Raw genomic sequence first — 57098 nt, 5'->3', positions numbered from 1 at the left:
CAAAGCGCTGCCGGTTGAGTAATGGCGCTGTATTCAGCAGCGCTACAGTGATTGTCCGAGGGCTTGGCCGGCAGTAGGTTGAAGCGATCTGCTGCCGGAGACATTGCCATGCCTGACTACAAAGCTCCCCTGCGCGACATGCGCTTTCTGATCGACAACGTGTTTGATTTCCACGGCCACTACGCCGCGTTGGGCGCGACGGATGCCAGCCCCGACATGGTCAGTGCGATCCTCGAAGAAGGCGCCAAATTCTGCGAAAACGTGCTCGCGCCGCTCAACCGCAGCGGTGATGAAGAAGGCTGCCATTTCGACAACGGCGTCGTCACCACGCCCAAGGGGTTCAAGGAAGCGTTCGCTCAGTATGTCGAAGGCGGCTGGCACGGCGTGGCGGCGGACCCGGCCTTCGGCGGCCAAGGCTTGCCGCAGTCCCTGGGCCTGGTGCTCAGTGAGATGATCGGCTCCAGCAATACCTCGTGGGGTATGTACCCGGGGCTGACGCATGGCGCGATGTCAGCGATCCACGCCCATGGCACTGCGCAACAGAAAGACACCTTCCTGACTAAGCTCACCGCCGGCGAATGGACCGGCACCATGTGCCTCACCGAAGCCCATTGCGGCACCGACCTGGGCCTGATCAAGACCCGCGCCGTGCCCCAGGCGGACGGCAGCTATGCGCTGACCGGCAGCAAGATCTTCATCTCGGCCGGCGAGCACGACATGAGCGCCAATATCATCCACTTGGTGCTGGCCAAGCTGCCGGATGCGCCGGCGGGCACCAAGGGCATCTCGTTGTTTATCGTGCCCAAGTTCCATGCCGATTCCGGCGAGCGCAACGCGGTGCATTGCGGCTCTATCGAACACAAGATGGGTATCAAGGGCTCGGCCACCTGCGTGCTGAATTTCGACGGGGCCAAGGGCTTCCTGATCGGCGAGGCGAACAAGGGCCTCAACTGCATGTTCACCATGATGAACCATGCGCGCCTGGGCACCGGCATGCAGGGGTTGTGCAACGGCGAGGCGAGTTACCAGGGCGCGATCAAATACGCCAACGATCGCCTGCAGATGCGCTCTTTGACCGGCGCCAAGGCCCCGAACAAAGCCGCCGACCCGATCATCGTGCACCCCGACGTGCGGCGCATGTTGCTGACCATGAAGGCCTTCAACGAAGGCAACCGGGCGCTGACCTACTTCACTGCGCAATTGCTCGACACCGCGCACCTGAGCAGCGACGCCGCGCAACGCCAGGAGGCCGAAGACCTGTTGGCGTTCCTCACGCCGATCTGCAAAGCCTTTATGACCGACACCGGCCTTGAAGTGACCAACCACGGCATGCAGATCTTTGGCGGCCATGGCTACATTCGCGAATGGGGCATGGAGCAACTGGCGCGGGATGCACGGATTGCGCCGATCTATGAAGGCACCAACGGCATCCAGGCCCTCGATTTGCTTGGGCGTAAAGTGCTGGGTAGCCAGGGCAAGTTGCTGCGCGGGTTTACCAGGATTGTGCATAAGTTTTGCGCGGCGAATGCCGAGCATGCCCAGCTCAAGGCCTATGTGGCGCAACTCAATCAACTCAATGGGGAATGGGGCGAGCTGACGACCAAAGTGGGCATGGCGGCCATGAAGAATCCCGACGAAGTCGGCGCAGCGGCAGTGGATTACTTGATGTACAGCGGTTACATCGTGCTCGCCTATCTGTGGCTGCGCATGGCGGTTGCCGCCCAAGCGCAGGTCGAGGATGCCGCGTTCGCCCAAGCCAAACTGGCCACCTGCGACTTCTACTTCAAGCGCCTGCTGCCCCGCACCGCCACCCACCGCGCCGCCGTGGAAGCGGGCAGCGAATGCCTGATGAGTCTGCCTGCGGAGGCATTTGCGTTGTGATGACTTAAAAATACCAGCCAGTCACAAGTGGACCCTATGTGTCTGAAAAGTTGTTCGGGTACACTCGGAGCCTGTAAAACCGACCCTTACCGAATTACCTTTCACGTTCTCACGAGGTTTGCCATGGCTGATTACAAAGCGCCGCTGCGTGATATGCGCTTCGTCCTCAACGAAGTCTTTGAGGTCGCCGACATTTGGGCTCAGTTGCCGGCATTGGCAGACACCGTTGATGCCGAAACCGTAGAGGCAATCCTCGAAGAAGCCGGCAAAGTCACTGCCAAATCCATCGCCCCGCTTAGCCGTGGTGGCGATGAGCAGGGTTGCCGTTGGCAAGACACAGCGGTGTTTACCCCGGATGGTTATCCGCAGGCTTATAAAACCTACGCTGAAGGTGGCTGGGTGGGTGTAGGCGGTGATCCGGCGTTCGGTGGCATGGGCATGCCCAAGGCGGTCTCGGCCCAGGTTGAAGAGATGATCAACTCGTCGAGCCTGGCGTTTGGCCTGTACCCGATGCTGACGTCCGGCGCCTGTGTCTCCATCAATACCCACGCCAGTGAAGAACTCAAGGCCACCTACCTGCCGAAGATGTACTCCGGTGAGTGGGCCGGTTCCATGTGCCTGACCGAAGCCCATGCCGGTACGGACCTGGGGATTATTCGCACGAAAGCCGAGCCGCAAGCGGACGGTTCCTACACGATCAGCGGCACCAAGATCTTTATCACCGGCGGCGAACACGACCTGACCGAAAACATCATCCACCTGGTGCTGGCCAAGCTGCCGGACGCGCCGGCCGGTCCCAAGGGCATCTCGTTGTTCCTGGTGCCGAAGTTCATGGTGAATGCCGATGGCAGCCTGGGTGCGCGCAACCTGGTGAGCTGTGGCTCGATCGAGCACAAGATGGGCATCCAGGCGTCCGCGACCTGCGTGATGAACTTCGACCAGGCCGTGGGTTATCTGGTGGGCGAGCCGAACCGTGGCCTGGCGGCGATGTTCACCATGATGAACTACGAGCGTCTGGGGGTGGGTATCCAGGGCCTGGCGTCCGGTGAGCGCTCGTATCAGAACGCGATTGAATATGCGCGTGACCGCCTGCAAAGCCGTGCGCCGACCGGTGCCCAGGCCAAGGACAAGGTGGCCGATCCGATCATCGTCCACCCGGACGTGCGTCGCATGCTGCTGACCATGAAGGCCGCGAACGAAGGCGGTCGCGCGTTCTCCACCTACGTGGCGACGCAGTTGGACATCGCCAAGTTCAGCGAAGACCCGGCTGCCCGCGAGCGTGCGGATAACCTGGTGGCCTTGCTGACCCCGGTGGCCAAGGCGTTCTTGAGCGACCTTGGCCTGGAAACCACCGTGCTCGGCCAGCAAGTGTTCGGCGGCCACGGCTATGTCCGCGAGTGGGGCCAGGAGCAACTGGTGCGTGACGTGCGCATCACCCAGATCTACGAAGGCACCAACGGCATCCAGGCGCTGGACCTGATGGGGCGCAAAATTGTTGGCAGTGGTGGGGCGTTCTACACCTTGTTCGCTGACGAGATCCGCGCATTTATTGCCTCGGCCGCCGGCGAGTTGGCGGAGTTCACCAAGCCGCTGAGTGCGGCGGTCGACACCCTGGACGAACTGACTGCGTGGGTGCTGGATCGCGCGAAAACCAACCCGAATGAAATCGGTGCGGCGTCGGTGGAGTATTTGCATGCATTTGGATACATGGCCTACGCCTATATGTGGGCGCGCATGGCAAAGGCGGCGTTGGGCAAAGAGGCTGAGGAGGCCTTCTACGCCAGCAAGCTGGGGACTGCGCGCTTCTACTTTGCCCGCCTGCTGCCGCGTATCCAGTCGCTGAACGCGTCGGTAAAGGCCGGTAGTGAATCGCTGTTCCTGTTGGATGAGGCGCTGTTTTAAGGGGAGGAGGGCGTGTAAGTATTCTCTTACATGACGTGCTGCTATTCGTCCTCTATCGCCAAATTGGATCCACAGTTAATCTACTTCACATGGACGTCGCGCAGGAAGCGCAAAGCAACAACACGGACACGTAGGATTCTGCCAGGATGGCGGAGTGAAATGGATGTCAGGGAAACAGTCTGCAAAGCCCCGCTTCGGCGGGGTTTTCTTTTGCCCGCGAAAAAGTCAGGCGCTTGCCTGCGGCGCATTCATCACGTCTTCCAGCAACGTGCGCAACAGCGCTACCGTCGCCTGCTGGCGTTGCGCATCACGGCACACCAAACCGACTTTCAACGGCACCCTGGGTTCGCTCAAGGGTTTCCATAGCAGTGCCTTGCTGTTGTGTTCGTCTTGGGAGCGGCCCGGCAGTACCGTCGCCAGTTTGGTGTGGGGCAGGCTGTCGAGAATCCCCACCATGGTGTTCAGCTCGGCCTGCACCTGCGGGCGCCGTCCGAGGTTGGCCAACTGGCCCTGCCAGATTTGTCTGACCTGAAACTCTTCCCCCAGCAGCAACATCGGCAACTCGGCCGCCTGTTTCAGCGAGACTTTCTTGAATTCCCGCAACGGGTGATCCTCGGGGATGACCACCTTCAACTCATCTTCATACAACAGTGCGCCGTGCAGGCCCGGCTGGCGTGGCGGCAGGTAGCTGATGCCGATGTCTAGCGAGCCATTGAGCAGTCGCCGCTCAATCTCCAGCCCGGTCAACTCGTAAATCTGCACCACCAGGTGTGGCTGGGCCTTGCGCACCCGTTCGAGCATTTGCGGGACCAGGCTGGTGTGCACGGTTTGCAGCACACCGATGGCCAAGGTGCGCATGGCCTGGCCCTTGAAGTTGCGCAAGGCTTCGACGGCTTGCTGCATGCCATCAATCAACGGCAACGCGTGGTTGTACAGGGTGTGTGCGGCGAGGGTCGGCAGCAGGCGTTTGCTGCTGCGTTCGAACAGGCTCACATCGAGGTTTTGTTCCAACTGGCGGATCTGCTGGGACAACGCCGGCTGGGAGATCGACAGACGCTCCGCGGCACGGCCGACGTGGCCTTCCTCATACACCGCGACGAAATAACGCAGTTGCTTGAAATCCATAAGATTTGATTATCGAAAAAGCTGGAAAATCGAAATGGCCGTTGGCCCCCGGGGCGCCTAGTCTAGCGCCTATTCGCAGGGCTTACAGGGCCAGATCGGGCAATGAATAGCGTTTATTTAGATAGCGTTTACATAGGCAAGGCAAAAAACCTCAAGGCACTGTTGCTCGGTCGCACCGACCAAGGTCCGGTTGCTATTGGGGGTGAGCTGTGAACCTGTTCAATATGCGCCGCCCGACGCCCAGCCTGGATGACCTGATTTTGGACGAGTCGCGTGATGATGCGTCGAGCGAATCCTTGATGCCCACTGTGGCGCGTCCACCGCAAGTGTTCGTACGCGGCCAGGGCTCCTGGCTGTGGGACAGCGACGAGCGTGCCTACCTGGATTTCAGCCAAGGCAATGCTGCCAACAGCCTCGGCCACAGCCCACAGGTGTTGATCAAGGCCCTGGCCGACCAGACCCAGGCGCTGATCAACCCGGGCAACGGCCTGCATAACCGTGCTCAACTCAACCTCGCCGAACGGCTCTGCCATCGTACCGGCAGCGACCAGGCCTACCTGCTCAACAGTGGCGCGGAAGCCTGTGAGGCGGCGATCAAGCTGGCGCGCAAATGGGGCCAACTGCATCGCGGTGGCGCCTACCGCATCATCAGTGCCAGCGGCGGTTGCCATGGGCGCAGCTTCGCGGCGATGTCGGCTTCGGCCGGTGGTCCGGACAATCGTTTTGAACCGCAACTGCCAGGCTTCAGCCATGTGCCTTTCAACGACCTGCCGGCCCTGCACGCCGCAGTCGATGCGCAAACCGTGGCCATCCTGCTCGAACCCATCCAGGGCGAAGCCGGCGTGATCCCGGCCACCGAGCACTACCTCAAGGGTGTCGAGCGCCTGTGTCGTGAACTGGGCATCCTGCTGATCCTGGACGAAGTACAAACCGGCCTTGGCCGTTGCGGCACCCTGCTTGCCGAACAGCAATACGGCGTACGCGCCGACATCATCACCCTGGGTAAAGGCCTGGGCGGCGGCGTGCCCCTGGCGGCGCTGTTGGCCCGGGGCAAAGCCTGTTGCTTCGAGTTGGGCGAGCTGGACGGCACCCATCATGGCAACGCGTTGATGGCCTCAGCCGGCATGGCGGTGCTTGATACGGTGCTGGAGCACGGCTTCCTTGAACATGTACGTGAAGCCGGCTTGCATCTGGGCGAAGGCCTTGCCCGCCTGGCCTACCGCTACGACCACGGCCAACTGCGCGGCTACGGCCTGATGTGGGGCCTGACCTTGTCGGATGATTCTGCAGATGCAGTGGTAAAAGCTGCGCTGCACGAAGGCCTGATCCTCAACGCCCCGCAACCCAATTGCCTGCGCTTTACCCCGGCGTTGACCGTCAGCAAAGGCAACATCGACGAAATGCTCCTGCGCCTGGCGCGCGCTTTCTCCCGCGTGCGTACTGCGCAGTTGCAATGCCGCAAGGGCATCGCCGTTTAACCCCAATTTCCTGAACCGTCTCGCGGTATACGCGGCGCCTCCAGCCTGATTCTTTTGGCTGGGGGCGTTTTTTTGTGTACGTCGGTATAGATGGCTCTAAGCCAGATCCCACTGAACCCTCACGAACCCCCAAGGTCGATTAGCTACACGGCTCACACGAGCCGATTTTCTGGAGCTGACCCATGGATTTCATTCGTATCCTCATCGCCATCCTGCTGCCGCCACTGGGCGTGTTCCTGCAAGTGGGCTTCGCCGGCGCGTTCTGGCTGAATATTCTGCTGACCCTGTGTGGCTACTTCCCCGGCATCATTCACGCGGTATACATCATCGCCAAGCGCTGAGGCCGTCAGCTTTTGGCGATGAGGCGTGAGTTGCGCTCGTTGCGAAACGCCAGCTGTTCGATGGTCTGGGTGGCGTGTTCGGCATCTTCGCGCGCTTGAAGGATGATGCCGTGCTGCTCGGATTTGCTGCACACCGGGTCGGCGTTGCTCGCGTCGCCGGTGAGCATGAATGCCTGGCAGCGGCAGCCACCGAAGTCCTTTTCTTTTTCATCGCATGAACGGCACGGCTCGGGCATCCAGTCGTAGCCGCGAAAGCGGTTGAAGCCGAACGAGTCGTACCAGATGTGTTGCATGCTGTGGTCGCGCACATTCGGAAATTGCACCGGCATCTGTCGGGCGCCGTGGCAGGGCAGGGCGGTGCCGTCTGGCGTCACTGTCAGAAAAATACTGCCCCAGCCGTTCATGCAGGCTTTCGGGCGTTCTTCGTAGTAATCCGGGGTAACGAAGATCAGCTTGCACGGGTGGCCTTCGGCTTCGAGCTTGGCGCGGTATTCATTGGTGATGCGTTCGGCGCGTACCAGTTGTTCCTTGGTCGGCAACAAACCCACTCGATTGAGCTGCGCCCAGCCGTAGAACTGGCAGGTGGCGAGCTCAACGAAGTCTGCCTCCAGCGCGATACACAGCTCAATGATGCGGTCGATCTTGTCGATATTGTGCCGGTGGGTAACGAAGTTCAGCACCATCGGGTAGCCGTGGGCTTTCACCGCCCGGGCCATCTCCAGTTTTTGCGCGAAGGCTTTTTTCGAGCCGGCCAGCAGGTTGTTCACCTGCTCGTCGCTGGCCTGGAAGCTGATCTGGATATGGTCCAGGCCAGCCTTCTTGAAGTCGCTGATCTTCTGCTCGGTCAGGCCGATGCCGGAGGTGATCAGGTTGGTGTAGAACCCCAGCTTGCGCGCTTCGGCGATCAGCTCGGCGAGGTCCTGGCGCACCAGCGGTTCACCGCCGGAAAACCCCAGCTGTGCTGCGCCCATTTCCCGCGCCTCGCGAAACACCTTGAACCACTGCTCGGTGCTCAGTTCCTTGCCCTGCTCGGCGAAATCCAACGGGTTGGAGCAATACGGGCATTGCAGCGGGCAGCGGTAGGTCAGCTCGGCGAGCAGCCACAGCGGCAGGCCGATCGGCGGTTTTTCAGGCAAGGGTGATCCAGTGTTCTGCACGGGCGACCTCCATGAATTGCTCGATGTCGTCACCCAGCTCAGGTACGCCGGGGAACTGCTTATCCAGCTCGGCGATGATCGCCGCCACGTCGCGCTCGCCGTCGATCAGGCCGCCGATCAGCGCAGCGCTGTCGTTGAGCTTGATCATGCCTTCGGGGTAGAGCAACACATGGCCCTTTTGCGCGGGCTCGTACTGGTAGCGGTAGCCCTGGCGCCAGGTCGGTTTCTTGCTGCGATCAAAGCTCATAGGGCGATCCCTTTATGCCAAACCCGCTGGTCGGTCACGCTGTGATACGGCGGGCGCTTGAGTTCGTAGGCCATGCTCATGGCGTCCAGCATGCTCCACAAAATATCCAGTTTGAACTGGAGAATTTCCAGCATGCGCTCCTGGCCTTCGCGGGTGGTGTAGTGCTGCAAGGTGATCGCCAAACCGTGTTCCACATCCCGGCGAGCCTGGCCCAGGCGGGTGCGGAAATACTCGTAGCCGGTCGGGTCGATCCACGGGTAATGCTGCGGCCAGCTGTCGAGGCGCGACTGGTGGATCTGCGGCGCGAACAGCTCGGTCAGCGAACTGCTGGCGGCTTCCTGCCAGCTGGCGCGACGGGCAAAGTTGACGTAGGCGTCGACCGCAAAGCGTACGCCGGGCAGTACCAATTCCTGCGAGCGCAGTTGGTCGGGATCGAGACCGACGGCCTGCCCCAGGCGCAGCCAGGCTTCGATGCCGCCGTCTTCACCGGGGGCGCCGTCGTGGTCGAGCAGGCGCTGGATCCATTCGCGGCGGATCTCGCGGTCAGGGCAGTTGGCCAGGATCGCCGCGTCTTTGAGCGGAATATTCACTTGATAGTAGAAACGGTTGGCGACCCAGCCCTGGATCTGCTCGCGACTTGCGCGGCCTTCGTACATCGCCACGTGGTACGGGTGATGGATATGGTAGAAGGCGCCCTTGGCACGCAGGGCGGCTTCGAATTCGGCGGTGGTCAACGGCGTATCAGTCATTTCGATCGCTCCTACAATTCAATGCTCATGCCGTCGTAAGCCACTTCGACATTACGCCGCACCAGCTCGGCTCGCTCGGGGGAGTCTTCATCGAGGATCGGGTTGGTGTTGTTGATGTGGATAAGCACTTTGCGCTGCTCTGGCAGTTGTTCCAGCACTTGCAGCATGCCGCCGGGGCCGTTCTGCGCCAGATGCCCCATTTCGCGGCCGGTGCGGGTGCCGACGCCACGGCGCTGCATTTCATCGTCGTCCCACATTGTGCCGTCCACCAGCAGGCAGTCGCTGCCGGCCATGATCTCCAGCAGTGGTGCGTCGACCTTGCCCAGGCCGGGGGCATAGAACAGCTTGCCGCCGGTGCGCAGGTCTTCGACGATCAGGCCGATATTGTCGCCCGGGTGCGGGTCGAAGCGGTGCGGTGAGTAGGGCGGTGCAGCGCTGCGCAGTGGCAGCGGGGTGAACCGCAGGTTGGGGCAGGCCGGGATGCTGAAGCTGGTGTCCAGCTCGATGCGGTTCCAGGCCAGGCCGCCGTTCCAGTGGGTAAGCATGGGGAACAGCGGGAAGCCGGTGCTGAGATCTTCGTGGACCATGTCGGTGCACCACACCTGGTGCGGGCAGCCTTCGCGCAGGCTCAGCAGGCCGGTGGTGTGGTCGATCTGGCTGTCCATCAGGATGATGGCGCTGATGCCGGTGTCGCGTAGCGCACGGCCGGGCTGCATCGGCGCAAAGCCTTGCAGTTGCGCGCGAATATCCGGCGAGGCGTTGCACAGCACCCAATTCACGCCATCGTCGGAGATGGCGATGGACGACTGGGTACGTGCCTGGGCCCGCAAGCTGCCATCACGAAAACCTGCGCAGTTGGCGCAGTTGCAGTTCCACTGTGGGAAACCACCGCCGGCGGCGGAACCTAGAATCTGGACAAACATGGTAGCTCCCAAGCAAAGCTCAAAACAAAAACGCCCCGGGCGGGCCGAGGCGTTGTAGTACCCAGCGGATTAACGGCTGGCGAAGTACATGGTGACTTCGAAACCGATACGCAGATCAGTGTAAGCAGGTTTGGACCAGGTCATATTCTTACTCCTACCAAGGGATGGGACTTTCACTACCAAGTAATACATATAGTCCATCTCCGATCGGAGATGTTCAGCAGCGTGAGTAGGAATAATACTCAGATCTGCTCAAGTTAGCGCTGTCTCGGTGGAAAAAGCCTGTTGCAAGGTTGGCAATGATCAGCCCGCCGGTATCAGCCTGTTGTGATGCGCGGGCCGTTGGCGACATAGCGCCAGCCGCCTGTGGCGTTGTTCAACTGTTCGGCGGCGTGTAGCAGATCTTCGCGGGTCAGGCGTTGGATCGACTGTTGAACGCGCTCCAGATAATCCGCCGGGTGCCCGGCCAAACGCGCATGCCAGAGCAGTTCGGCGGCTTGGGCAAGCGGTAGCGTGCTTGCCGAGAACTGTCCCGCCAGTGCCGTGTTGGCCATGTCGTCAGCGTTGTTGATCAGCGTCGGCAATTGCGTCAGGAAGATCTGTAACTGCTCAACGATCGCTTCCCGGGACACATTGGGCGATTGCACGCCAAACAGCAGGCCCGTTTGCCCGTTGATCTGTCGGACGCCGCTGAACACGGCGTAGCCGATTTGCAGCTCTACCCGCAGGCGTTGGTAAAACGGACCCTGGAGCAGATGCCCAAGCAGGCGCCACGCGGCTTCATCCTCCAGGGATTGGCTGGGGGCCGGGCAAAACAGCAGCAAGGCGGCCTCGCTGGAATCGGTCTTCACCTCGTGCCAGATGCGCTGGCCGCCGAGGGTTGGCAAGAACTGATCGGTCGGTGCGGGTTGCCCGGGCAGGTGCGCTGCGGCTGCCTTGATCGCCGCTTCGGACGCGGCCGGAAAACCCAGCCCCAGGCCCTGCCAGCGGGCGTTGACCCAGGAGGTTTCGCGGTGCTCGGGCGGGGTGGCGCAGTAAGCGGGCAGTGCCTTGAGCAATTCGCGAATGGCGATCGTCGGCGTCGGGGCGCAGGGTTTCTGTTGTGCCTGGTTCAGGCTGTGCGCCAAGGCATCCAACACCGCCGGCATGGGTTCGTGCAGCCCGACCATTTTCACCAGCCAGTCGTTGCCGATGGTTTCAAACGACAATTCAACGCCCGCCTGGCGAGCATTCTCACGCAGTGGCTGCAATGCGCTTTGCAGGTCGCTGGGAGCAGAGCGCCAGTGCAGGTACAGCGCGGCTTCATCGGTGTCATTCGCCCACGCTTGGCTGAAGGACAGCGCCGACACTTCCCGGCGGCCCCGTGAACGGTCCTGGGCGAAGGTGCGCAAACCGCGGTGGGCGCTGGTCTGGCCACGAATCAGGCCAGCACGCTCTTCCTTGGCTGGCGGGCGCAGGAATGGATTGTTCGGTGGCAGTTGCCACGTGTGCTGCGCCGGTGGCAGCCGCAGGGCGACGAGCAGGGTTTTGAGGGCAGTGAGGGCCTGTTCCGACAGATCTTCGCTGTCGTGTCGAGCCAAGGCGAGGGCGCCGCCGGTTTGTTGCTGGCGAGCGGCCAGCAGGGCGAACTCTTCTTGCAGTGCCGTCCAATCGCTGTGTGCGAAAAAGCTCAGCCAGTCGTGCAGCAATGCTTCAATCGCTGTCGCCGGTTCATCTTGAGTGTCGAGGGTGAAATCGACGTCCAACAGTGCTTGCCCGGCAAAGTGATACAGCACCCTCGCTTGCAGGTCGGTGGCCAGTTGTCGTGTTTGCAGTTCGGCCAACAATCCGCCTGGAGCCGAAGCGTTGAGCCAGGTGCAGAGGAACTCCAGGGCTGCGCGCGGCGCGTTGCAAGTGATGACTTGGTGCAGGTGGTTGTCAGCTTTGTGCTGGTAGCCCTGAACGTCACCGGGCATCAACGGCGGTGGTGCGAGTTGTGGGCGTTGAGGGCTCGAATTCAACACAGCGCTGAATTGCTGCGCAAGAGTTTCCAGTGCGTCCAGCGACTGTGGGCCTGCAAGGCTTAAGGTCATTTGTCCGCTCTGGTAGAACTGCTGATGAAATTCCCGCAATGCCTGCTGAAATGCCTGACTTTCCACCGGCAAGCTGTCGCGGTTGCCCGCATGAAAACCGCGCAGTGGATGATCCGTCGCCAGCCCTGCGAACAACGCCACCTGCTGCTGGGCCTTGGCATCCTGGGACCAGGCGACAAATTCCGCGTGCAGCACTTCGCGTTCGCGCAGTTGATCTTCCAGCGCCAGGCGCGGCTGGGCCAGCATGTCGGCCAAGCGCTCCAGGCCATCGGCGAAGGTCGACACCGGCAGTTCAAAGAAGAAGTCCGTGGTGCGCTCGCGGGTGCTGGCGTTGACCTGGCCGCCGTGACGTTGCACGTAGGCCATCAGCCCTTCGTCTGTGGGAAAACGCTCGGTTGCGAGGAACAGCAGATGCTCAAGAAAGTGCGCCAACCCCGGCCAGGCCAGGGGCACATCGTGGCTGCCGGCGGCGACCCGTAAAACTGCCGCGCTGCGCTTCAAGCGCGGCGCATGGCGCAGGGAAACCCGCAGGCCATTGGCCAGGGTCAGTTGACGGTGAAGAGGGTGGGCCGGCGCAGGCATGGGCACTTCCGAAACGTAGGAAGTGCCTATGCTAACAAACCCACAAGGTCAGGGCTTGTGCAGCGCGCTGTACAGCTGGGGACGGCGGTCGTGCAGGTAGTGGTTGGCGGCGCGGGCAGTGAGGATCGATTGATGATCCAGCGTGCCGATGATCAGCGCTTCATCCAGCCCGGCCTGGGCAATGCGCTGGCCGTCCGGCGCGGCAATACTGCTTTGCCCGCAGTAGTGGATGTCGCCTTCATGCCCGCAGTAATTGGCGTAGGCCACGTAGCATTGGTTCTCGAACGCCCGCGCTCGCACGGTGACATCGGCGACAAAGTCGAACGGCACCATGTTCGCGGTGGGCACCAGGATCAGCTCGGCACCGGCCAGGGCCAGGCGGCGGGTGTTTTCCGGGAATTCCAGGTCGTAGCAGATCAGCATGCCCAGCTTCCAACCGTTGAGTTCCACTACCGGGAAGTCATCGCCCCCGGCACTGAACATCCCGTGATCCAGATCGCCAAACAGATGCGTCTTGCGGTAGTTGCACAGGCGCTGGCCGTGGGCGTCTATCAGTTGCACGGCGTTGTAGATCTGCCCGTCGTCGGCCCGCTCCGGGTAGCCGTAGACAATCGCCAGCCCGGCACTTTGCGCCAGTGCGGCAATCCTCTGCGCGGACGGACCATCCTGGGCCTCGGCCAACGCCCCCACCGCCTCGGCGCCGATGTTGTAGCCGCTGAGGAACATCTCCGGCAACACCAGCACATCCGCACCTGACGCTTCATGCGCCAGCTGGTGCAGGCGTGCCAGGTTGCCGGCCACATCCAGTGGCAGCGGCGGGCATTGGTACAAGGCGACACGCATGGTCAACTCCTTATTCAGGCAGGGCAATCGGGCCGATTTCATCGAACACATCGCCCGGTCCCGGGTTTTCGGGGTGAGTGCTGCCGCCGAAGTGGGTCATGATGCCCCATACAGCATTCAGCGAGGTTTGCACGGCGCCTTCTACCCATGCCGGTGTCCAGGAAACGTCGTCACCGGCGATAAAGATCCCACGCTGTTCGGCGGGCATGTCCTTCTGCATGAAGTGCGCATACATACGCTGGTTGTAGCGATAGTGACCGGGCAGCGCGCCTTTGAAGGCCCCGAGGAAATGCGGGTCGGCTTCCCAGGATACGGTGATCGGGTCGCCGATGATGCGCGCCTTGATGTCGACTTTCGGGTAGATCTTCTTCAGGGCGTCGAGGGCCAGCTTCACGCGTTTGTCGATGGGCTGCGGGAGCATTTTCAGCGCGTCGCTCATCCACGCGTAGGACAGGCAGATCACCCCCGGCTTGTCGTCACCGTTGTCGAACAGGTAGGTGCCACGGGTCAGGCGATCGGTGAGGGTCATGCTCATCAGGTCGCGACCGGTTTCCGGGTCTTTGTCTTTCCAGAACGGGCGGTCGACCATCACGAAGGTTTTCGAGGACTGCATGTAGCGGGTGCGATCGAGGGCCATCCACATTTTTTGTGAGAACAGGCTTTCGTCACATTCGATCTGGGTGGTCAGCAGCCAGCTCTGGCAGGTGGTCAGGACGGCGGCGTATTCGCGGGTGTCGCCGTAGTTGTCGGTGACGGCGAAGCGGCCACCGTCGGCGTGGGCAATGCGCTTGACCCCGGCCCGTGGCGCGCCGCGGTGCAGTGAACTGAGGCTGGTGCCCGCCGGCCAATGGGCGCAGCGCTCCGGTACATGGCGCCAGATGCCCATGGGCACTTGGGCTACGCCACCGACCACGAGGTGCTGGTGGTCATCGCAGTTGGTCATCACCACGCGGAAGATTTCCAGCATCGAGTTGGGGAAGTCCGAGTCCCAACCACCTGTGCCGAAACCGACTTGGCCGAAGACTTCACGGTGCAGGAACGACAACTTGGCGAACGCCTTGGAGGTGGCGACGAAGTCGTAGAACGTGCGGTCGTCCCACAACGGTACGAGCTTGTTCCACAGCGCCTTGAGGCGTGGTACGTCACGGTCGCGGATGGCTTGCTGGATGTCACCGAACTGCGAGCCGGCCTCCAGGGCATCGGCCCAGGCGTCGGCAACTTCCTGGAACAACGCCGGCAAGTCCGACAGCTTTTGTGCGTAATGGGTCTGGCCTTCGAGGTCGATCACCGTGCTGCCGGACGCTGGCGTCAACGGGTTTGGGAAGGGTTTGGTTTCCAGGCCGAGCTTGTCGACGTAGTGGTAGAACGCGGTGGATGACACCGGGAAGCGCATGCCGCCCAGCTCGGCGATGATGCCTTCGGCGCCTTCAAACGCCTGGGAGCGCAAGCGCCCGCCCATTTTCGAGGCTTCGTACACCACCGGCTTGAGGCCCAGCTTCATCAGTTCGTAAGCGGCCACCAGGCCGGCGATGCCCGCGCCGACAATCGCTACTTCGGCGCCATGGTTGGCGGCGGGAATGCTGCCCAGGCCGGCGGGGTGTTCGATCCAGTCATCGAAGGCGAACGGGAAGTCCGGGCCAAAGATGGTGATGGGTTTTTTACCGTCTGCAGGGTGGCGATTGTTTTTGCTGAATGTGTTCATGGCTGACCTGGCTGGCGACTCGGCGGGGCACGTCCCGCTGAGTATAGGAAAAGATGGCAGCCAGTTTAGGGAGCGTAGCGCTCGTTAATAAGACGCAAAGTGTCGTCGGAATGAATTGTTTTTAGTCAGAGTGACGAAACGGGTGGTCAGACTGGCTGGCCGCGATCCAATTTGTTACTGAGGATGATCGAAGTGGTGGTCTTCTCGACGCCATCGACGCTGCCGATCTGGTCGAGCAACTGGTCGAGCTGCTCCGGCGAGTCGGTGCGCAGCCAGGCCACGTAATCGAACTCGCCGCTCACGGCGCACAACTGCTGGACCTGGGCCATCGCACTCAGTCGGCGCAGCACTTCCTTGCCGGAGCGCGGCTGGACGGTGATCCCCACATAAGCCTGCAAACCACCGCCCGCCACCCGTTGGCCGAGGCGTACGCCGTAACCTGTGATCACCTGGGTCTTTTCCAGGCGCGCCAGGCGCGACGTCACCGTGGTGCGCGCGATCCCCAACTGGCGGGCCAGCATGGCCACGCTTTCGCGCGCGTTGATTTGCAGGGCGGCGATCAGTTGGCGGTCGATTTCGTCTAGGGCAGGCAAGGGGAGGCTCCAGTAGGTGAGCGATGGAGTGTGGACGCTTTTTACACACTTTCGTCGATTTATTCGCCTGGGCTGGCTGGCAAACCACTCGGCCAGACACACAAAAGCCGCGCAATGCGCGGCTTTGGAGTTGGTGGGCCCACACGGACTTGAACCGTGGACCAAAGGATTATGAGTCCTCTGCTCTGACCAACTGAGCTATAGGCCCTAAACAGGTCGCGGATTATAACGACGGTTTCTCCACTGTGCTATCCGAAAAATCCTCAGCCCTCATACGAAGGAATGTAGCTGCGAACAGTTCGGGCGGCAGGGGCAGGCTGACGATGTAGCCTTGCATCTGTTCGCAGCCCTCGGCGGCAAGGAATGCCTGTTGCGCGGAGTTTTCCACGCCCTCGGCGATGATGGTGAATTGCATGCTGTGGCCCAGGGCGATGATGGCGCGCACGATTGCAGCGTCGTGGGGGTCGTCGGGCAGGCCGCGGACGAAGGATTGGTCGATTTTCAGGAAGTCCAGCGGCAGCCGCTTGAGGTAGCTGAGGGATGAATAACCTGTGCCGAAGTCGTCGATCGCCAGCTGCACGCCCAGGTGCTTGAGTTGGTGCAGGACCTCCAGCGCTTCTTCAGCCTGGCTCATGATGAAGTTTTCGGTGATCTCCAGTTGCAGGCAGCCGGGTGCGAGGTGGTAGTCGTGCAACAGTTGTTCGATGCGTGACAGCAGGTTGGGGTGACGCAGTTGCGCGCCGGCGAGGTTGACCGAGAGTGTGCCGAAGTCATCGAAGGTGCCCTGCCAGGCGTGCATTTGCCGGCAGGCCTGTTCGAGTACCCAGTCACCGATCTGCAGGATCATGCCGTTCTCTTCGGCGAGGGCGATGAAGTGTTCGGGCGGCACTTCGCCGAAGGTCGGGTGACGCCAGCGGATCAGTGCTTCGGCGCCGATCAGTTCTTGTGTCGCCAGGCTGCGCTTGGGTTGGTAGCACAGGCTCAGTTCGTCGCGTTCGATGGCGCGGCGCAGTTCGTGTTCCAGAGCCACGCGCTCGTTGGCCTGTGCGGTGAGGTCGCGGGTGTAGCTCTCTACCCGGTTGCGGCCCTTGGCCTTGGAGCGGTACATCGCGGCGTCGGCGTTCTTGACCAGGGTGGCGACGTCGGTGCCGTCCTGGGGATACAGGCTGGTGCCGATGCTGGCGCTGATGAAGAACTCATGTTCGCCGGCCTGGAACGGTAGGGTGAAGCACGCCAGCAGCTTGTTTGCGAGGTGTTCGGCGTCGCTGGCATGTTGCAGGCCCGGCAGCAGGATGATGAATTCATCGCCACCGAGGCGGGCGACGGTGTCGATGTCACGCAGTTGTTCCTTGAGGCGTACGGCAATGTCCTTGAGCAGCAGGTCGCCGACGGGGTGGCCGAGGCTGTCGTTGATGTGCTTGAAACGGTCCAGGTCGAGAAACAGTACGGCGCCCTGTTTGCCGGTTTCCTGATGGCCGTTGAGGGCGGCCTGCAGTCGGTTTTCAAACAGCGTGCGGTTTGGCAGGCCGGTCAGCGGGTCGTGGTGCGCCTGGTAGTCGAGGCGGGCCTGGGCCAGTTTGAGGCTGGAAATGTCGGCAAACACGGCGACGAAGTGCGTGATCAACTGGTCGCGGTTGCGTACGGCGCTGATGGTCAGCCAGCTGGGGTACGGCTCGCCATTCTTGCGGCGGTTGGAGATCTCGCCTTGCCAATGCCCATGGGCGGTCAACTGATGCCACATCGCGGCATAGAAGGCGCTGTCGTGCAGGCCCGAGGCGAGCAGACGTGGTGTCTGGCCCAAGGCTTCGGCTTCGCTGTAACCGGTGATCTCGCTGAAGGCGCGGTTGACGGCGCTGATGTTCTGCTGCGTGTCGGTGATCAGCACGCCCTCGGCGGTGCTTTCGAAGACCGTTGCGGCTTGTTGCAGTTTTTCCTGCATCAGTTGGCGTTCGGTAATGTCGCGGGCGATGGTGAGCATGCAGTCGTCGTCGCCGATTGGCAGTGGGCGGCTGGACAATTCACAGAGGCGGACTTGCCCATCACTGCGGCGGATATGGCAGATGAAATCGCGGACAAAGCCGTCGCGCTGCATCATCTCCAACATGTTTTTGCGTTCGTTGAGGTCGACCCAGATGCCCAGGTCCAAGGCGGACTTATCGATGGAGGTGGCGCTGGCGAAGCCGGTAATGCGGCTGAAACCATCGTTCACTTCGATCAGCAGGCCATCGCGTTGACGGCTCAGCAGCAAACCGTCGGGGGAGGCATGGAATGCTTTGGCGAACTTCTCTTCCGAGGTTTGCAACTGCTGCTGGGTTTCCTTGAGCTGGGAAATATCGCGCACGACCACGACGATGGCTTCGATGGTGTCGAGCTGGAACGGCTCGGCGGAAATCAGGCCGGTGAAGACTTGGCCGTTGCTGCGCCGAAAGGGCATCTCCAGGTTGCGGATGCTGGAGGTCTGCACCCGTTTCAGCAGATCCGGGCCGGCGCCCTCGTAGCCCCAGATGTTCAACGCCGTGCCGGTTTTACCCACTACTTCCTCGGCGCTCAGGCCGACCTGATCCTCGAAGGCCTTGTTCACCTCCAGCAGGCAGCCGTCGGACAGACGGGCGATCACGAGTATGTCCGGGCATTGCTGGAACACCGAGGCAAACTTTTGCTCGGACAGTTGCAGCGCTTCTTCAGTGCGTTTGGCTTCGCTGATGTCGATCATCAGGCCGCGCAACACGGGCTCGTGGCCATGCTCTATGAGGCTGACGATGTCGCGCACCCACAGGCAGCGGCCGTCGGCGGTGATGACGCGGTAATCGATGCTGTGGTCGCGGTTGGCGCGGGTTTCGCGATGGCAATAGGTTTCGGCGCGTGTCAGGTCGGCAGGGTGGATGATGTTGCGCCAGAAGCCCGGGATCAGCCAATGGGCACGCGGGTACCCCAGCAGTTCTTCGGCGTGGGGGGAGACGTAGCTGTAGGTGAAATCGATGATGCTGGCTTCCCAGGCGATAGCCGACAGGCTCTCTACCAGGCCGCGGTAGTGGTATTCGCTGCTGCGCAGTTCTTGTTCGAGCGCCACGCGGCGGGAAATTTCCGAACTGAGCCGGCGATTGATCCGAATCACGATGGCCAAAACGGTGCTCAGCAGCAGCACTGCGGGCAGGCCGTAGGTCAGCAGGTCAGTCCAGAATGCGCGGTGATCGGTAATGCTGCCGACCCAGTGTTGCTGGATGGCATCGGTTTCGTCCGGGCTGAGGTCGGCCAGGACTTTATCGAGGATGCCGACCAGCATCTTGTTGTCACGCGGCACGCCCATCGCCAGTTGGTAGCGGTAGGGCGTTTCGCCGCTGACGTACAGACCGTCGAGTTTCAGCTGGCGCAGGCTCCAGACGCTGGATGCGAGGTCGCCGACCACGGCATCCACTTCGTCGGTGGCCAGCGCTTGTAGCGTCGAGCTGACGTTGGGCATGGCCACCAGATTCAGGTCGGGGTGGTGGGTGCGGAGCAGTTCGTGGGGGGCGTAATTTTCCACCACGGCAATCTTCAGCCCGTAGAGACCCTTGAGGTTGCGCGGCTGGGCGCCACCCTCATGGGCCAGGATCACGATGGGGAAGTCCAGGTACGGGCGCGTGAAGGCCATGTAGCTCTGGCGTTCAGGCGTGGACATGACACCGGGCAGCAGGTCGAGCTGGTTGTTTCGGGCCTGCTCGAGCACCGCGCTCCAGCTTGCGGGTTCGATCAATTTGATCCTGACGCCCAGGCGGTCCTGGATCAGGCGCACATAGTCGGCGGCCAGGCCCTGGTAGTGGCTATTTTCATCACGGTATTCGAAGGGTGGCCATGACGCATCCACCCCCAGCCGCAGTTCCTGATGGTCCGCTAGCCAGCCACGCTCATCATCGCTAAGAGTCAACGCGCCAGCCGTTGCGGTCCAGGTCAGCAGCGACAGCAGTAACACGGTCGGCAATCTGGGCATAACGGTCTCGTTATGGCACGGGGAATGGTTCGAGTGTAGACGGGCATTGCGGGGGAGGGGTGTTGCGCGGAATTTTTTGCTGTAGAAAACAAAACCCCCGGCCTGGGCCGGGGGGTCTGGTATCACTCGTCGAGGAAGGAGCGCAGGTGCTCGCTTCGCGTCGGGTGGCGCAACTTGCGCAACGCCTTGGCTTCGATCTGACGGATCCGCTCGCGGGTCACGTCAAACTGTTTACCGACTTCCTCAAGGGTGTGGTCGGTATTCATGTCGATGCCGAAACGCATGCGCAGTACCTTGGCTTCACGGGCAGTGAGGCCGGACAGTACGTCGCGAGTCGCTTCCTTGAGGCTCTCAACGGTGGCGACATCGATTGGCGACTGCATGGTCGAGTCTTCGATGAAGTCACCCAGATGGGAGTCTTCGTCATCACCGATCGGGGTTTCCATGGAGATCGGCTCTTTAGCGATCTTCAATACCTTGCGGATTTTATCCTCAGGCATTTCCATGCGTTCGCCCAACTCTTCCGGGGTCGGTTCGCGACCCATTTCCTGCAACATCTGCCGGGAAATGCGGTTGAGCTTGTTGATGGTCTCGATCATGTGCACCGGAATACGGATGGTGCGGGCCTGGTCGGCGATCGAGCGAGTGATCGCCTGACGGATCCACCAGGTGGCATAAGTCGAGAACTTGTAGCCGCGACGGTATTCGAACTTGTCCACAGCCTTCATCAAGCCGATGTTGCCTTCCTGGATCAGGTCGAGGAATTGCAAGCCACGGTTGGTGTACTTCTTGGCGATGGAGATCACCAGACGCAAGTTCGCTTCAACCATCTCTTTCTTCGCGCGGCGGGCCTTGGCCTCACCGATCGACATGCGACGGTTGATGTCCTTGATCTCGGCAATTGTCAGGCCTGTCTCGGTTTCAAGCGCGGTCAGCTTCTGCTGGCAGCGGATGATGTCCGGTTGCAGGCGACCAATGGCTTCAGCGTACTTCGCCTTGCCTTTGGCCAGTGCGTCGGACCAGCTTTCGTCAACTTCGTTGCCCGGGAACTGGCGCAGGAAATCGGTACGCGGCATGCGCGCATCACGGACACAGAGCTGCATGATCGCACGCTCTTGTGCACGCAGACGCTCAAGGGCGCTACGAACGCGTTCAACCAGGCCTTCGAATTGCTTCGGCACCAGCTTGATCGGCATGAACAGCTCGGCCAGGGCCAACAGCTCGGCAATGGCCTGCTTGTTGGAGCGACCGTGCTTCTTCAATGCCTTGCGGGTGATTTCCATTTGATCGGAAACCGCCCCGAAACGCTGGGCAGCGATGATCGGGTCCGGGCCGCTTTCGACTTCTTCTTCGTCGTCGCTGCTGGCTTCAGCATCGTCGTCTTCGGAATCGTCGTCAGCTTTCGCCGCTTTTGCATCGACAGGCGGCGGTATTTCGGCGGCAGGCGGCGCAATGCCGTCGTCCGGGTCGATGTAACCGCTCAAGACGTCGGACAGGCGACCACCTTCGGTGGTGACGCGAGTGTACTCGGAGAGAATGTGGTCAACCGTGCCAGGGAAGTGCGCGATTGCGCCCATCACTTCACGGATACCCTCTTCAATACGCTTGGCGATTTCGATTTCGCCTTCGCGTGTCAGCAACTCGACGGTACCCATTTCACGCATATACATGCGCACAGGGTCAGTCGTGCGACCGATGTCGGTCTCCACCGCAGCCAGCGCGGCAGCGGCTTCTTCAGCGGCTGCCTCGTCGGTATCGGCGTCGGCCAACATAAGGGCGTCCGCATCCGGAGCACTCTCGTGTACGGGGATCCCCATGTCGTTAATCATGCGGATGATGTCTTCCACCTGCTCAGGATCTGAAATATCCTCAGGCAGGTGGTCGTTGACCTCTGCGTAAGTCAGATACTTCTGCTCACGACCAAGGGTGATCAACTCTTTGATACGAGACTGCTGTTGCGCTTTTCCGGACATAACACCCTATCCACTGAAGGTCTTGGCGGGCAAAAAACAAGCCGAGGATTATACCCGAGCTATGACCTCACACGCCAGCTGAGGTCGGGTTTGATGCGGAAACATTCTGTTTTAAGAGGTCGCGCATCTGTTTTGCTATCTGAATTTGCTCTTCAGCCGACAATCCCGGCTGTCTTGCTCTCTTGATCAGTTCATCGAGGGTCTGCGTGTGCTGGCCCGCGGATAACCTAGTAATGGTGTCTAAAAACTGTTGTTCAAGGTTATCGCCGTCAATTAGCCACTCCTTTTCCGCGAGCGCCTTGAGTAATCGGCCTTGTTCGGTGCCATGCCAGCGAGCCATCAGCTGAATAGAGTTTAGCTTAGGATTTTTCTGCACGGCTTCGATCAGGGCAATCAGCACCTGGGCGTAAGTGTTGCTCGCGTTGGCAAAATGATCGGCACTTTCAACCTTGCCCGCCAGTTGCGGGTGGTGGATGAGCGTGCGCAGGGCAATCAGCGTCGGCGCTTCTACGGCAACCGGGGTGCGCGGGGCATAGGCTTCATCGCGGTCACCGCGCTTGCCGTTCTTGCTCCAAGGCTTCTTGTCCCATTTCTTGCCGCCGGCGCCGGGCTTTTTCGGTGTCCACTCCTGCTGGGGCGCGTAGGCCTCCTGCGGCTGGTGGAAATCGGCGTAATCCGGCATGGCGTCGTAGTCCATGCCTGGGTCGTAGGCCGGTGGCGGTGCATCCTGCGGCGCGCTGTGCGCCAGCTGGCTGACGGCTTCGCCGCTCAGGCCGGTGATCTCCTGCAGGCGTTGGCGCATAAGCGTGCGCAGGTTGGCGCCCGGCACCTTATCGATCAGCGGCGCCGCGAGGGTGGCCATGTGGGCCTTGCCTTCGAGTGAGCGCGGGTCGGCTTCTTCGGTCAGTTGCTGGAAGAAGTAATCTGCCAGCGGTTGCGCGTGTTGGTTGATGCGGGCGCGGAATGCGTCGGTGCCTTCGGAGCGGACCAGGGTGTCCGGGTCTTCGCCTTCAGGCAGGAACAAAAAGCGCGCGCGGCGCCCATCCTGCAGGCTCGACAGCGTGGCTTCGAGGGCGCGCCAGGCGGCATTGCGGCCGGCCTGGTCGCCGTCGAAGCAGAAAAGCACACTGGGCACTACGCGAAACAGGCGCTTCAAATGTTCTTCGCTGGTCGCCGTGCCCAGGGTCGCCACGGCATTGCGCAGGCCTTGCTGGGCGAGGGCGATCACGTCCATATAGCCTTCGACCACGATGATTTCATCGAGGTTGCGGTTGTTCTTGCGCGCTTCAAACAGGCCGTAGAGTTCCTGGCCCTTGTGGAATACCGGGGTTTCCGGGGAGTTCAGGTACTTGGGCTTGTCGTCCCCCAGCACGCGGCCACCGAAGGCGATGATGCGGCCGCGGCTGTCGCGGATCGGAAACATCACGCGGTCGCGGAAGCGGTCGTAACGTTTGCCGGTCTCGGCGTTTTCCACCAGTAGGCCGGCGTCGATCATGGCTTTTTGCTGCAGGGTGTCGCTGCTCAGGTGCTTGTACAGGTTGTCCCAGCCAGGCGGTGCGAAACCCAGGCCGAAGTCACGGGCGATTTCGCCGGTGAGGCCACGACCTTTCAGGTAGTCGACGGCGGCCTTGCGCTGCGGGTGGCTTTTAAGCGCCTGACGATAAAAGTCGGCAGCGGCCGTCAGCAGTGGGTACAGCGGCGAGTCGGTGGGCTGGCGCGGTTTGTGTGGGCGACCACTTTCTTCGCGAGGGACTTCCATGCCGGCGGCTTTCGCCAGGTCCTCGATGGCCTGGGGGAAGTCCAGGTTGTCGTGGTCCATGAGGAAGCCGAGGGCATTGCCGCCAGCGCCGCAGCCGAAACAGTAGTAGAACTGCTTGTCGGGGCTGACGCTGAATGACGGGGTTTTCTCTTTGTGGAACGGGCAGCAGGCGGTGTAGTTCTTGCCGGCTTTTTTCAGTTGCACGCGCGAGCTGACGACATCGACGATGTCGGTGCGGTTCAGAAGGTCGTCAATAAAGCTCTGGGGAATTAGCCCGGCCATGGCGTTCTCGTCATCACTGCGTGTAAATGAGGGCCCATGATGTGCTCAAGCGCACGTAAGGCGTGGCTCGTTCATCGATTGTGTGCTGGGGCTGCATGGAAGTGTATCTGCCGAACATTCACTGACGTTAATTTCTGATCAGTCTTTGGCGTGGAAATGTTGCCCGGGCGTCCGGTCTTGGCCGTTAGTGGGCCTCGGAATCGCTTTGTTGGGCACAGCCGACCTGTTGATCGTCTGTTTACAGAATAAGTGTGCTCGTCAGTAGCCTTGTTAGACTCGTCAGAAGAGACGTGCACCGCTGGCAGAAGAGCCAGTCCTGACGTGTGAAGCAGTTGTTTCAGTCGCATGTGCGGCGTCAACAGTGAAGCATCAAGCGTTGTCCGCAAATGCCATTAGCCCGGCTGAGGGCCGGGCTTGGCAGAAGCTTGCTACGAACGTCTGTGTATTAGTACAGACGAACGGCGCGGCGCTGTTCGCGCTGAACTTTCTTGGCGTGACGCTTAACAGCGGCTGCTGCTTTGCGCTTACGCTCAGAAGTTGGCTTCTCGTAAAATTCGCGGCTACGAACTTCAGCCAGTACACCGGCTTTTTCGCAGGAGCGCTTGAAACGACGCAGAGCTACGTCGAAGGGTTCGTTCTCTTTAACTTTGACGGCTGGCATCCAGAGCTACCTTCTTTCATTACCGGGATCAACGTTCTCGTCGCAAACAATTCGCGGCTGAGGTCGTCGGTTTTTAAGGGTTGCGGATGTTAACCCCTCATTGGCCGGAATGCAAAGCCTCTGATCGAAAACCGCTAGTCGGGAGGGGGAGTGGCGACTATTATGCGCGCCTTCGAATTCAGCCTCTACAAGGCGCAAACCCATGCTAGTACTGGGACTTGAAACCTCCTGCGACGAAACCGGTGTCGCACTTTACGACAGTGAACGCGGGCTTTTGGCCGATGCACTGTTCAGTCAGATCGACCTGCACCGCGCCTATGGCGGCGTGGTGCCGGAGCTTGCCAGCCGAGATCACGTCAAACGCATGCTGCCGTTGATTCGCCAGGTGCTGGACGAGGCCGGTTGCGTGCCGACCGAGATCGATGCGATTGCCTACACGGCTGGTCCAGGATTGGTCGGAGCCCTGCTGGTTGGGGCCTCTTGCGCCCAGGCACTGGCCTTCGCCTGGGGCATTCCGGCCCTTGGCGTGCACCATATGGAAGGCCATTTATTGGCTCCAATGCTGGAAAAAACACCGCCAGAGTTCCCGTTCGTCGCTTTGTTGGTTTCCGGCGGCCATACGCAGCTGGTTCAGGTGGATGGCATCGGCCAATACACGCTGCTGGGTGAATCCCTGGACGACGCCGCCGGCGAAGCCTTCGACAAAACCGCGAAGATGATGGGCCTCAATTATCCAGGCGGTCCGGAAATCGCACGGCTTGCCGAAAAAGGCGTCGCCGGTCGCTACACCTTCCCGCGTCCGATGTGCGATCGCCCGGGTTTGATGTTCAGCTTCAGCGGCTTGAAGACCTCCGCGTTGAATACCTGGCAGCACAGCGTCAGCGCCGGAGACGACAGCCAGCAAGCCCGTTGCGACATCGCGCTGGCGTTCCAGCAGGCCGTGGTGGAGACTTTGACCATCAAGTGCAAGCGTGCGCTGAAACAGGCGGGCATGAAGCGCCTGGTGATTGCCGGTGGCGTCAGCGCCAACAAGGCCTTGCGCACGTCGTTGGAAAAAATGCTCGGCGACATGAAGGGCGACGTGTTCTACGCGCGCCCCGAGTTCTGCACCGACAATGGCGCGATGATCGCCTACGCCGGCTGCCAGCGCCTGCAGGCCGGGCAGCATGAGAGTCTGGCGATCAGCGTGCAGGCGCGCTGGCCGATGGAGCAGTTGTCTGCGTTGTAAGCCTTTGCATGGGGCAACGTGAGCGGGTATTTAAAAATGCCGTTCGCGCCCGGCAAACAGGTCGCGTAAATTGCCGCGGTGGCGCCAGACGATCAGCAATGTCAGCACGCTCATCGGCAACAGTGCCGCCGGCTCCTGCCAGGCCAGCAGCGGCAGGGTCAGCGGGGTGGCGATCAGTGCGGCGAGTGAGCTGGTGCGGGTCAGGTAGAACGTCAGCAGCCAGGCGATAACGGCCAGCAACGCTGCTGGCGGGTAGATCCCCAGCAACATGCCGGCCGCCGTGGCGACACCTTTGCCACCGCGAAAGCGGAAGTACAGTGGGAACAGATGGCCGAGGACGGCACACACGCCGACCCAGGCCTGCTGTTGCAGGGTAAGACCGGCGAGGCTGGCGATCAGCACGGGCAACAGGCCCTTGCACAGATCGCCCAGCAGCGTCAGCACGGCGAGCTTCTTGCCCGCCAGGCGCAACATATTGGTGGCGCCGGCATTGCCTGAACCACTCATTCGCGGATCGGGATTTCCCGTCAGGCGGCTGAGCAAAATGGCGAAGGACAGCGAGCCGAGCAGGTAGGCGAAAATCGCCAGTGACCAAAACATGCTAACTATTCCGGGCGAGGACGCCCTGATTCTAACGGGGCATCGCGCCCTTGTCGTGCTGCGGAGAAGAGTGCTTGGACAGAGTGTTTATCGAAGGCCTGGAAGTCGACACCGTGATCGGGGCCTACGACTGGGAGCGCGGAATCCGCCAATGCCTGCGCCTGGACCTGAGCTTCGCCTGGGACAACCGCCCGGCTGCGGCCGGTGACGACCTGACCCTGGCCCTGGATTACGCCAGCGTTAGCGCGCGCATCCAGGCGTTTGCCGAGCAATCCCAATACCAGCTTGTGGAAACCTTCGCCGAGCGTCTGGCCGAAGTGTTGATGAGCGAGTTCCAGATTCCCTGGCTGCACCTCAAGTTGACCAAGCCAGGGGCTGTGCCGGCCGCCAAGGGCGTGGGCGTGGAGATCGAGCGCGGATGTCGCTAACTCAGATTTACCTTGGCCTTGGCAGCAATATTGATCGCGAGACCCACCTGCGCGCCGGTCTTGATGCATTGGCGAGCTTTCTGACGGAAATACGTTGCTCGGCTGTGTTCGAAAGCCAGCCGGTGGGCATCAAGAGCGGTCCGTTCTTTAATCTGGTGGTGTCGGCCTATACCGACCTGTCATTGATGGAACTGGATCGTCGCTTGAAATCCATCGAGGCCGATAACGGTCGCTATGCGCCGGACCGCAAAGGCTTGCCGCTGGACATCGACGTACTGCTGTATGGTGACCTGGTGGGCGATTTCGATGGTTTGATCCTGCCGCGAGCAGAGATCCTCAAGAACGCCTTCGTGCTGTGGCCGCTGTCACTGATGGCGCCGCAGCGTGTGCATCCTGAGGTGGGCAGGACCCTTGGCGACCTGTGGCGCGATGCGCAGATCGACCAGGTGCTGGCGCCTGTCGGGTTTGAATGGCAAGGCCAGCAACTCACGCCCGATGAGCTTCTGTAGGCCTGTGGCGAGCGCTGGGGTGCGCGGCGCCCCCGCGCCACGGTGGATTGGCGTCTACAGGTTGTGTTGCTCTTTGTAGGTTTTCAGCGCCTTGAGCCGTTCGCGCTTGAGCGCCTCGCCCAGTTCCGGGCCTTTGAAGCCCTTCTCCAGCAATGGCGCCACCGCCACCTCCCGCGCGGCCTTGGCAGCGCCGCGTAGATAATCCGCCTGTGGATAACTACGCTGCTCGAAACCCTTGCGGCCCCGGGCATCCATTTCGCAGGCGACCACAAACTCTTCAAAGCGCTGTGGTCGACGGTACACGTCAAAACTCTGCAGTAATTCCAGTAAAGTCGAGGCCTTCAGCTCCAGTGCCCGGTGGCCGTGGGTGTGATATTGGCCCACCAACAGTGCCAGTTCCTGGCAATCTCGCGGCACCTTGAAGCGTTCGTTGACCGCCTTGATCAGTTTGAGGCCGGTGTATTCGTGCGCAATGTGCTGTGGCAACTTATCCACAGGCGTCAGGCCCTTGCCCAGGTCATGCAGCAGGCAGGCCCAGCGCACAGTCAGCGGCTGTGTGTGTAGGGCGGCCTGTTCCAGCACGCTCAAGGTATGCACGCCCGTGTCGATCTCGGGGTGGTGCGCGGCGGGTTGCGGCACGCCGAAGAGGGCATCCACTTCCGGCATCAAGGTTTTCAGGGCGGCGCAGTCGCGCAGCACTTGGATAAATACCTGTGGCTGATCTTCCATCAGTGCGCGGGAGATTTCCTTCCAACTGCGCTCCGGAGTCAGGGCTTCCAGTTCGCCGGATTCACTGAGTTGACGCATCAGCTCCAGGGTTTCTGGTGCGACGCGAAAACCCAAGGGCGCGTAGCGCGCGGCGAAGCGGGCAACACGCAGGACTCGAAGGGGATCTTCGGCAAATGCGGGGGAAACGTGACGTAAAATGCGCGCTTTGAGATCGCGCTGTCCGTTATAAGGATCGGTCAGGTTGCCGTCGTCATCCTCTGCCATGGCATTGATGGTCAGGTCGCGGCGGACCAGGTCTTCTTCCAGCGTGACGTCAGGGCTGGCGTGGAACACAAAGCCACCGTAACCCCGGCCGCTCTTGCGCTCGGTGCGGGCGAGGGCGTATTCGTCACCGTTTTTCGGGTCGAGGAACACTGGGAAGTCCGAGCCCACCGGCTTGTAGCCCTTGGCGAGCATCTCTTCTGCCGTGGCACCCACGACAACGCGGTCGATGTCGGTGACCGGGATGCCCAGCAGGCGATCCCGTACCGCACCGCCGACTTTGTAGATTTTCATTAAAAAGCCTCCATTAGCCGCACAGGATACCGCCTGTGCCCTGCCAATGGAGGCTTTGCCGTTTCAGAGGTGGACGACGGCAAGGTCCAGGCGGCCGTAGTCGTTGTCGTTGTGATCGGTGCGCGGGGGCACGTGGTGGGTTTTCATCACCTGATCGCCCTGCAGGGTTTCCAGGTGGATGTCGAAGCCCCAGAGCCGATGCAGGTGCTTGAGCACTTCCTCGGTGGACTCGCCCAGGGGTTTGCGGTCGTGTTGCTGGTGGCGCAGGGTCAGCGAACGGTCACCGCGCACGTCGATGCTGTAGATCTGCACGTTGGGCTCGCGGTTGCCCAGGTTGTACTGCGCCGCCAGGGTTTCACGGATGATGCGGTAGCCGGGTTCGTCGTGGATGGCCGGTACCACCAGATCGTCCTTGAGATCGTCGTCGAGGATGCTGAATAGCTTGAGGTCGCGAATCACCTGGGGGGACAGGTATTGCAGGATGAAACTCTCATCCTTGAAGCTGCTCATGGCGAACTTGATGGTCGACAACCAATCGCTGCCGGCGATTTCCGGGAACCAGCGGCGGTCCTCCTCGGTGGGGTGTTCGCACATGCGCCGGATGTCGCGGTACATGGCAAAGCCCAGCGCATAGGGGTTGATGCCGCTGTAATACGGGCTGTCGAAGCCGGGCTGGAATACTACGCTGGTGTGGGATGTGAGGAACTCCATCATGAAACCGTCGGTGACCAGGCCTTCGTCGTACAGGTCGTTCATCAGCGTGTAGTGCCAGAACGTCGCCCAGCCTTCGTTCATCACCTGGGTCTGGCGCTGTGGATAAAAGTATTGGGCGATCTTGCGCACGATGCGCACGATTTCCCGTTGCCACGGCTCCAGCAGCGGCGCGTGTTTTTCCAGGAAGTACAGGATGTTTTCCTGGGGTTCGGCGGGGAAGCGCGCATTGTCCTTGTCGCTGTTTTTACCGGTCTTTTTCGGAATGGTGCGCCATAGGTCGTTGATCTGTTTCTGCAGATGCTCCTCGCGCTCCTTTTGGCGCAGGCGTTCTTCCTCGGCGGAAATCGGGTACGGGCGTTTGTAGCGATCGACGCCGTAGTTCATCAGCGCATGGCAGGAGTCGAGCAGGTCTTCCACCGCATCGATGCCGTGGCGCTCCTCGCACTGCATGATGTACTGCTTGGCGAATACCAGATAGTCGATGATCGAGCTTGCGTCGGTCCAGGTGCGGAACAGGTAATTGCCCTTGAAGAAGCTGTTGTGCCCGTAGCAGGCATGCGCCACTACCAATGCCTGCATGCAGATGGTGTTTTCTTCCATCAAATAGGCGATGCACGGGTCGGAGTTGATCACGATCTCGTAGGCCAGGCCCATCTGGCCGCGGCTGTAGGACTTCTCGGTGCTGAGGAAGTGCTTGCCGTAGGACCAATGGTGATAACCCAAGGGCATGCCCACGGAGGCATAGGCGTCCATCATCTGTTCGGCAGTGATCACTTCGATCTGGTTGGGGTAGGTGTCCAGGGCATAACCCGCCGCAATACGGCTGATTTCCCGGTCATAGGCCTGGATCAGTTCAAAGGTCCACTCGGACCCCGTGGAAATCGGTTGGCGCTTTTGCTCTTTTTTGGCGGTCATGTCACTAACCTGCGCTGGAAGAGTTCACGGAAGACCGGATAGATATCGCCGGCCGAGACCAGTTGCTGCTGGGCGAACGTGTCGGCAAAGGCTTCGCCGATGCGCTCGTATTCGAACCACAGGGCCTGGTGCTCACGGGGGGTAATCTCAACATAAGTGTAGTACTGCACGAACGGCATGATCTGGTTGATCAGGATGTCGCGGCAGATGGGCGAATCGTCGTTCCAGTTGTCGCCGTCCGAGGCCTGGGCGGCGTAGATGTTCCATTCGTTGGCCGGGTAACGTTCGGCCATGATCTCCTGCATCAGCTTCAGTGCGCTGGAGACGATGGTGCCGCCGGTTTCCCGTGAGTAGAAGAACTCTTCTTCGTCCACTTCCCGGGCGCTGGTGTGATGGCGGATAAACACCACGTCGATCTTGTCGTAGTTCCGTTTCAGGAACAGGTACAACAGGATGAAGAAGCGCTTGGCGATGTCCTTGGTGGCTTGGGTCATGGAGCCGGACACGTCCATCAGGCAGAACATCACGGCCTTCGAACTGGGGTTGGGCTGCTTGACCAGCAGGTTGTACTTCAGGTCGAAGGTGTCGAGGAACGGCACGCGGTGAATGCGCGCGCTGAGTTTCTCGATTTCTGCCTCGATTTCCTGAATATCGCCGAAGTTGTCCGGCTCTTCGCGTTTTAGACGCGCCAATTCTTCCTTGGCTTCCTTGAGCTTGGCGCGGCTGCTGCCGGACAGTGCAATACGCCGCGCATGGGCCGAGCGCAGGGTGCGGATGATATTGATGCGAGACGGATTGCCCTCGTTGCTGATCCCGGCACGCACAGTCTTGAAGGTATCGGTGCCGGTCAGGTTGCGCTTGACCAGATTGGGCAGTTCCAGGTCTTCGAACATGAATTCGAGGAACTCTTCCTGGGTGATCTGGAACACGAACTCGTCCATGCCCTCGCCGGAGTTGCCGGCCTTGCCCGGGCCTTTGCCACCGCCACCGCCTTGGGGGCGCTGGATATGTTCGCCGGTGGTGAACTCCTTGTTGCCGGGGTGCACGACAGTCTGTTTGCCGCCCCGGCCGTGGTGCAGCACCGGTTCGTCGATGTCCCGGCCGGGAATGCTGATTTGTTCGCCATGCTCCATGTCGGTGATGGAGCGGCGGCTCACGGCCTCTTCAACGGCCTTTTTGATGTGGTCACGGTAACGCCGCAGGAAACGCTGGCGGTTTACCGTGCTCTTGTTCTTGCCATTGAGGCGTCGGTCGATCACATAGCTCATGGGGAGCCCTCCGGGCAGCTTCACGTTACAAGCTTCAAACTGCGAGCTGGAAGCTTAAAGACAGGCGGTCAGTAGCCAGGCCCGAGGCCTGGCACTGCACGCTTGTCGCTGCCTTACTGCGATTTGCGCACCCGCAGATACCACTCGGAGAGCAGCCGTACCTGTTTGTCGGTGTAGCCACGTTCGACCATGCGTGTGACGAAGTCGTTGTGTTTTTGCTGATCCTCCTTGCTGGCCTTGGCATTGAAGCTGATGACCGGCAGCAGGTCCTCGGTGTTGGAGAACATTTTCTTCTCGATGACCACCCGCAGCTTCTCGTAGCTGAGCCAGGTGGGGTTCTTGCCGTTGTTGTTGGCCCGGGCACGCAGCACGAAGTTGACGATTTCGTTGCGGAAATCTTTCGGGTTGCTGATGCCGGCCGGTTTTTCGATCTTTTCCAGTTCCTCGTTGAGGGCTACGCGGTTGAGGATCTCGCCGGTTTCCGGGTCGCGGTATTCCTGGTCCTGGATCCAGAAATCGGCGTACAGCACGTAGCGGTCGAAGATGTTCTGGCCGTACTCGCTGTAGGACTCCAGGTACGCGGTCTGGATTTCCTTGCCGATGAACTCGATGTAGCGCGGTGCCAGGTATTCCTTGAGGAACCGCAGGTAGCGCTCGCGGGTCTCGGCCTGGAATTGTTCCTGTTCGATCTGCTGTTCCAGCACGTAGAGCAGGTGCACCGGGTTGGCGGCGATCTCGTGGGGGTCGAAGTTGAAGACCTTGGACAGGATCTTGAACGCAAAGCGTGTCGACAGGCCGTTCATGCCCTCGTCCACACCAGCGGTGTCGCGGTATTCCTGGATCGACTTGGCCTTTGGATCAGTGTCCTTGAGGTTCTCGCCGTCGTACACGCGCATCTTCGAATAGATATTCGAGTTCTCCGGCTCCTTGAGGCGCGACAGCACGGTGAACTGGGCGAGCATCTTCAGGGTGTCGGGCGCGCAATGGGCCTTGGCCAGGGAGCTGTTGAACAGCAGTTTGTCGTAGATCTTGATCTCATCGCTGACCCGCAGGCAGTACGGCACCTTGACGATATAGATCCGGTCGATGAAGGCTTCGTTGTTCTTGTTGTTGCGGAAGGTGTGCCACTCCGATTCGTTGGAGTGGGCCAGCAGGATGCCGGTGAACGGAATCGCGCCGAGGCCTTCGGTACTGTTGTAGTTGCCTTCCTGGGTGGCGGTGAGCAGTGGGTGCAGCACCTTGATCGGTGCCTTGAACATCTCCACGAACTCCATCAGGCCCTGGTTCGCCCGGCACAGCGCGCCCGAGTAGCTGTAGGCGTCGGCGTCGTTCTGTGGGAACTCTTCCAGTTTGCGAATATCGACTTTGCCCACCAGCGCCGAGATGTCCTGGTTGTTCTCGTCGCCCGGTTCGGTCTTGGCCACGCCGATCTGGTTAAGGATCGAGGGGTAGAGCTTGACCACGCGGAACTGGCTGATGTCACCACCGAATTCGGCCAGGCGCTTGGTGGCCCAGGGCGACATGATGGTGTTGAGGTAGCGCCGGGGAATGCCGAAATCTTCTTCGAGGATCGCGCCATCTTCGGTGGCGTTGAACAGGCCCAGGGGCGACTCGAACACCGGCGAGCCCTTGATGGCGTAGAAGGGCACTTTTTCGATCAGTTGTTTGAGTTTTTCGGCCAGGGACGATTTACCGCCACCGACGGGGCCGAGCAGGTAGAGGATCTGTTTCTTCTCTTCCAGGCCCTGGGCCGCATGGCGGAAGTAGGAGACGATCTGGTCGATGCATTCTTCCATGCCATGGAAGTCTTCAAAGGCCGGATAGCGACGGATCACCTTGTTGGAGAATATTCGCGACAGTCGCGAATTGTTCGAGGTGTCTATCAATTGCGGCTCGCCTATCGCCAGCAGCAGACGTTCGGCGGCAGACGCGTAGGTGCTGCGATCCTGTTTGCACAGCTCGAGGTACTCTTGCAGCGTGAGTTCCTCCTGCTGTGTGGATTCGAAGCGGTTTTTGAAGTGGCTAAAAATACTCATGACGTCGTCACCTCGCTCGATACGTGGAGCCGACGCCGGATCAATCAGTCGATGCTGGCAGTCATTGGCAGACGCCAATGGCCGTTTTCCCCCCAGAACACCCTGAAACGCTACCGATGACCCGCACGCCGGTGTACCGGCTCTCCCCTGATTCGGATGGCCTGCGCTTAAGGATAGTTCGGAATCAGGGAGGTCAAGGCACGATGCGTAATTAGTTTGGCTGCGCCGTTCGTCAGAAACGGCGCGAGCCCAAGCGTCACGCGGGGTAGCGGGGTGTGAAAAAAATTATTGCGAGTCGCCTGAGGAAATTTCCGCAGGAAAGGTCGTACGCCACAGCTCAAAGCCACCGTCCAGGCTGTAGACGTCGGAGAAGCCCTGGCTGATCAGGTAGGCCGCTGCGCTCTGGCTGGAATTGCCGTGGTAGCAACCCACGATCACCGGTGCGTCGAGGTCGGCGGCGCGGATGAAGTCGGCGATGTTGTGGTTGTCCAGGTGCTGGGCGCCGCTGATGTGTGCAGCGGCAAAAGTCGGTTGGTCGCGGATGTCGACAACCACTGCGCCTTTCTCGCGCAGGGCCTGGGCTTGTTCGGGAGAGATGCGTTTGAATTCGCTCATGGGGGGCTCCTAGGGCTTGGCGGCCGGCAGGGTAACGGAAAGGGGCGATTCGCACTGGCAGCTGTGGCGCTCGCCGGTGTCGATGTTCATCAGGGTCATGGCACCGCCCCACACGCAGCCGGTGTCGAGGGCAAATATACCGGGCTCGGTGCACTTGCCTTCGAGGGCTGCCCAGTGGCCAAAGATGATCTTTGTGCCGGCGGCCTTGCGGTCCTTGTGGGCGAACCAGGGTTTGTAGCCGGGCAGCGCGGTGTCGGCGCCTTCCTTGCTCTTGAGGTCCAGCTTGCCTTCGGCGGTGCAGAAGCGCATGCGCGTGAAGTAGTTGGTGATCACCCGCAGGCGGGCAATGCCGGTCAGGTCGTTGTCCCATTTCACCGGATCGTTGCCGTACATGCCGTCGAGGTAGGCGGTGTACAGGTTGTCATCGGCCAGGGCCGCCTCGACTTCGGCAGCGCACTTGAGGGCTTTCTTCAGCGTCCATTGCGGCGGGATGCCGGCATGCACGAGGGCCATGTTGCGGGCCTCGTCATAGTGCATGAGCTTTTGTCGGCGCAGCCAATCGAGCAAATCGGCCCGGTCCGGTGCGTCGAGGATCTCCCGCAGGGTGTCGCTTTTTTTCAGGCGTTCGACGTTTCTATCCGCCGCCAGCAAGTGCAGGTCGTGGTTGCCCAGCACGCAGACCAGGGAATCGCGCAGGCTATATAAGTAGCGCAGGGTCTCCAGGGATTCGGGGCCGCGGTTGACCAGATCACCGACCAGCCACAGGCGGTCGCTTTTCGGGTCGAAGGCCACGCGCTCAAGTAAGCATTTGAGGGGCTCCAGGCAGCCTTGCAGGTCGCCGACCGCGTACGTCGCCATCAGTGCAGGGCTCCTGGCACGGCGAGGCGGAAGGGTGCGATGACGGCGTCGAACAGCTGGCCGTCCGTTGCTTTCATCTGATAGGAACCTTGCATGGTACCGACCTTGGAGGTCATCACCGTGCCGCTGCTGTAGGTGTGGCTGGCGCCGCAGTCGATCAACGGTTGCTGGCCGACGACGCCGGCACCGCGTACTTCCTCGACCTGACCGTCACCATCGGTGATCACCCAGTGGCGTGATAGCAACTTGGCCGGCACCAGCCCGTTGTTTTTCACCGTGATGGTGTAGGCAAAGGCGAAGCGGTTCTGTTCAGGTTGCGATTGGTCCGCGAGGAAGCGGGTGACGACGCTGACGTCGATCTGATAGCGAGGATCGGACATGCGAAAGGCCTTAAAAGCAAAAGCGGAGGACAGCAGATGTGGATCAGTCTAGGCCAAGAGGCGGGCACTAGGCCAGACATGCCGTCTGGCCTGTGCTCGGCAGGCTTCAGTCCGCGGCGGGCGCTGGCTGGATGGCAAGCTGGTCGGCCAGGCGCACGAATGCAGCCAGGTCCAGCTGCTCGGGGCGCAAGCCGCCGTCGACGCCGGCGGCTTCGATTTCAGCATTGCTCAGCAAAGCCTTGAGCGTGTTGCGCAGGGTCTTGCGACGCTGGTTGAAGGCCTCGCGTACCACGCGTTCGAGCAGCTTGTGATCCTTGGCCGGATGCGGCAGTACAGCGTGTGGCACCAGGCGCACGATGGCCGAATCGACCTTCGGCGGCGGGTTGAATGCGCCAGGGCCGACATTGAACAGGTGTTCGACGCGGCAGTGGTACTGGACCATGATCGACAAGCGGCCCCAATCACCGCCGCCAGGCCCTGCGGCCAGGCGCTCGACCACTTCCTTTTGCAGCATGAAGTGCATGTCGCGGATGATCCCTGCGTTATTCAGCAGGTGGAAAATCAGCGGCGTAGAGATGTTGTACGGCAGGTTGCCCACCACGCGCAGGCTGTTCGGCGCGGCGTTGAGGCTGTTGAAGTCGAACTTCAGCGCATCGCCCTGGTGCAGGTTGAAGTTGGGCTTGTTAGCGAACTGCTGGTTGAGGATCGGGATCAAGTCCTTGTCCAGTTCCACTACGTCCAGTTGCCCACCGCTGGCCAGCAGGCCTTGGGTCAGTGCGCCCTGGCCCGGGCCGATTTCCAGCAGACGGTCTTCGGGTTTGGCATGGATGGAGCGCAGGATGCGGTCGATCACGCCAGCGTCGTGCAGGAAGTTTTGCCCGAAGCGCTTGCGCGCCCGGTGTTGGTAATGCTCGGTCATATACGGGTCTCGGCCATCTGATAGGCGGTTTCCAGGGCCACGTGCAGGCTGCCGGTATCGATCTTGCCGCTGCCCGCCAGGTCCAGGGCAGTGCCATGGTCGACGGAGGTGCGGATGATCGGCAGGCCCAGTGTCACGTTGACGGCGGCGCCGAAGCCTTTGTATTTAAGCACCGGCAGCCCCTGGTCATGGTACATCGCCAGCACTGCGTCGCAGTGCTCCAGATATTTGGGGGTAAACAGAGTGTCTGCAGGCAATGGGCCGCGCAGGTCCATGCCTTCTTGGCGCAGACGCTCCAGGGTGGGTTCGATGATGTCGATTTCTTCATGGCCCAAGTGGCCGCCTTCACCGGCGTGGGGGTTGAGCCCACAGACCAGGATACGCGGTTGGGCGATGCCGAATTTCTGTTGCAGGTCGGCGTGCAGGATGCGCGTGACGCGCTCCACCCGCTCGACGGTGATGGCGTCGGCAATTTCACGCAGCGGCAGGTGCGTGGTCACCAGGGCGACGCGCAGGCCGCGGGTGGCCAGCATCATCACGACTTGTTCGGTGTGGGTCAGTTCGGCGAGGAATTCGGTATGCCCGGAAAAGGCGATCCCGGATTCGTTGATCACGCCCTTGTGCACCGGTGCGGTGATCATCCCGGCGAAGTCGCCGTCGATGCAGCCTTGGCCGGCACGGGTCAGGGTTTCCAGGACGAACGCGGCATTGGCAGTGTCCAGTTGCCCGGCCACCACCTTGGCTTGCAGTGGGGTGTCCCACACATACAGGCTGCCGGCGGGGGCGGGCAGGTCGGGCCAGTTGCCTGGCGCCACGTCCAGCAAACTGACAACCACACCCAGCTGCGCGGCCCGCTCAAGGAGCAGGTCACGGCTGGTAATGGCAATCAGGGGGTGTGGCTGGGGGTGCGAGGCGAGCAGCAGGCACAGGTCTGGACCAATGCCGGCCGGCTCGCCGGGTGTTACCGCGAAACGCTGGGGTTTCACTGGGTTGCCTGGTCGGTGCCTGTTTGCTCGGCGCCTGGCAGCTTGTTCTCTACGTAGGCTTCGTCACGGATCTGACGCAACCAGGTTTGCAGCTCTTCGTCGTATTTGCGGTTACGCAGTACAGACAGGGCTTGTTGCTCGCGGGCCTGGCTGGTGTTGTCGGTGGCGCGACGGCCAAGGACTTCCAGCACGTGCCAGCCATATTGGGTCTTGAACGGCTTGGACAATACACCCTGCGGGGTATCGGCCATCACCTGTTGGAACTCCGGCACCAGGGCTTTCGGGTCGATCCAGTTCAGGTCGCCGCCGTTGAGGGCGGAACCCGGGTCTTCCGAGAAGCTCTTGGCCAGGGTGGCGAAGTCTTCACCGCTTTGGATGCGGTCGTAGATCTTCTGGGCCAGTTCCTTGGTCTGGGCTTCGGTGCGGATTTCGCTAGGTTTGACCAGGATATGACGAACGTGCACTTCGTCTTTCAGCGAGGTCTCGCCGCCGCGTTTCTCCAGCAACTTCAGGATGATGAAGCCGCCCGGCGTACGTGCTGGCTGAGTGATTTCACCCGGCTGCATGGCGCTCAGCTCACGATCGAACGGAGGTGGCAATTGAGCGGCTTTACGCCAGCCCATGTCACCGCCGTCCAGGGCGTTGTCGCTGCCTGACTTGGCGATAGCCATCTGAGCAAAGTCGGCGCCTTGCTTGAGTTGGTTGTAAATTTCCTGGGTTTTCGCCGCTGCTGCATTGAGCTGTTCGGAGTTGGCGCTGTCCGGGGTAGGGATCAGGATGTTGGCCAGGTGCAGTTCTTCGGAAAGCTGCATCTTGCCCAGGTCCGAGGCCAGGAAGTTCTTCACTTCCTGCTCGGAGACCTGCACCCGCTCAGCCACACGACGCTGACGCACACGGCTGATGATCATTTCGCGACGGATCTGGTCACGGGCGTCCTCATAGGACAAGCCGTCGTGGGCCAGGGCGGCACGGAACTGGTCAATGCTCATATTGTTGCGCTGAGCGATGGTGCCAACCGCCTGGTTCAGTTCTTCGTCCGAAATACGGATGCCCGAACGCTCGCCGATCTGCAGTTGCAGGTTCTCGACGATCAGGCGTTCCAGCACCTGTTGGTCCAGCACGCTGGTCGGTGGCACGCCACCGCCACGCTTGGCGATGGTTTGCTGAACTTCCTTGACGCGTTGGTCCAGCTGGCTCTGCATGATCACGTCGTTATCGACGATGGCCACCACTTTATCCAGCTGTTGAACCGCAGCGTGTGCCGATGCGGTACCCAGGAACAGCGCGCCCAGTACGAGCGGGCGCAGACAATCAGAAAGCTTGGTCTTCACGTTCACGATAACCTTCAATGCCTTTGTCGAGGAAGCTCTCTACCTTGGCGCCGGTCAGGCCGCCGAGTCCTTTGAGGACGATCTGCAGGAAGAGCCCGTGGTCACCCTTTTCGTTAAGCGGGGCGATCTGGCTGTATTCGTCGTTGGCAACCCAGTAACGGTTGATGACACGCAGTTTCCAGCAGCAGTTGTCGTACTCGAAACCACCGAAGGCTTCCAGGGTACGGTTGCGGGCATAGTCATACTGCCAGCGGGTGATCAGGTTCCACTGTGGAACGATCGGCCACATCATCGAGAAGTCGTGTTGCTGGATTTTGTAGTAATCCTTCACGAAGTTCGCGTCGCCTTCCTTGCCATAGTCACCACCGAACTGCCATTTGCCGGTCAGCTGGTTGTACACCACCTGATCGTTGCGATAGCGGTAGCCGAGGTTGACGACCTTGTTCGGGTTGTCTTCCGGCTGGTAGTGGAACATCGCGCTGCCGGAACGAGGACTGTGGTTCTCGGTGTCCCAGTTGTAGTCGGCAGTGGCGCGCCAGTCGCGGTTGAAGCGGAACTCGTAGTCCAGGGCGATTGGCGATACGTCGGACTGTGCGTCGGCACGGTCGGCAGCGAGTACACCTGGCAGTTGGACTTCGCGATCCTTGAAATACACCGCCTGGCCGACGGCGACGCGCTGACGTTCGAAGCCGTTTTCTTCGATCCAGCGGCTGGTCACACCCAGGGAGAGCTTGTTCTCGTCGCCGATCCGGTCGGAGCCGCTGAAGCGGTTGTCACGGAACAGCGAGGCGTAGCTGAACGAGTACTCACTGGTGTCGAATACCGGGATGTCGCTCTGGTCCTTGTTCGGTACGTACAAGTAGAAGGCGCGCGGTTCAAGAGTCTGGCGATAATCTTTGCCGAACCAGTTGGTGTCGCGGTCGAAGTACAGGCCGCTGTCGACACTGGCGACTGGCACGGCACGGTCTTGTGAACTCTTGAACTTCTGGCCATTTGTGGCCATGTAGGTCTTGCCTACATTGTCCAGGTCCAGATCGTACTTGGTGTAGACGTACTTGAGCTTCGGCGTAATGAAACCGTAGGTCGACTCCATCGGGTATGAGACAGCCGGGGCAGCGTTCAGGCGAGTACCGTTTGCACGGGTCAGGCCTCTGACATTGGTGTCCAGGCGAGGGGTGACTGTTACCCCATCCTGAGAAACAAAGTCGCCACTTAGAAGATTTCGCTCAAACCGAACTGCTTCGGTCTCGTAAGTGAAATCCAGGCCGCCCGGATGGTAAGGCAGTGCACCGTTAAAGGTGATCTGCGGCAAACGGTCATACGGCGTGATCTGGGAAATCGTCGCCAGCTGGTAAGCCTGCACATTCAGGCGCGCCTGATAGGAGTCGCCACGGTAGGCCACCGAACCTTGCTGGTTCAGGAAGTCGCGACTTTCCACACCTTCCTGATAGGCCTTGAGGTCCTGGAAGTAGTACGGATCGCTGATCTTGGTGTAGTCGACCTGAGTCGTCAGGCGTGAATCCAGCCCACCCCTGTGCTGCCAATTGAGCATATAGCGGGTTTTTTCGTAATCGGTCTGCTTCTTGCGCTCGTCGCTATCGTCATTCAGGTACGCCCCACCGAACTGACCTTCGCTGGACTTGGTGAGGTAGCGGAATTCGCCTTCCATCAACATGCCGCGCTTGGTCATGTATTGCGGGTACAACGTGGCGTCGTAGTTGGGCGCCAGGTTGAAGTAGTACGGCGTGACCAGGGTAAAGCCGGTTTCGCTGCCGGTGCTGAAGCTCGGCGGCAGGAAGCCGGACTGACGACGGTCGTCGATCGGGAAATAGATGTAAGGGGTGTACAGGATCGGAATGTTCTTGATCCGCAACGTCGCGTTGGTGGCCGTACCGAAACCGGTCGCCGGGTTCAACGTGATGTTGTTGCCCTTGAGCTGCCAGGCGTTGCTGTCCGGCTCGCAGGTGGTGTACGTACCGTCCTTGAGACGGATGATCGCGTTTTCGGCACGCTTGGCGTACAGCGCGCTGCCGCGGATACGCGACTTGTGCATCACGTATTCGGCGTTGTCGATCTGTGCCGCACCGGTATCCAGCTGGACTTCGGCATGGTCGCCGACGATCAGCGCGCCGTTGTCGCGCAGACGGACCTTGCCGTTCAGCTCGCCACGGTTCTCGGCCTGATACAGGCTGGCCTCATCGGATTCCATCTGCATGCTGCCCTGACGCATGACGACGTCACCGGCCAGGGTCGCGACCTGTTGTTCCTGCTCGTAACGAGAGGCCTTGGCACCGATGAAGGTCGGCGCATCGCTCTGTTTCGTCTTGTCGTTCATGCCAGGACGAGTCGGCTCGATATACGCACCGCCGCAATACGGGCCGGTTTCGGCCAGTTGGGCAGCGGTCAGCTTCTCGCGGGGTACCCAGTCCAGGTGGCTGTAGTCGGCGCTGCGCGAACGCAGGCCACGGCCCTTGGATTCGGTGACCAGTGCGGTCTGCGGCGCGGCGTCGGCGCTGCCGCCGGTTTCGCCTTGCGACGCAACGGCGGTCGAGCCAGCGGCGGCACCGTCGTGCACCGGACGCGGTGGCAATGGGGCTGCGGCGGTTTTCGGCGCGCAATCCCAGGCACCCGAAGCAGAGACTGAGCAGTCATACTGTTCCGCGGCGACCACGAATGAGGTGGCGAAGGGTTGCAAGGCCAGCAGACTGCCGGTTACCAGCAACGGAAATTTTCTACGAAACGCGGGGGATTTCAATGCCATCTTATTAGTCCGGGCTTCCTGCGTGCCATCTGCCCGCGGTTTGGGCCGCACGCCTCTCGATGGTCTGAAAAAGATGCGTGATAATAAAGCATGCCCCGCTTGACGGCTAGCGCCGTCGGAGACCCTTGTAATGCCCGAGCAAGATCTACGTTTACAACAGCTGGAAGTCTGGCTGGATGAGCAGTTACCGATCCTTTTCAACGCTCAAGGCTGGGGTGCCGTACCCCCGGCAACATTGACCGCAGCCAGCAGCGACGCGAGTTTCAGGCGTTACTTCCGCTGGGAAGGCGGTGGTCGCACGTTCGTCGTGATGGACGCCCCACCCCCCCAGGAAAACTGCAAACCTTTCGTCGATATCGCGCATTTGCTGGCGAAATCGGGAATAAATGTGCCAAAAATTTATGCAGAAGATTTGCCGCGCGGCTTTCTTTTGCTCAATGACCTGGGCACAAAAACCTATCTGGACGTGATCGACGAGCAAAACGCCGACCCATTGTTCGCCGATGCCATCAACGCCCTGCTGGCCTTCCAGCAATTGCCGATGGACGCGCCACTGCCCAGCTATGACGTGGCTTTGCTGCGCCGCGAGCTGGAATTGTTTCCCGAGTGGTACGTGCGTCGCCACCTGGGTCGTGAACTGGATACCCACCAGCAAGCGCTGTGGCAACGCGCCAGCGACCTGCTGATCGACAGCGCCCTGGCCCAGCCGAAAGTGCTGGTGCACCGCGACTACATGCCGCGCAACCTGATGATCAGCACGCCCAACCCCGGCGTACTGGACTTCCAGGACGCGGTCTACGGCCCGGTGACCTACGACATCACCTGCCTGTTCAAGGATGCGTTTCTCAGCTGGCCCCAGGCTCGTGTGCGTGAATGGCAGCGCGGCTACTGGGAGCGCGCTGTGCAGGCCGGAATTCCGGTACAGGCGCAATTTGATGACTTCCTGCGCGCCAGCGACCTGATGGGCGTGCAGCGTCATCTCAAGGTCATCGGCATTTTTGCGCGGATCTGCCATCGCGACGGCAAACCCCGCTACCTGGCCGATGTACCGCGCTTCTTTGCTTATATAGAAGCGGTGCTGGCGGATCGCCCTGAGCTGGGCGAATTGGCCGAACTGCTGACCAGCCTGCGCCAGCCCGCCGAGGCGACTGTATGAAGGCCATGATCCTGGCCGCCGGCAAAGGTGAGCGGATGCGTCCGCTCACCCTGCACACGCCTAAACCGCTGGTGCAGGCCGGCGGCAAGCGCCTTATCGAGTATCACCTGGAGGCGCTGGCCAAGGCCGGTTTCACTGAAATCGTGATCAACCATGCCTGGCTCGGCCAGCAGATCGAAAGTTACCTGGGCGACGGCGCGCAGTTCGGCTTGCGTATCCAGTACTCGCCGGAGGGCGAACCGCTGGAGACTGGTGGCGGGATTTTCCAGGCCTTGCCGTTGCTGGGGGATGAGCCATTTCTGGTGGTCAACGGCGACATCTGGACCGACTACGATTTCAGCCGACTGCGCCAGCCGCTCCAGGGCCTGGCCCATCTGGTGATGGTCGATAACCCGGCACATCACCCCTCGGGCGGTGATTTCTACCTCGATCAAGGTTTGCTTCATGATGCTGCGCCCGGTGCCGATAACCTGACCTTCAGTGGCATTTCTGTGCTCGACCCGCAGCTGTTCGCGGGTTGCAGCGCCGGTGCCTTCAAGCTGGCGCCGCTGTTGCGGGCGGCGATGGCCAAGGATTTGGTAACGGGGGAGCGCATGGCGGGACGCTGGATTGATGTCGGTACGCTGGAGCGCCTGGCGCAAGTCGAAACCCTGCTGACAGCGGGGCAGTAACATGCTGTGGCCAGGGACGCTGATCGGCGCCGGGGCTGGCTTTGCCATTGCCAGTATTCCGGGGGCCATGTTGGGTGCGCTGTTGGGGCAGGCGCTGGATCGGCGGTTGCACCTGCAAAACTGGGCGCAACTGCGCGAGCGCCTCGGCGGGCGGCCAGCGTTGCGCAACGACGAGTTGTTGTTTGTGCTGCTGGGTCGCCTGGCCAAAAGCAATGGCCGGATCGTCGACGGGCATATCCAGCAGGCGCGCCAGGAAATGCGCGCGCTGGATATGTCCGAGCCTGCCCAGCGCCGGGCGATTGCCGCGTTCAACCGCGGCAAGTCCGGCACCGACCGCGTGCGCAGCTACTTGCGCGTGCTCAAGGCCCAGCCCCATGCCGCGGAAGGTGTATTGCGTGCCTGTTGGCGCATGGTCTGGGCGGACGGCAAGGCGGATGACGCCGAGCGCGATCTGATCGAGCAATGGGGTAAATGGCTGGGCTGGACGCCGCAACAGTTGCAGGCATTGGCGACTGACTACAAGCCGGAACGCAAACCGCTAGTGAGCCGGGGAATGTCCTATCAGGACGCGTTGCGCCTGCTCGCCGTGACGGCCACCACTGAACCTGCGGTGATCAAACGTGCCTATCGGCGCCTGCTCAGCCGCCACCATCCGGACAAGATTGCTGGCACTGGCGCAAGCCCCGCGCAAGTGCTTGAGGCCACCGAACGTACCCGCGAGCTGCACAGCGCGTTTGCATTGATTCGCGAGCGCCGGGATTTCCGCTAGTCGTCGCCAGTCTTGATTTGATAACCCATTCCAATGTGGGGGTGGGCTTGCTCGCGAATGCGGTGGTTCAGTCAAAACATCTGTGACTGATACTCCGCCTTCGCGAGCAAGCCCGCTCCCACAAGGGGATCAGCGGTGTTCTTTGAGTCTGCGATCAGTCGGCGGTTGCCTGCGGGCTCAACCAGCCACGAATCCGTCGATACAGCTGCTCCTGCTCCGCCGCGCTGTTGCCCGGCACGGTTTTAAGTGACACCTGCTTATAACCGTCATTTTTCGATCGCTTGGCGGCCTGGACGCGCTCCAGAGCTGCCTTGCGATCCTGGGCGGCGTCTTGATAGAACACATCCGCCGTGGGCACCTTCAGCTCCGGAGCCAGTTGTTGCAAATTCGGCTGGCGACCTGCGGGCGTTTTGCCGGCGACCATCACCAGTTTCTGCACCTGGGCCGGTTGTTTCTCGCTGAGATAACGCGCCGCCCACCAGGCGCCGGTGCCGTGGCCGAGCAGCACCACACTGCGCGCACCCTGGGTCTGGGCGAAGGCGACGGCGGCGTCGATGCGGTCGAAGATGCGCTTGGCGTCGGTTTTGTCGCTCTCGTCCGCACCTGGCACCACCGCCGGATCGGTGCCTTCGGCTTCGGCGCTGGCCGCTTGTTCGATGGGCTTGGCGGCGGTGCTGCCGTCTTTGCTGCTGGTGTCGACCGCTGCCTTCGGCGCTTCGATCACCCGAGGTGGCAAGGTGTCGATGTTGATGTCGGGCAGCGAGAGGCTGAGGGTGCCCCAATTGGCATTGGGCAGTTTGCGCCGCAGCGGTGCAATTGCTTGCGGCCAGTCAGCACTTTCGCCGGCGCCCGGTACGATAATCACCACGCCTTCGGGTTCGGCGCTGTTGGCTGGTTTCCACAAGGCCAGGAAGGTATCGCTGGCGGCCTGCAGTTGTTGCTGTTCCTCGCGCGGAACCTGGCGTTCCAGGGCGCTGGCATCTTCCTGGCTACGCTCCGGCAGGGGTTGGCGCACGGCAGGTGTTTCGGCGGCGGGGGCAGGCGCATCGGCGGCCTGCGCAGAAAAGCCGCTGGTAAAGAGCAGCGACAGGCACAATGCTGGCAGTGCCGAGCGGTTTCGAGGTGGCATCGTTGGTTTCCGGCCGTAAGTGATTCCAGCAGCCTAATGGGTTGGTCAGTATTTGTCAGTGATGTGAGACGTGGATCATGGGTTTTCGCTGTCTGCTGGTTATCGGCTGTTTGTGGTTTCCCTTGATGGCGGGAGCCACGCCTGTCTCTGCGGCGCCGCAAGCGCAGCTGGATGCCGGGCAACGGGAATGGTTGGCCGCGCACCCGCAGCTGCGCGTCGGCCTGGTGCTGCAGGCGCCCTACGCGCAGTACGACCGGCGCTTGCAGCGCTTGTCGGGGGCCAATGTCGAGTTGATGCAGTGGCTGGCCAAGGCGTTGAACATCGAACTGAGCTGGCGCAACTTTCCCACCCAGGAGCAACTGGAAGAGGCGTTGCGCGACGGTGAGGTCGACATCGCCCCCGGCTTGCAGCAAACCCCGGCCGGTTTGCGCCTGTGGTTGTTCACCGATCCGTATATGCGGGTGCCCCAACATATCGTCGGGACCCGTGAAGGTGGCGGCGCCGTCGAGTTGGAAAAACTCGACGAACTCTCACGCATCGCCGTGCGTATGCCCAGTGCCGTGGCCGACTACCTGCGCAGTACCTATCCCAAACTGAACCTGCAAGGCGTGCCCATGGAGCGCCAGGCCTTGCAATTGCTGCTCAGCCAGCAAGCGCGCTACGCCGTGGTGGATGAGGCGCAATTGAGCCGGCTGTCGGGTGAGGCGGAATTCGCCGGGCTGGCGGTGGTGGGGGACATCGGCCTGCCGCAATTGCTGCGGGTGGCCACGCGTCGCGAATGGCCGGAACTGGCCGGGATCATGCAAAGTGCGCTGCGCGCGATCCCCGCCCGGGATCTGGACCAACTGCACACCCGCTGGCTGCAACCCAAATACCCGCGGTTGTCGGAGTCGCCAGGGCTGTGGCAAAACCTCAGCCTGCTGCTCGGCCTGTTGCTGCTGGCCGGCCTGACGGCGCTGTTCTGGCAGCGGCGCCAGTTGCGCGGCCTGGAGCACAGCTTGCTCGGCGCGCGGGAAGAAAGCGCCGCGCGTGCGGCGGGCGCCGAGGCGTTGCGGTTGACGCAGTTTTCCATCGATCAAAGCACCGTCGGCATTCTGTGGGTCAACTGGGACAGCCATGTGCGCTACGCCAACCGTGCGGCGGAAAGCATGCTTGGCTACGCGCCCGGAGCCTTGATCGAGCGACCGCTGATCGATTTTGATCCGACCCTGGACATGGATCGTTGGCTCAACCTGTGGAAGCGCGCCCGCGCCAGCGACGACGCCCCGCAGAACTTTGCCACCGACTGCCTGCGCGCCGATGGCAGCATCCTGCCGGCCGATGTGTCGTTGAGCTTCCTGCGCTTTGCCGACGGCGAATACCTGGTGGTCTACCTCAATGACGTCACCGAACGCCGTCGCTACGTGGCCGCGTTGCTGCAGAGCGAGGCGCAACTGCGCGAACTGTCCGCGCACCTGGAAACCGTGCGTGAAGAAGAAAAAGCGCGCATCGCCCGCGAAGTGCACGACGAACTGGGACAGATGCTCACCGTGCTCAAGCTGGAAACCTCCATGTGCGAGTTGGCCTACGCCCAACTCGACCCCGGCCTGCAGGAGCGCCTGAACAGCATGAAGCGCCTGATCGCCCAACTGTTCCAATTGGTGCGCGATGTGGCCACCGCGTTGCGCCCGCCGATTCTCGACGCCGGGATCGCCTCGGCCATCGAATGGCAGGCGCGGCGCTTCGAAGCGCGTACGCAGATTCCCTGCCTGGTGCAGGTCCCGGATAATCTACCCGCCTTGAGCGATGCCAAGGCCATCGGCCTGTTCCGCATCCTGCAGGAGGCGCTGACCAATGTGATGCGCCATGCCCAGGCGCATACTGTCGAACTGACCCTGGCTGTGGAGGATTCGGACTTGCGGCTGACCATCAGCGATGACGGCGTCGGTTTTGTCCAGGCCCAGGGCCGCCCGGTATCGTTTGGCCTGGTCGGCATGCGGGAGCGCGTGTTGATCATGGGCGGGCAGTTGAGCCTGGACAGCGAGTTGGGGGAGGGCACCACCCTGAGTGTCACGGTGCCGTTGGATGCATAACACCAAGAGGAAGTCCCTGTGATCCGCGTACTGGTAGCCGAAGACCACACCATCGTTCGAGAAGGCATCAAGCAATTGATCGGCCTGGCCAAAGACCTGCTGGTGGTCGGCGAGGCGAGCAATGGCGAGCAGTTGCTGGAGACCTTGCGCCATGTGGCGTGCGAGGTGGTGCTGTTGGACATCTCGATGCCCGGCGTCAACGGCCTGGAGGCGATTGCGCGGATCCGTGCATTGAACAACCCGCCGGCGATCCTGGTGTTGTCGATGCACGATGAGGCGCAAATGGCCGCTCGTGCGTTGAAGGTCGGTGCCGCCGGTTACGCCACCAAGGACAGCGATCCGGCGCTGTTGCTCACGGCAATTCGCAAGGTCGCGGCAGGCGGGCGTTATATCGACCCGGACCTGGCCGACCGCATGGTCTTCGAGGTCGGCCTGACCGATGCGCGGCCGCTGCATTCGTTGCTGTCGGAGCGCGAGTTCTCGGTGTTCGAACGCCTGGCCCAGGGCGCCAACGTCAACGACATCGCCCAGCAACTGGCGTTGAGCAGCAAAACCATCAGCACCCACAAGGCGCGCTTGATGCAAAAACTCAATATCACCTCCCTGGCCGAACTGGTGAAGTACGCGATGGAACACAAGCTCCTCTGACGACATACCCAATAACGACACCCCGAAAATCTCGCCGCACCTATTCTTGCCGCTTGCGGCTCACCCCTTGCGCCGGCACTGTCCCGTGCGCGCCATCCGTGTAGGGCAATCCCTACCCCCAACCTTCCATCCGGCTGATGCAATTCTCTCCCGGCCCCCGATTTCCGGGGCCTCGCGCCTGGACTACGCTTGTGCCACAGCAGTCCAAAATACAAAGGTGCGGGTATGAGCGAGGTGGATTCAAATGAGGTCCTGGTCAGCTTTCGTGGCGTGCAGAAGAGCTACGACGGCGAGAACCTGATCGTCAAAGACCTCAACCTGGAGATTCGCAAGGGCGAGTTCCTCACCCTGCTCGGGCCTTCCGGTTCGGGCAAGACCACCAGCCTGATGATGCTTGCCGGCTTTGAAACGCCGACCGCCGGCGAAATCCAGCTGGCCGGGCGCGCCATCAACAATGTGCCGCCGCACAAGCGCGACATCGGCATGGTGTTCCAGAACTACGCGCTGTTCCCGCACATGACCGTCGCCGAGAACCTGGCGTTCCCGCTGTCGGTGCGCGGCCTGAGCAAGACCGACATCAGCGAGCGGGTCAAACGTGTGCTGAGCATGGTCCAGCTCGACGCCTTCGCCCAGCGCTACCCGGCGCAATTGTCCGGCGGCCAGCAGCAGCGTGTGGCCCTGGCCCGCGCCTTGGTGTTCGAACCGCAATTGGTGCTGATGGATGAACCCCTCGGCGCCCTCGACAAGCAACTGCGTGAACACATGCAGATGGAGATCAAGCACCTGCACCAGCGCCTCGGCGTGACCGTGGTGTACGTGACCCATGACCAGGGCGAAGCCTTGACCATGTCCGACCGTGTGGCGGTGTTCCACCAGGGCGAGATCCAGCAGATCGCCCCACCGCGCACACTTTATGAAGAGCCGAAGAACACCTTCGTCGCCAACTTCATCGGCGAAAACAACCGCCTCAATGGCCGCCTGCACAGCCACTCCGGCGAGCGCTGCGTGGTCGAGCTGGCGCGCGGTGAGAAGGTCGAGGCACTGGCGGTCAACGTCGGCCAGATCGGTGGCCCGGTGACCCTGTCGGTGCGCCCGGAGCGCGTCAGCCTCAATGGTTCCAGCGAAAGTTGCGTCAACCGCTTCTCGGGGCGGGTGGCGGAATTCATCTACCTGGGCGACCACGTGCGTGTGCGCCTGGAAGTCTGCGGCAAGGCCGATTTTTTTGTGAAACAACCGATTGCCGAGCTGGACCCGGCCCTGGCAGTCGGCGACGTGGTTCCGATTGGCTGGCAAGTCGAGCACGTTCGCGCACTCGACCCACTTCTAGAGGCGAATTAATCGCCCCCATGGCTTCACCAACCCTGCACGTGGAGAGAACAACAATGTTGAGAACCCTGAAATTTTCCGCCCTGGCCCTGGGCCTGATCGGTGCGACCCAGGCCATGGCCGGCCCGGACCTGACTGTCGTGTCCTTCGGTGGCGCGAACAAGGCCGCCCAGGTCAAGGCCTTCTATGCCCCGTGGGAAAGCGCGGGCAACGGCAAGATCGTCGCTGGCGAGTACAACGGTGAAATGGCCAAGGTCAAGGCCATGGTCGACACCAAGAGCGTGTCCTGGGACCTGGTGGAAGTGGAGTCGCCGGAGCTGTCCCGTGGCTGTGACGAAGACATGTTCGAGCCGTTGGACCCGAAACTGTTCGGCAACACCGCCGATTACGTTAAAGGCGCGATCCAGCCGTGCGGCGTGGGCTTCTTCGTGTGGTCCACGGTGTTGGCCTACAACGCCGACAAACTGGCCAGCGCGCCTACCAGCTGGGCGGATTTCTGGGACGTGAAGAAATTCCCGGGCAAGCGCGGCCTGCGCAAGGGCGCCAAGTACACCCTGGAATTCGCGCTGATGGCCGACGGCGTTGCGCCGAAGGACGTCTACAAAGTACTGGCCGGCAAAGATGGCCAGGACCGCGCGTTCAAGAAACTCGACGAACTCAAGCCGTCGATCCAGTGGTGGGAAGCTGGCGCGCAACCGCCGCAGTACCTCGCCTCGGGTGACGTGGTGATGAGCTCGGCCTACAACGGCCGCATCGCCGCCGTGCAGAAAGAAAGCAACCTGAAAGTGGTGTGGAACGGCGGTATCTACGATTTCGACGCATGGGCCATTCCTAAAGGCCTGGCCAAGGACCGTGCCGAAGCGGCGAAGAAATTCATCGCCTTCTCGGTACAGCCGCAGCAGCAGAAGACCTACTCGGAAAACATCGCCTACGGCCCCGCCAACACCCAAGCCGTACCGTTGCTGGCCAAGGACATCCTCAAGGACATGCCGACCACCCCGGAAAACATCGCCAACCAGGTGCAGATCGATGTGAGCTTCTGGGCGGATAACGGCGAGCAGTTGGAGCAGCGTTTCAACTCGTGGGCTGCCAAGTAATCAGCAACACCGCTAAATCCATGTGTAGTGGGCTTGTGTGGGAGCGGGCTTGCTCGCGAAGGCGGTAGATCAGCCGCCACATGTGCAAGCTGATCCACCGCCTTCGCGAGCAAGCCCGCTCCCACATGGGATCTGCTGTGTTCAGTAGATTGCATTCATTTTCAGATTTCCCGGAGTTAGCCATGGCCATCGCCGTTCCCTCTAACGAGGTCAACAGCCCCACCCTCAAGCAGCGTCTGGCGCATGCCGAGCGGGTCAATCGCTGGAAGGCCCAGGCCTTGATTGCGCCGCTGGTGCTGTTTTTGCTGCTGGTGTTCCTGGTGCCAATCGTTGCGCTGCTGTTCAAGAGCGTCGGCAACCCGGAAGTGGTGGGCGGCTTGCCGCGTACCGTGGTGGCGGTGACGGCCTGGGACGGGCGTGGCCTGCCGGGCGAGCCGGTGTATCAGGCCCTCAGTGAGGACCTGGGCGAAGCCCGCAAAAACCAGACCTTGGGCGACCTGTCCAAGCGCTTGAACATGGAACTGGCCGGCTATCGCAGCCTGCTGACCAAAACCGCCCGTGCGCTGCCGTTTACCGAAGCGCCGGCCTCTTATAAGCAAGCGCTGGAAAGCCTCGATGAACGCTGGGGCGACCCGGCGTACTGGCAGGCGATCCGGCGCAACACCAGCAGCCTGACGCCGTTCTACCTGCTGGCGGCCGTCGATCACCGCATCGACGACCTCGGTGAAGTCGCCCCGGCCACGCCGGACCAGGCGATCTACCTGGACATCTTCGCCCGTACCTTCTGGATGGGCCTGGTGATCACCGCCATCTGCCTGCTGCTGGCCTATCCCCTGGCCTACCTGCTGGCGAACCTGCCGGCGCGTAAAAGCAACCTGTTGATGATCCTGGTGCTGCTGCCGTTCTGGACCTCGATCCTGGTGCGGGTGGCGGCGTGGATCGTGTTGCTGCAATCCGGTGGCCTGATCAACAGCGCGCTGATGAGCATGGGCCTGATCGATAAACCGCTGGAGCTGGTGTTCAATCGCACCGGGGTCTACATCTCCATGGTGCACATCCTGCTGCCGTTCATGATCCTGCCGATCTACAGCGTGATGAAGGGCATCTCGCCCACCTACATGCGTGCGGCGATCTCCCTGGGCTGCCACCCGTTCACCAGCTTCTGGCGCGTGTACTTCCCGCAGACCTACGCCGGTGTGGGCGCCGGTTGCCTGTTGGTGTTCATCCTGGCGATTGGTTACTACATCACCCCGGCACTGCTGGGCAGCCCGAACGACCAGATGGTCAGCTACTTCGTGGCCTTCTACACCAACACCAGCATCAACTGGGGCATGGCCACGGCTCTGGGCGGCTTGCTGCTGCTGGCCACCGTGTTGCTGTACCTGATCTATAACCGGCTGGTGGGCGCCAGCCGCCTGCGCCTGAGCTAAGGAGACCTTGCGATGCTGAGCCCTTATATGTCGCCCGTTGAGCGGGTTTGGTTCTACAGCTTGCGGATCCTCTGCGGCTTGATCCTGTTGTTCCTGATATTGCCGGTATTGGTGATCATCCCGCTGTCGTTCAACAGCGGCAGTTTCCTGGTGTATCCGTTGCAGGGGTTTTCGTTGCATTGGTATCAGGACTTCTTCGGCTCGGCCGAATGGATGCGTGCGCTGAAAAACAGCATCATCGTCGCCCCGGCGGCCACGGTGTTGGCGATGGTGTTCGGTACCCTGGCGGCGATTGGCCTGACCCGTGGCAATTTCCCCGGCAAGGCGCTGGTGATGGCCCTGGTGATTTCGCCGATGGTGGTGCCAGTGGTGATCATCGGCGTGGCCAGTTACCTGTTCTTTGCGCCGCTGGGCCTGGGTAACAGCTTTTTCTCGCTGATCGTGGTGCATGCGGTACTGGGCGTGCCGTTTGTGATCATCACCGTGTCGGCGACGTTGCAGGGCTTCAACCATAACCTGGTGCGGGCGGCGGCGAGCCTGGGTGCTTCGCCTTTGACCGCGTTCCGTCGGGTGACTTTGCCGCTGATTGCACCGGGGGTGATTTCCGGGGCGTTGTTTGCCTTTGCGACGTCGTTTGATGAGGTGGTGGTGACGCTGTTTCTGGCCGGGCCTGAGCAAGCGACGTTGCCGCGCCAGATGTTCAGCGGTATCCGCGAGAACCTCAGCCCGACGATTGCTGCTGCCGCGACGTTGTTGATTGCCTTCTCGGTACTGCTGTTGCTGACATTGGAATGGCTGCGCGGCCGCAGCGAAAAACTGCGTACCGCACAGGTCTAACGTACCGAAACCGGATCAACTGTGGGAGCTGGCTTGCCTGCGATAGCTGTGGGCCAGCTTGCTTATTTGCTGCTGACACACCGCTAGCGCAGGCAAGCCAGCTCCCACATCGACCGTGCCCACTTTGAATTACCTCTGCATTCAGTTGCTGAATGGCTGACAACCTATTTCCCTCAGCTACGCTTGTGCCAGCCCATTTCCGAATAAGAGGCCGCGCACATGAGTACTTCCTCATTCAAGATCGCCCACAAACTGCTCACCGGCGCTGGCGCCATCGAACAACTGGCGTTTGAACTCACGCGCCTGGATGTGGATAACCCGCTGATTGTCACCGACGCTGCGTTGGTCAAGTCCGGCACCGTGGCGCTGGCGCTCGAACACCTGGGCGAGCGCAGTTACGAAATATTCGACCGCGTACTGCCCGACCCGGAAATCGCCATCGTCGAAGACTGCATGCGCGCCTACCGCGAAGGCGGGCATGACGGGCTGATCGGCCTGGGCGGCGGCAGTGCCATCGACATTGCCAAAAGCGTAGCCGCCTATGCCGGTTACCACGGCGCGCTGGCGGATTTGTTCGGTGTCGACCAGGTGCCGCGCAAGGGGCCGCCGCTGATCGCGATCCCGACCACGGCCGGCACTGGTTCGGAAGTGACCAACGTGGCGATCCTTTCCGACAAGGTCGCGCAACTGAAAAAAGGCATCGTCAGCGACTATCTGTTGCCGGATGTCGCGCTGATCAGCCCGCAAATGACCCTCACCTGCCCGCGTAGCGTGACTGCCGCCAGTGGCGTGGATGCGCTGGTGCATGCCATCGAGTCGTACCTGTCGCTAAATGCCTCGCCGATCACCGATGCGCTGGCGATTGGCGCAATCAAGCTGATCGCCAACGCGTTGCCCAAGGCTTACGCCAACCCGGCCAACTTGCAGGCCCGAGATGACATGGCCACCGCCAGCCTGATGGCCGGCATGGCCTTTGGTAATGCCGGCGTGGGCGCAGTGCATGCGCTGGCGTACCCGTTGGGCGGGCGGTTCAATATTGCCCATGGGGTGAGCAATGCGCTGTTGCTGCCGTATGTGATGCACTGGAACAAGCTGGCATGCGTGGAGCGCATGCAGGAGATTGCCCAGGCCATGGGCGTGAATGTCACGGGGATGAGCGCCGTCGATGCGGCCGATAGCGCTGTCGAGGCGATGACGCGACTGTGTGCCGCAGTCGAGATCCCGGCGGGCCTGCGCAGCTTCGGGGTGCCCGAGGACGCCATCCCGGCCATGGCCACCGAAGCGGCGGGCATTGAGCGGCTGATGCGCAACAATCCGCGCAAGCTCAGCGCGGCCGACATCGAGAAAATCTACCGGGCTGCCTACTAGCCGTTGAGACAGGTCACGGTGCGCGTGGCAAAGCATGCGGTATACAATGCGCGCCATCGTGATTTAGCTCAGAAAAGGTGCGTCATGCAGCCCTTCGTAATTGCTCCATCGATTCTCTCCGCCGATTTCGCCCGCCTGGGTGAGGAAGTGGACAACGTGTTGGCCGCCGGTGCCGACTTCGTGCACTTCGATGTCATGGACAACCACTACGTGCCCAACCTGACCATCGGTCCGATGGTCTGCGCGGCGCTGCGCAAGTACGGCGTCACTGCGCCGATCGACGCGCACCTGATGGTCAGCCCGGTGGACCGTATCGTCGGCGACTTCATCGAAGCCGGTGCGACCTACATCACCTTCCACCCGGAAGCCACGCAACACGTCGACCGCAGCCTGCAGCTGATCCGCGAGGGCGGCTGCAAGGCGGGCCTGGTGTTCAACCCGGCGACGCCGCTGGACGTGCTCAAGTACGTGATGGACAAGGTCGACATGGTCTTGCTGATGAGCGTCAACCCAGGCTTCGGCGGGCAGAAGTTCATCCCCGGCACCCTCGACAAGCTGCGCGAAGCCCGCGCGCTGATCGACGCGTCCGGCCGTGACATCCGCCTGGAAATCGACGGTGGGGTCAACGCCAACAACATCCGCGAAATCGCCGCCGCCGGCGCCGACACCTTTGTGGCCGGCTCGGCGATCTTCAACGCGCCGAACTATCAGGACGTCATCGACAAGATGCGCGCCGAACTGGCGCTGGCGCGTCCATGAGCGGCTTTGAGCAGCTGTTTCCCGGCAAACTGCCCCGGCTGGTGATGTTTGATCTGGACGGCACCCTGATCGACTCGGTGCCAGACCTGGCGGCGGCGGTGGACAACATGCTGCTCAAACTGGGGCGCAAGCCGGCGGGGATCGAGGCGGTACGCATGTGGGTCGGTAACGGCGTGCAGATGCTGGTACGCCGGGCCTTGGCCAATAACATCGATGCCGAGGGGGTCGATGAGGTCGAGGCCGAGCACGCGCTGGAACTGTTCAACACCGCCTATGAAGACGGCCACGAACTGACCGTGGTCTACCCCGGCGTACGTGACACCCTCAAGTGGTTGAGCAAGCAGGGCGTGGAAATGGCCCTGATCACCAACAAACCGGAGCGGTTCGTCGCGCCGCTGTTGGACCAGATGAAAATCGGCCGCTATTTCCGCTGGATCATCGGCGGCGATACCTTGCCGCAGAAGAAACCCGACCCGGCGGCGCTGTTTTTCGTGATGAAAATGGCCAATATTCCTGCCTCGCAGTCGCTGTTTGTCGGTGACTCGCGCAGTGACGTGCTGGCCGCAAAGGCCGCTGGCGTGCAGTGCGTGGCCTTGAGCTACGGCTATAACCACGGCCGCCCCATTGCCGAAGAGTCGCCGTCGCTGGTGATTGATGACCTGCGACTGCTAATCCCCGGTTGCTTGGGAGCGGGCGCTGAGATAACGTTGCCCGACACCGATCCGTCCCCTTCTGGAAATCCCATCGTGGTGGTCACTCGCAAACTCTGGATGAAAGTCATCAAGGCCCTGGCCCGCTGGCGTTGGCGCGCCTGACTGATCCCGGCCGCGCTACGCGGCACGTTTGCATACCTGACCGTTAGACCCTCACGCCACGAGGCACACATGATCCGCGAAGAATTCCTGCGTTTGGCCGCTGCCGGCTATAACCGTATCCCCCTGGCCTGCGAAACCCTGGCCGACTTCGACACGCCGCTGTCGATCTACCTGAAACTGGCCGACGAGCCCAATTCCTATCTGCTGGAATCGGTGCAGGGCGGCGAGAAATGGGGCCGTTATTCGATCATTGGCCTGCCGTGCCGCACCGTTATGCGCGTTCACGATCACCACGTGAGCATCACCCATGATGGCGTCGAGATCGAAAGCCACGACGTAGAAGACCCGTTGGCCTTCGTCGAAACCTTCAAGGCGCGCTACAACGTACCGACCATCCCGGGGCTGCCGCGTTTCAACGGTGGCCTGGTGGGTTATTTCGGTTACGACTGTGTGCGCTACGTGGAAAAGCGCTTGGGCAAATGCCCGAACCCGGACCCGCTGGGCGTGCCGGACATTCTGCTGATGGTCTCCGACGCGGTCGTCGTGTTCGACAACCTGGCCGGCAAGATGCACGCAATCGTGCTCGCCGATCCGTCCCAGGCGGACGCATTCGAACAAGGCCAGGCCAGCCTCGAAGCCTTGCTGGAAAAACTGCGCCAGCCGATCACCCCGCGTCGCGGCCTGGACCTCAGCCGTCCGCCGGCGGCCGACCCGGTGTTCCGCTCCAGCTTTACCCAGGATGACTACGAGCGCGCAGTAGACACCATCAAGGAATACATCCTCGCCGGTGACTGCATGCAAGTGGTGCCGTCGCAGCGCATGTCCATCGACTTCAAGGCCGCGCCGATCGATCTGTACCGCGCCCTGCGTTGCTTCAACCCGACGCCGTACATGTACTTCTTCAACTTTGGCGACTTCCACGTGGTGGGCAGCTCGCCGGAAGTGCTGGTGCGCGTCGAAGACAACCTGATCACCGTGCGCCCGATTGCCGGCACCCGCCCACGTGGCGCGACCGAAGAAGAGGATGTGGCGCTGGAACAAGACCTGCTCAGCGACGACAAGGAAATCGCCGAGCACCTGATGCTGATCGACCTGGGCCGCAACGATACCGGGCGCGTCTCGGAAATCGGTTCGGTGAAGCTCACCGAGAAGATGGTCATCGAGCGGTATTCCAACGTGATGCACATCGTGTCCAACGTCACCGGCGAGCTGAAGGCCGGCCTGACCGCGATGGACGCACTGCGTGCGATTCTGCCGGCGGGCACCTTGTCGGGCGCGCCGAAGATCCGTGCGATGGAAATCATCGACGAGCTAGAGCCGGTCAAGCGTGGTGTCTACGGCGGTGCCGTGGGTTATTTCGCCTGGAACGGTAACATGGACACTGCGATTGCAATCCGCACTGCGGTGATCAAGGACGGGGAGTTGCACGTGCAGGCCGGTGGCGGGATTGTCGCCGACTCGGTGCCGGCCCTCGAATGGGAAGAAACCCTGAACAAGCGCCGCGCGATGTTCCGCGCCGTTGCGCTGGCTGAACAGACCCCCAATTCCTGAGGTTTCCCCCATGTTGCTGATGATTGATAACTACGACTCCTTTACCTACAACGTTGTGCAGTACCTGGGCGAACTCGGTGCCGAGGTCAAGGTGGTGCGCAACGATGAAATGACTGTGGCCGAAATCGCCGCGCTGAACCCAGAGCGCATTGTGGTCTCGCCAGGGCCGTGCACGCCGACCGAAGCGGGCATCTCCCTCGAAGCGATCAAGTACTTCGCCGGTAAATTGCCGATCCTGGGCGTGTGCCTGGGCCACCAGTCCATCGGCCAGGCCTTTGGCGGTGACGTGGTGCGCGCGCGCCAGGTCATGCACGGCAAGACCAGCCCGGTGTTCCACAACAATGTGGGCGTGTTCCACGGCCTGAATCTGCCGGTGACGGTGACCCGTTACCACTCCCTGG

The 57098-nt window shown here is 61.3% G+C and carries 49 protein-coding genes and 1 tRNA gene (2 of these 50 running past the window's edge); 22 read left to right on the top strand and 28 right to left on the bottom strand.

Features of this window, described 5'->3' with window-relative positions; all coding sequences use genetic code 11:
- The 3 genes from PSH81_RS24700 to PSH81_RS24690 form a co-directional block, all read left to right on the top strand.
- A protein-coding gene (locus PSH81_RS24700; protein ID WP_192299826.1) for a diguanylate cyclase crosses the window boundary here: on the top strand, positions 1-18 show its 3' portion. The gene continues 1272 nt to the left of window position 1, outside the view; only the last 18 of its 1290 coding nucleotides appear in the window; the start codon falls outside the window, past its left edge; the stop codon is at positions 16-18.
- 90 nt (positions 19-108) lie between these two features.
- Positions 109-1881, top strand: coding sequence for an acyl-CoA dehydrogenase C-terminal domain-containing protein (locus PSH81_RS24695; protein WP_305391634.1), 1773 nt, complete (start codon positions 109-111; stop codon positions 1879-1881).
- A 123-nt stretch (positions 1882-2004) separates the two neighbouring features.
- Positions 2005-3783: an acyl-CoA dehydrogenase C-terminal domain-containing protein gene (locus tag PSH81_RS24690; protein ID WP_305391633.1), complete on the top strand. Its 1779-nt coding sequence runs from the start codon at positions 2005-2007 to the stop codon at positions 3781-3783.
- A 225-nt stretch (positions 3784-4008) separates the two neighbouring features.
- Here PSH81_RS24690 and PSH81_RS24685 read toward each other — a convergent pair whose 3' ends face one another.
- Positions 4009-4908 (bottom strand): LysR family transcriptional regulator, encoded by a 900-nt coding sequence (locus PSH81_RS24685; protein WP_226454469.1) that lies wholly within the window; start codon positions 4906-4908, stop codon positions 4009-4011.
- 209 nt (positions 4909-5117) lie between these two features.
- On the opposite strand from PSH81_RS24685, the gene PSH81_RS24680 reads away from it, so the two are divergent.
- Both PSH81_RS24680 and PSH81_RS24675 read left to right on the top strand, forming a co-directional pair.
- A complete protein-coding gene (locus tag PSH81_RS24680) occupies positions 5118-6386 on the top strand; it encodes an aspartate aminotransferase family protein (protein WP_305391632.1) in 1269 nt (422 codons plus the stop codon).
- A gap of 182 nt (positions 6387-6568) precedes the next feature.
- Positions 6569-6727 carry a YqaE/Pmp3 family membrane protein gene (locus PSH81_RS24675; protein ID WP_192299821.1) on the top strand — a complete coding sequence of 53 codons (159 nt, stop codon included), beginning with the start codon at positions 6569-6571 and terminating at the stop codon, positions 6725-6727.
- A 5-nt stretch (positions 6728-6732) separates the two neighbouring features.
- Here PSH81_RS24675 and pqqE read toward each other — a convergent pair whose 3' ends face one another.
- The 14 genes from pqqE to rpsU all read right to left on the bottom strand — a co-directional run bounded on the left by pqqE (position 6733) and on the right by rpsU (position 24237).
- Positions 6733-7884 (bottom strand): pyrroloquinoline quinone biosynthesis protein PqqE, encoded by a 1152-nt coding sequence (pqqE, locus tag PSH81_RS24670; protein WP_192299820.1) that lies wholly within the window; start codon positions 7882-7884, stop codon positions 6733-6735.
- Positions 7856-8131 (bottom strand): pyrroloquinoline quinone biosynthesis peptide chaperone PqqD, encoded by a 276-nt coding sequence (gene pqqD, locus PSH81_RS24665; protein ID WP_003194772.1) that lies wholly within the window; start codon positions 8129-8131, stop codon positions 7856-7858. The genes pqqE and pqqD overlap by 29 nt, the downstream gene beginning before the upstream one ends.
- A complete protein-coding gene (pqqC, locus tag PSH81_RS24660) occupies positions 8128-8880 on the bottom strand; it encodes a pyrroloquinoline-quinone synthase PqqC (protein WP_017739525.1) in 753 nt (250 codons plus the stop codon). Before pqqC ends, pqqD begins: the two co-directional genes overlap by 4 nt.
- An 11-nt stretch (positions 8881-8891) precedes the next feature.
- Positions 8892-9803 carry a pyrroloquinoline quinone biosynthesis protein PqqB gene (pqqB, locus tag PSH81_RS24655; protein ID WP_192299819.1) on the bottom strand — a complete coding sequence of 304 codons (912 nt, stop codon included), beginning with the start codon at positions 9801-9803 and terminating at the stop codon, positions 8892-8894.
- A gap of 69 nt (positions 9804-9872) precedes the next feature.
- Entirely contained in the window at positions 9873-9947 is a 75-nt protein-coding gene (gene pqqA, locus PSH81_RS24650; RefSeq protein ID WP_003194766.1) for a pyrroloquinoline quinone precursor peptide PqqA, read from the bottom strand.
- 173 nt (positions 9948-10120) lie between these two features.
- The gene (pqqF, locus tag PSH81_RS24645) at positions 10121-12457 is read right to left on the bottom strand and encodes a pyrroloquinoline quinone biosynthesis protein PqqF (RefSeq protein WP_305391631.1); all 2337 of its coding nucleotides are present in this window, start codon (positions 12455-12457) and stop codon (positions 10121-10123) included.
- A 48-nt stretch (positions 12458-12505) separates the two neighbouring features.
- Entirely contained in the window at positions 12506-13300 is a 795-nt protein-coding gene (locus tag PSH81_RS24640; RefSeq protein ID WP_226454467.1) for a carbon-nitrogen hydrolase family protein, read from the bottom strand.
- 10 nt (positions 13301-13310) lie between these two features.
- Complete coding sequence (locus PSH81_RS24635) at positions 13311-15002, bottom strand: NAD(P)/FAD-dependent oxidoreductase (protein WP_305391630.1); 1692 nt, start codon at positions 15000-15002, stop codon at positions 13311-13313.
- A 146-nt stretch (positions 15003-15148) separates the two neighbouring features.
- Positions 15149-15595 carry an Lrp/AsnC family transcriptional regulator gene (locus PSH81_RS24630; protein WP_192299815.1) on the bottom strand — a complete coding sequence of 149 codons (447 nt, stop codon included), beginning with the start codon at positions 15593-15595 and terminating at the stop codon, positions 15149-15151.
- 131 nt (positions 15596-15726) lie between these two features.
- A tRNA-Ile gene (locus tag PSH81_RS24625) sits at positions 15727-15803 on the bottom strand.
- 15 nt (positions 15804-15818) lie between these two features.
- Positions 15819-19562 carry an EAL domain-containing protein gene (locus PSH81_RS24620; RefSeq protein ID WP_305391629.1) on the bottom strand — a complete coding sequence of 1248 codons (3744 nt, stop codon included), beginning with the start codon at positions 19560-19562 and terminating at the stop codon, positions 15819-15821.
- 122 nt (positions 19563-19684) lie between these two features.
- Positions 19685-21535, bottom strand: a complete 1851-nt coding sequence (gene rpoD, locus PSH81_RS24615) for an RNA polymerase sigma factor RpoD (RefSeq protein WP_226454465.1) — start codon at positions 21533-21535, stop codon at positions 19685-19687.
- Positions 21536-21602: 67 nt separating this feature from the next.
- Positions 21603-23576, bottom strand: a complete 1974-nt coding sequence (gene dnaG / locus PSH81_RS24610) for a DNA primase (protein ID WP_226454464.1) — start codon at positions 23574-23576, stop codon at positions 21603-21605.
- A 445-nt stretch (positions 23577-24021) separates the two neighbouring features.
- Positions 24022-24237 (bottom strand): 30S ribosomal protein S21, encoded by a 216-nt coding sequence (rpsU, locus tag PSH81_RS24605; protein WP_002551877.1) that lies wholly within the window; start codon positions 24235-24237, stop codon positions 24022-24024.
- A gap of 202 nt (positions 24238-24439) precedes the next feature.
- Between rpsU and tsaD the strand changes: the two genes are divergently transcribed.
- Positions 24440-25465 carry a tRNA (adenosine(37)-N6)-threonylcarbamoyltransferase complex transferase subunit TsaD gene (tsaD, locus tag PSH81_RS24600; RefSeq protein WP_192299811.1) on the top strand — a complete coding sequence of 342 codons (1026 nt, stop codon included), beginning with the start codon at positions 24440-24442 and terminating at the stop codon, positions 25463-25465.
- Positions 25466-25495: 30 nt separating this feature from the next.
- Here the strand turns inward: tsaD and plsY are convergent, their stop codons facing one another.
- Entirely contained in the window at positions 25496-26065 is a 570-nt protein-coding gene (gene plsY, locus PSH81_RS24595) for a glycerol-3-phosphate 1-O-acyltransferase PlsY (protein WP_105524764.1), read from the bottom strand.
- A 74-nt stretch (positions 26066-26139) separates the two neighbouring features.
- On the opposite strand from plsY, the gene folB reads away from it, so the two are divergent.
- Positions 26140-26493, top strand: a complete 354-nt coding sequence (gene folB / locus PSH81_RS24590) for a dihydroneopterin aldolase (protein WP_015886183.1) — start codon at positions 26140-26142, stop codon at positions 26491-26493.
- Complete coding sequence (gene folK / locus PSH81_RS24585; protein ID WP_226454463.1) at positions 26484-27002, top strand: 2-amino-4-hydroxy-6-hydroxymethyldihydropteridine diphosphokinase; 519 nt, start codon at positions 26484-26486, stop codon at positions 27000-27002. The genes folB and folK overlap by 10 nt, the downstream gene beginning before the upstream one ends.
- A 54-nt stretch (positions 27003-27056) precedes the next feature.
- Here the strand turns inward: folK and PSH81_RS24580 are convergent, their stop codons facing one another.
- The 11 genes from PSH81_RS24580 to PSH81_RS24530 all read right to left on the bottom strand — a co-directional run bounded on the left by PSH81_RS24580 (position 27057) and on the right by PSH81_RS24530 (position 41069).
- The gene (locus tag PSH81_RS24580; RefSeq protein ID WP_305391628.1) at positions 27057-28286 is read right to left on the bottom strand and encodes a multifunctional CCA addition/repair protein; all 1230 of its coding nucleotides are present in this window, start codon (positions 28284-28286) and stop codon (positions 27057-27059) included.
- A 63-nt stretch (positions 28287-28349) separates the two neighbouring features.
- Positions 28350-29915, bottom strand: coding sequence for a SpoVR family protein (locus PSH81_RS24575; protein ID WP_192299808.1), 1566 nt, complete (start codon positions 29913-29915; stop codon positions 28350-28352).
- A complete protein-coding gene (locus PSH81_RS24570) occupies positions 29912-31183 on the bottom strand; it encodes a YeaH/YhbH family protein (RefSeq protein WP_016977872.1) in 1272 nt (423 codons plus the stop codon). Before PSH81_RS24570 ends, PSH81_RS24575 begins: the two co-directional genes overlap by 4 nt.
- 113 nt (positions 31184-31296) lie before the next feature.
- The gene (locus tag PSH81_RS24565; protein WP_192299807.1) at positions 31297-33219 is read right to left on the bottom strand and encodes a PrkA family serine protein kinase; all 1923 of its coding nucleotides are present in this window, start codon (positions 33217-33219) and stop codon (positions 31297-31299) included.
- 285 nt (positions 33220-33504) lie between these two features.
- A complete protein-coding gene (glpE, locus tag PSH81_RS24560; protein WP_192299806.1) occupies positions 33505-33834 on the bottom strand; it encodes a thiosulfate sulfurtransferase GlpE in 330 nt (109 codons plus the stop codon).
- A 9-nt stretch (positions 33835-33843) separates the two neighbouring features.
- A complete protein-coding gene (locus PSH81_RS24555) occupies positions 33844-34692 on the bottom strand; it encodes a symmetrical bis(5'-nucleosyl)-tetraphosphatase (RefSeq protein ID WP_305391627.1) in 849 nt (282 codons plus the stop codon).
- On the bottom strand, positions 34692-35072 hold the full coding sequence (gene apaG, locus PSH81_RS24550) for a Co2+/Mg2+ efflux protein ApaG (RefSeq protein WP_192299804.1): 381 nt from the start codon (positions 35070-35072) through the stop codon (positions 34692-34694). The genes PSH81_RS24555 and apaG overlap by 1 nt, the downstream gene beginning before the upstream one ends.
- Positions 35073-35178: 106 nt before the next feature.
- Positions 35179-35991: a 16S rRNA (adenine(1518)-N(6)/adenine(1519)-N(6))-dimethyltransferase RsmA gene (gene rsmA, locus PSH81_RS24545; protein WP_226454461.1), complete on the bottom strand. Its 813-nt coding sequence runs from the start codon at positions 35989-35991 to the stop codon at positions 35179-35181.
- Positions 35988-36977, bottom strand: a complete 990-nt coding sequence (pdxA, locus tag PSH81_RS24540; protein ID WP_305391626.1) for a 4-hydroxythreonine-4-phosphate dehydrogenase PdxA — start codon at positions 36975-36977, stop codon at positions 35988-35990. Before pdxA ends, rsmA begins: the two co-directional genes overlap by 4 nt.
- Positions 36974-38314 (bottom strand): peptidylprolyl isomerase, encoded by a 1341-nt coding sequence (locus PSH81_RS24535; protein ID WP_226454460.1) that lies wholly within the window; start codon positions 38312-38314, stop codon positions 36974-36976. The genes pdxA and PSH81_RS24535 overlap by 4 nt, the downstream gene beginning before the upstream one ends.
- Positions 38289-41069: an LPS-assembly protein LptD gene (locus tag PSH81_RS24530; protein WP_305391625.1), complete on the bottom strand. Its 2781-nt coding sequence runs from the start codon at positions 41067-41069 to the stop codon at positions 38289-38291. The genes PSH81_RS24535 and PSH81_RS24530 overlap by 26 nt, the downstream gene beginning before the upstream one ends.
- A gap of 130 nt (positions 41070-41199) precedes the next feature.
- Here PSH81_RS24530 and PSH81_RS24525 point away from each other — a divergent pair, with 130 nt between their 5' ends.
- From PSH81_RS24525 to PSH81_RS24515, 3 genes are read left to right on the top strand one after another with little or no spacing between them, the layout of a single operon-like run.
- Positions 41200-42225: an aminoglycoside phosphotransferase family protein gene (locus PSH81_RS24525; RefSeq protein WP_305391624.1), complete on the top strand. Its 1026-nt coding sequence runs from the start codon at positions 41200-41202 to the stop codon at positions 42223-42225.
- Entirely contained in the window at positions 42222-42896 is a 675-nt protein-coding gene (gene murU / locus PSH81_RS24520) for an N-acetylmuramate alpha-1-phosphate uridylyltransferase MurU (protein ID WP_305391623.1), read from the top strand. Before PSH81_RS24525 ends, murU begins: the two co-directional genes overlap by 4 nt.
- A 1-nt stretch (position 42897) precedes the next feature.
- The gene (locus tag PSH81_RS24515; RefSeq protein ID WP_192299797.1) at positions 42898-43665 is read left to right on the top strand and encodes a TerB family tellurite resistance protein; all 768 of its coding nucleotides are present in this window, start codon (positions 42898-42900) and stop codon (positions 43663-43665) included.
- 154 nt (positions 43666-43819) lie between these two features.
- Here the strand turns inward: PSH81_RS24515 and PSH81_RS24510 are convergent, their stop codons facing one another.
- Complete coding sequence (locus PSH81_RS24510) at positions 43820-44794, bottom strand: alpha/beta hydrolase family protein (protein WP_305391622.1); 975 nt, start codon at positions 44792-44794, stop codon at positions 43820-43822.
- Between the two features lie 77 nt (positions 44795-44871).
- On the opposite strand from PSH81_RS24510, the gene PSH81_RS24505 reads away from it, so the two are divergent.
- From PSH81_RS24505 to PSH81_RS24455, 11 genes are all read left to right on the top strand, one after another.
- Positions 44872-46866: a sensor histidine kinase gene (locus tag PSH81_RS24505; protein ID WP_305391621.1), complete on the top strand. Its 1995-nt coding sequence runs from the start codon at positions 44872-44874 to the stop codon at positions 46864-46866.
- Between the two features lie 18 nt (positions 46867-46884).
- Positions 46885-47514 (top strand): response regulator transcription factor, encoded by a 630-nt coding sequence (locus tag PSH81_RS24500; RefSeq protein ID WP_038842984.1) that lies wholly within the window; start codon positions 46885-46887, stop codon positions 47512-47514.
- 225 nt (positions 47515-47739) lie between these two features.
- On the top strand, positions 47740-48852 hold the full coding sequence (locus tag PSH81_RS24495) for an ABC transporter ATP-binding protein (RefSeq protein WP_226454456.1): 1113 nt from the start codon (positions 47740-47742) through the stop codon (positions 48850-48852).
- A gap of 44 nt (positions 48853-48896) precedes the next feature.
- A complete protein-coding gene (locus PSH81_RS24490) occupies positions 48897-49937 on the top strand; it encodes an ABC transporter substrate-binding protein (RefSeq protein WP_226454455.1) in 1041 nt (346 codons plus the stop codon).
- Between the two features lie 182 nt (positions 49938-50119).
- Positions 50120-51367, top strand: coding sequence for an ABC transporter permease (locus PSH81_RS24485; RefSeq protein WP_226454454.1), 1248 nt, complete (start codon positions 50120-50122; stop codon positions 51365-51367).
- A 12-nt stretch (positions 51368-51379) separates the two neighbouring features.
- Positions 51380-52204, top strand: a complete 825-nt coding sequence (locus PSH81_RS24480; RefSeq protein WP_192299791.1) for an ABC transporter permease — start codon at positions 51380-51382, stop codon at positions 52202-52204.
- Between the two features lie 219 nt (positions 52205-52423).
- On the top strand, positions 52424-53572 hold the full coding sequence (locus PSH81_RS24475) for an iron-containing alcohol dehydrogenase (RefSeq protein WP_226454453.1): 1149 nt from the start codon (positions 52424-52426) through the stop codon (positions 53570-53572).
- 84 nt (positions 53573-53656) lie between these two features.
- A complete protein-coding gene (gene rpe, locus PSH81_RS24470; RefSeq protein WP_305391620.1) occupies positions 53657-54331 on the top strand; it encodes a ribulose-phosphate 3-epimerase in 675 nt (224 codons plus the stop codon).
- Positions 54328-55146 carry a phosphoglycolate phosphatase gene (locus PSH81_RS24465; protein ID WP_192299788.1) on the top strand — a complete coding sequence of 273 codons (819 nt, stop codon included), beginning with the start codon at positions 54328-54330 and terminating at the stop codon, positions 55144-55146. Before rpe ends, PSH81_RS24465 begins: the two co-directional genes overlap by 4 nt.
- Before the next feature lie 69 nt (positions 55147-55215).
- Complete coding sequence (gene trpE / locus PSH81_RS24460) at positions 55216-56697, top strand: anthranilate synthase component I (protein WP_192299787.1); 1482 nt, start codon at positions 55216-55218, stop codon at positions 56695-56697.
- Positions 56698-56707: 10 nt separating this feature from the next.
- Positions 56708-57098: the 5' portion of an aminodeoxychorismate/anthranilate synthase component II gene (locus PSH81_RS24455; RefSeq protein WP_192299786.1), read on the top strand. It continues 203 nt past the right edge of the window; the window shows 391 of its 594 coding nt (coding positions 1-391); it begins with the start codon at positions 56708-56710; its stop codon lies off the right edge, out of view.

Source organism: Pseudomonas sp. FP2335 (genome assembly GCF_030687535.1).
GTDB lineage: Bacteria > Pseudomonadota > Gammaproteobacteria > Pseudomonadales > Pseudomonadaceae > Aquipseudomonas.
This window is presented reverse-complemented; position numbering and strand designations above follow the sequence as displayed.

What these genes read in the sequence shown, in the direction of transcription:
- PSH81_RS24695 (WP_305391634.1), top strand. Translation starts at nt 109, where the DNA reads ATGCCTGACTACAAAGCTCCCCTGCGCGACATGCGCTTTCTGATCGAC.
- PSH81_RS24690 (WP_305391633.1), top strand. Translation starts at nt 2,005, where the DNA reads ATGGCTGATTACAAAGCGCCGCTGCGTGATATGCGCTTCGTCCTCAAC.
- PSH81_RS24685 (WP_226454469.1), bottom strand. Translation starts at nt 4,908, where the DNA reads ATGGATTTCAAGCAACTGCGTTATTTCGTCGCGGTGTATGAGGAAGGC.
- PSH81_RS24675 (WP_192299821.1), top strand. Translation starts at nt 6,569, where the DNA reads ATGGATTTCATTCGTATCCTCATCGCCATCCTGCTGCCGCCACTGGGC.
- pqqD (WP_003194772.1), bottom strand. Translation starts at nt 8,131, where the DNA reads ATGAGCTTTGATCGCAGCAAGAAACCGACCTGGCGCCAGGGCTACCGC.
- pqqC (WP_017739525.1), bottom strand. Translation starts at nt 8,880, where the DNA reads ATGACTGATACGCCGTTGACCACCGCCGAATTCGAAGCCGCCCTGCGT.
- pqqB (WP_192299819.1), bottom strand. Translation starts at nt 9,803, where the DNA reads ATGTTTGTCCAGATTCTAGGTTCCGCCGCCGGCGGTGGTTTCCCACAG.
- pqqF (WP_305391631.1), bottom strand. Translation starts at nt 12,457, where the DNA reads ATGCCTGCGCCGGCCCACCCTCTTCACCGTCAACTGACCCTGGCCAAT.
- PSH81_RS24640 (WP_226454467.1), bottom strand. Translation starts at nt 13,300, where the DNA reads ATGCGTGTCGCCTTGTACCAATGCCCGCCGCTGCCACTGGATGTGGCC.
- PSH81_RS24635 (WP_305391630.1), bottom strand. Translation starts at nt 15,002, where the DNA reads ATGAACACATTCAGCAAAAACAATCGCCACCCTGCAGACGGTAAAAAA.
- PSH81_RS24620 (WP_305391629.1), bottom strand. Translation starts at nt 19,562, where the DNA reads ATGCCCAGATTGCCGACCGTGTTACTGCTGTCGCTGCTGACCTGGACC.
- rpoD (WP_226454465.1), bottom strand. Translation starts at nt 21,535, where the DNA reads ATGTCCGGAAAAGCGCAACAGCAGTCTCGTATCAAAGAGTTGATCACC.
- dnaG (WP_226454464.1), bottom strand. Translation starts at nt 23,576, where the DNA reads ATGGCCGGGCTAATTCCCCAGAGCTTTATTGACGACCTTCTGAACCGC.
- rpsU (WP_002551877.1), bottom strand. Translation starts at nt 24,237, where the DNA reads ATGCCAGCCGTCAAAGTTAAAGAGAACGAACCCTTCGACGTAGCTCTG.
- tsaD (WP_192299811.1), top strand. Translation starts at nt 24,440, where the DNA reads ATGCTAGTACTGGGACTTGAAACCTCCTGCGACGAAACCGGTGTCGCA.
- plsY (WP_105524764.1), bottom strand. Translation starts at nt 26,065, where the DNA reads ATGTTTTGGTCACTGGCGATTTTCGCCTACCTGCTCGGCTCGCTGTCC.
- folK (WP_226454463.1), top strand. Translation starts at nt 26,484, where the DNA reads ATGTCGCTAACTCAGATTTACCTTGGCCTTGGCAGCAATATTGATCGC.
- PSH81_RS24580 (WP_305391628.1), bottom strand. Translation starts at nt 28,286, where the DNA reads ATGAAAATCTACAAAGTCGGCGGTGCGGTACGGGATCGCCTGCTGGGC.
- PSH81_RS24575 (WP_192299808.1), bottom strand. Translation starts at nt 29,915, where the DNA reads ATGACCGCCAAAAAAGAGCAAAAGCGCCAACCGATTTCCACGGGGTCC.
- PSH81_RS24570 (WP_016977872.1), bottom strand. Translation starts at nt 31,183, where the DNA reads ATGAGCTATGTGATCGACCGACGCCTCAATGGCAAGAACAAGAGCACG.
- PSH81_RS24565 (WP_192299807.1), bottom strand. Translation starts at nt 33,219, where the DNA reads ATGAGTATTTTTAGCCACTTCAAAAACCGCTTCGAATCCACACAGCAG.
- glpE (WP_192299806.1), bottom strand. Translation starts at nt 33,834, where the DNA reads ATGAGCGAATTCAAACGCATCTCTCCCGAACAAGCCCAGGCCCTGCGC.
- PSH81_RS24555 (WP_305391627.1), bottom strand. Translation starts at nt 34,692, where the DNA reads ATGGCGACGTACGCGGTCGGCGACCTGCAAGGCTGCCTGGAGCCCCTC.
- apaG (WP_192299804.1), bottom strand. Translation starts at nt 35,072, where the DNA reads ATGTCCGATCCTCGCTATCAGATCGACGTCAGCGTCGTCACCCGCTTC.
- rsmA (WP_226454461.1), bottom strand. Translation starts at nt 35,991, where the DNA reads ATGACCGAGCATTACCAACACCGGGCGCGCAAGCGCTTCGGGCAAAAC.
- PSH81_RS24530 (WP_305391625.1), bottom strand. Translation starts at nt 41,069, where the DNA reads ATGGCATTGAAATCCCCCGCGTTTCGTAGAAAATTTCCGTTGCTGGTA.
- PSH81_RS24525 (WP_305391624.1), top strand. Translation starts at nt 41,200, where the DNA reads ATGCCCGAGCAAGATCTACGTTTACAACAGCTGGAAGTCTGGCTGGAT.
- murU (WP_305391623.1), top strand. Translation starts at nt 42,222, where the DNA reads ATGAAGGCCATGATCCTGGCCGCCGGCAAAGGTGAGCGGATGCGTCCG.
- PSH81_RS24515 (WP_192299797.1), top strand. Translation starts at nt 42,898, where the DNA reads ATGCTGTGGCCAGGGACGCTGATCGGCGCCGGGGCTGGCTTTGCCATT.
- PSH81_RS24510 (WP_305391622.1), bottom strand. Translation starts at nt 44,794, where the DNA reads ATGCCACCTCGAAACCGCTCGGCACTGCCAGCATTGTGCCTGTCGCTG.
- PSH81_RS24505 (WP_305391621.1), top strand. Translation starts at nt 44,872, where the DNA reads ATGGGTTTTCGCTGTCTGCTGGTTATCGGCTGTTTGTGGTTTCCCTTG.
- PSH81_RS24495 (WP_226454456.1), top strand. Translation starts at nt 47,740, where the DNA reads ATGAGCGAGGTGGATTCAAATGAGGTCCTGGTCAGCTTTCGTGGCGTG.
- PSH81_RS24490 (WP_226454455.1), top strand. Translation starts at nt 48,897, where the DNA reads ATGTTGAGAACCCTGAAATTTTCCGCCCTGGCCCTGGGCCTGATCGGT.
- PSH81_RS24485 (WP_226454454.1), top strand. Translation starts at nt 50,120, where the DNA reads ATGGCCATCGCCGTTCCCTCTAACGAGGTCAACAGCCCCACCCTCAAG.
- PSH81_RS24480 (WP_192299791.1), top strand. Translation starts at nt 51,380, where the DNA reads ATGCTGAGCCCTTATATGTCGCCCGTTGAGCGGGTTTGGTTCTACAGC.
- PSH81_RS24475 (WP_226454453.1), top strand. Translation starts at nt 52,424, where the DNA reads ATGAGTACTTCCTCATTCAAGATCGCCCACAAACTGCTCACCGGCGCT.
- rpe (WP_305391620.1), top strand. Translation starts at nt 53,657, where the DNA reads ATGCAGCCCTTCGTAATTGCTCCATCGATTCTCTCCGCCGATTTCGCC.
- PSH81_RS24465 (WP_192299788.1), top strand. Translation starts at nt 54,328, where the DNA reads ATGAGCGGCTTTGAGCAGCTGTTTCCCGGCAAACTGCCCCGGCTGGTG.
- trpE (WP_192299787.1), top strand. Translation starts at nt 55,216, where the DNA reads ATGATCCGCGAAGAATTCCTGCGTTTGGCCGCTGCCGGCTATAACCGT.